The sequence below is a fragment of the Ruegeria sp. BG5 genome (assembly GCF_056538425.1).
This window is the reverse complement of record NZ_JBQFTC010000005.1, coordinates 222,361-274,016: the sequence shown is the minus strand read 5'-3', so window position 1 is coordinate 274,016 and position 51,656 is coordinate 222,361. Positions and strand designations below refer to the sequence as shown.

The following is a 51,656-nucleotide window of genomic DNA, read 5'->3' as shown; positions in this document are numbered from 1 at the left end:
TAAGCACTGCCGCGCCAATGGTACTTGGGCTTAAGCCCCGGGAGAGTAGGTCACCGCCAAACCTAGTAAAAGCCCATATCTCTCTTACGATCGAAAATCCCCTAACACCAGAATCTAATGCCAATGAAGGCTGTGTTGTTCCGGCGCACCCGCGCTTTCCAAGAAACGCACGGTTCCATATCGACGCGCATTGCATTCGACAAATCAGCTTTGTTCGCGGAATATTGCACGCGTAACCGAAGCAAGCTGAAAGTCGCATTTTGAAGGTCGTGATCCATCAGGGGTTTCACAAAACAGGCACCAGAACCCTGCAAACGATGTTGTTCAGGAACCGGTCCCTGTTGGAGGATCGACTGAACGTTCTAATTCCCTGCGATCTGAAGGAAGCAGGGTTTTCTGCGCGGCGTTATTCCCTTGTTCAAAAGGACCAAGTCCTCAGGAAATTCCGCCAAAGGGTTCGGCATGCTCTTGAGCCTTTCGACGGGCGGTCAGACACACCTCTGCTTATCAGCAGCGAGGAGTTTGCCGGGATGATTCCGGGGCGCAAGGATGTGTGGACTTATTCTCAGACTCATGTCCTGGCAGAAACTCTGGTCGATGAAATCGACCGGTTTTCGAATGGTACTGCGCGTATCACCCTGTTCTTCACGACCAGAAACGCCAGCGACTGGGTGCGCAGTGTCTATTGGCAGAACATCCGCGCGGACAGGATCCGGCAAGACCTTGTGGAATATAGCGAGCGTCTGCGACAAGCTGCGGATCTTGACGGTGTGGTAAACCGGGTAGAGGGGGCTGTATCACCCCGTGCGGACGTCGTGCGCCTCAACGTGTCCGGGCTTGATGATCGCCTGTTCCCCGTAACCAAGGCGCTGTCGATGCTGAATGTCAGGTCCGATGATCTGTTGCCCGTCAACAACCTGAATGTTCAGCCTGACGGAGCGGCAGAGTATTTTCTGGAACTGAACCGATCAACCATGACCGACGAAGACGTGGCGGCGGCAAAGCGCGCCTATCTGGACGGTTTGAAGGCCGCAAGGCGGTAATCCGCAAACCGTCTGTCTGAAAGGTCAGAGGGAACGCTTCCGCTTTGAAGCAATGAGTTCCAGAATTTGGTCCCTGGTTCGCTGAATATGGGTTTTCAACAGCTCACAAGCCGCGTCTACATCGCCGGACCGGGCCAAAGACAGAAGCTGGTGATGCTCGATTTTTGCGGGTTCCCTTTGCTTCATCACGCTCAGATGCATGCGGATGTATCGGTCCGCTTGCGTGTTGATCCGGTCGAGCATGTCGCGCGTCAGTTGCCTGTCGGCGCCTGCATAAAGGGCCGAGTGGTATTGGTGGTTCAGAATACCCCATTTGCCGACGTCATTCTGATCGAAGGAGGCGTCCATCCGGTCCAATATCTCGGCGCAGCGCGCGAAATCCATTTGGGTCATATTTGGAATGGAGCGGCGGAACAGGTCCACTTCGATCAGGGTGCGCAGGTCGAATATCTCGCCAATTTCCGTCAGAGAATGCTTGATGACCGAACCACCGCGATTGGTGGACCATTTCACCAACCCCTCGGCGTTCAGCCGTTTCAGGGCCTCGCGGATGGGCATGCGTGAAACGTCGTATTCTTCGGCCAAAGCCTCTTGCCGGATGGTTTCGCCCTCGGCCAGTTCGCCGTTCAGAATGCGTTCCCGCAGGTCATCTGTGATGATGTCCGGCAGGCTTTTCTTGGTGATTGCGCGGGTCCCAGGCATGTCAGGTCCTTTTTTGATTGGCGTTGGTGGCAATCGACGGCATCGTCACGCGCCCCACGTATCTGACAGTCGATAGCCACCCGGCCAGGGGTCCTCGGGGTCGAGCATGTGTTGATGAACCCCGGTGATCCAGCCGCGCCCGCTGATCTCGGGGAGAATTGCGTTGCGCCCTGCGACCTTGGTGGTGCCAAGAATTCTGCCGGTAAAGCGCGACCCGATGATGGATTGCGCGTCGAATGTCTGGCCCGGTTTCATCTGACCTTTCGCCAGCATCAGGGCCATGCGGGCCGAGACCGCCGTGCCTGTGGGGGACCGGTCGATCTTGCCCGGTTGGATGGCGACGGCGGATTTGCCCGCCAAACCGGTTTCCGTTTCGCTTAACGGGCCACAGAAGGCGCAAAAGGATATATGGGTCCAATCCGGGTTATCAGGATGGTTGAACCCAAGCTGTTCATTGGCTGCGTTGGTGATCCTGACGCCCAATTGGGCAAGTTCCTTGGCTTTGCTTTCGATGATTTCAAATCCAAGATCCTGCGCGTCAACGACGACAAAACTGTCACCGCCATAGGCTGTATCGACCGTTATCGTGCCAACCCCCGGAACATCCAGCGAAACCGCGATCTGATCGGCAAAGCTGGGCAGGTTCTGCACGAAGATGCGCTGTGTTTTCCCATCCCGGCATTCCGCCCGAACCTGCACCAGACCGCCCGGCGCTTCGAGCGTCAGGTGGGTTTCCGGTTCCTGCATCGGCAGGATACCCGAATCCAGCAAAACCGTTGCCACGCAGATCGAGTTCGACCCGGACATGGGGGGCGTGTCCTCGGGCTCCATGATGATAAAGGCGGCATCGGCGTCGGGGTGTTTCGGGGGCACCAGCAGGTTCACGTGACGAAACACTCCGCCGCGCGGTTCGTTCAGGACAAAATTCCTGAGCGTCTGATCCTGCGCGATGAATGTGCGTTGGTCCCAAAGCGTATCTCTGGGCGGAGGTGCGACGCCGCCGACAATGACGTCGCCAACCTCACCCTCGGCATGGGCAGAGATCACATGGATCGTTTTTGTGCTGCGCATCTTGGGCCTCCGGGGTCAGAACCGCGTTGCAGAAAAGGGGGACAGGTCGATTGCAGGTTTGGCATCCATCACCAGATCCGCCACAAGCTCGGCCGTTCCGGCGGATTGGGTCAGCCCGAGATGGCCATGGCCAAATGCATAGTGAACCCGCGGGGCCTTGGGCGCGCGGTCGATGACCGGCAGGCTGTCTGGCAATGAGGGGCGGAACCCCATCCATTGCGTGCCGCCACTGATATCGAGGTCGGGCAGGAACTGGCCCGCTTTTGCCAACAGGGTGTCGGCCCGTTTGAAATTCGGTTTCAGGGACAATCCGCCAAGCTCGACCGCGCCGCCCACGCGCACGCCGCCATTTATGCGCGTCGCCACAAACCCATGGCCGCTGAAGGTCAGATGCGTGCGCAGATCGAACGCACCCTGTGGTAGGGTCGTGTTATACCCCCGCTCGGTTTCCAGGGGGATTATGTCCCCCAGCTGCCGGGCCAGAATATGAGACCACGCGCCAGCTGAAATCACCAGATGTCGGGCGTGAACTTGCCCCGACGGGGTTTCCAGAACAACCCGTTCCCCTTGCTGCGTTACCGATGACACGGGCTGCACATCAATTCGCCCGCCGCGTGCCTGAAATTGTGTGGCGAGATGTTCGGTCCAGGCTTTCGGGTCCCTTGTGTTCATCCAATGCGGCGTGAATCCGGCATGGGTGAAGCGGCGGCTCAGACCGGGTTGTATCTCGGCAATCGCCTCGGGGCTGTGGAGCAGATCGAAATCCACCCCATGATCGCGCCGCAGGGTCCAGGCGGATTGACTGGCGCGGAATTGCGCGACCCCTTCATAAAGTTGCAACTGACCGTCGCGCTGTATCATCGCTTCGCCATCGACCTCGGCGATTTGGCGTTCGGTCGCCAGGCGGCAGTGCTTCATCAGCGCCCCCTGCGCCGCCAGCGACGCGCGATAGCGATCCTTCCAGCTAGATCGCCAAAAGCGCAGCATCCAGGGCGCGATCTGCGGCGCGTAGGACGGGGGCACCGAAAGCGGCCCAAGGGGATCGAGCAGCCATTTCGGTGCCTCGCGCATGATGCCCGGCTTGGCCAGCGGCTCGATCTCGGCAAAGGCGAAGGCCCCGGCATTGCCTTGCGATGCGCCTGCGGCGACCCCTTCACGGTCCAGCACCAGAACATCGCGCCCGCGCCGTTGCAGTTCCAGCGCGATGCTGATGCCGATGATCCCGGCTCCGACGATGACGATGTCAATTGGGTCTTCAGGCGGCATTTGTGCTGTCCGTTTCAGGCGTGTCAGATCGGGATACCCAGTTTGAAGGGGTCATTCTCGGCGAAGACGAGCGTGCTGTCTGCCATGATATGGGCCTGCCCGGTCAGAGTAGGGATGACGCCGCCATTTGGGCCGGGCTGATAGGACAGGCGGTAGGGGCTGCCGATGACGCTGTGCTGCACAATCTCGGCACCAGGGGCCAGCAGACCATCTGCCGCAAGACAGGCCAGACGCGCGGAACTGCCGGTGCCACAGGGCGAACGGTCATAGTTGTCATCGGGGCACAGAACGAAATTCCGGCTGTGAACGCCGGGCGTAGCTGCGGCATCCTGAAAGATGACATGATCCACGGGCTCTCCGCCCTCACCGCCCACGGATTGCGCGATGCAGGCCTCGCGAATGGCGATCGTCATATCTGTCAGCGCGCGGATATTTTCGGGGGCGACGGGGATCGGGCTTGGGTCGACGATGAAGAACCAATTGCCGCCATAGGCGACATCGCCGGTGACTGGTCTGTATTGGGCGGTCTTCACGGTGACCGATTTGCGCACCCTACGGCTTTCGACATTGGTCACGCTCACGGTGTTGGCATCGTGCACGTCGATTGTAATGACGCCCGCAGGGGTCTCGATCTTGCTTGTGCCGGGTGTGATCCGGCCCAGATGGGCCAGCGTGACGCCCAGCCCGATAGTGCCGTGCCCGCACATGCCCAGCACCGCGTCTGCATCGAAATAGATGACGCCGGTGACGCAGTCGGGATCGACCGGCGGCACCAGAAGGGCCGCAACCATGCCAGGCTGTCCACGCGGTTCCAGCAAGACGGATTTGTAGAACGCCTCATGCTCGGTCGCCAGCCGCTGCGCGCGCTCGGCCAGCGGGCCGGTGCCCAGATCCGGCGCGTTGTCGAGGATTACTCGCGTGGGCATTCCGCCGGTATGGCTGTCGATCACATGCATTCAGCGATAACCCCGCCCTGTTTGGACCAATCGGCGAACCAGTTGCGGAACAGGTCATATTGCTGTTCGCAATAGTTTCGCTGGGCGTCCGTCAGCGCGTCGGTTTCATTGAAATGCAGGCGGTATTCTTCCTCGCCATTCAGTACCAGCAGGTGCTTGTAATAGAGCACCAGATCGGTGCCCTCATCAAAGCTGGCCAGAACGCCAAACGCCTCTTCCAACTCACGCGCGCGCATCCGGGCTTCGGCATGACCTTCGGCGGCTTTCTGAGCCAGGGCCGCCAGCAGCAACGCCTCTTTCGGCAGGGCGGTGCCGATGCCGGTGATGGCCCCGGTCGCGCCGCAATTGACGAAACCATGATAGACCTCGGTATCGACGCCCACCATCAGGGTCACCTGATCGTCTTGCGAGGTGATGTGCTCGGCGGCATAGCGCAGATCGTCCTTGCCTCCGAACTCCTTGAACCCGACGAGGTTGGGGTGTTCGGCGCGCAGGGCAAAGAACAGGTCGGCCTTGGTGGCAAAGCCGTAGACCGGGCTGTTGTAGATGATCGCGGGCACATCCGGCGCGGCACTGAGGATCGCCTTGAAGTGGTTTTTCTGCGCAGCCATGGAGGATCCTCGAGACAGCACACGTGGGATCACCATCAGGCCAACGGCCCCCACTTTCTGCGCGTGGGCGGCGTGGGCAACCGCGGATTTCGAATTGATCGCACCGGTGCCCACAACAACGGGAACGCCAGCGTCGACCAGCCGTTCGACCCCTTCCATACGCTCGGCATCGGTCAGCAGGGGCCAATCGCCCATCGACCCGCAATAGACCACGGCGGACATGCCTGCCGAGATCATCTCTTTCCCCTTGCGTACAAGGGCGTCGTAATCGGGTGTCCGGTCCGCTGTGCAGGGGGTCATCAGGGCGGGCATGGTGCCCGAGAAGATGGATTTGGTCATCGCAGGGTATCTTTCAGTGGCGGTGGGTCCGTCGGATTCTCGGCATTCATACTGGATATTGGATCCAAAATCTAGGAATCTGTTGTTTTCCTGCGAAAGGCCCAAGGGATTTGGGCAAATGGCCGCCGACTTAAACCCAAGCCCGCAAACGGCTTGCCAGAAAATCGACCCTTTCTCGGACGGTATCCGAGATCCCCCCGTTGCGCGGTGCGTCTTGCAGGGTCGTAAGCCATTCTGCCTTGGGGTCCTGCTTGCGTGTCCTGCCGCGAAAGCTGAGCTGACGCAGCACGGCCTGGGCTGCGTCAGGCAGATGATCGGGTATGTCGTGCCCGGCCAGAATGCCCCATACACCTGTCCAAAGGCGGCCGACGGTCCACGGGTTGTAGCCGCCTCCGCCCAGCACCAACAGGCGTGGTGCCAGCCCGGTAAGGCCGCGCAGAACATCCCAATGGGCGTTGTTGGACAGCGACAGATGCGCCAGCGGGTCATCCTCGACCGCGTCCGCGCCGCATTGCAGGATGATCGCATCGGGGCGAAACGCGGCAACAGCAGGCAGGATCAACCGGTCGCGCACCAGCGCCATTTCGTCATCATGGAAGCCGCGCGGCACGGGAAGATTCAGGGCGTTGCCGCCTGCGTCATCCTCCAACTTGCCGGTCTTGGGCCACAGGTTCTGTTCATGGACCGAGATCATCAGGCAATCGGGATCGCCGCCAAAGCCGACCTCGACCCCATCGGGATGATGTGCGTCGATATCGACATAGGCCAGCCGCCGCACCCCATGTGCGCGCAGGCTGAGCATTGCAAGCACCGGATCGTTGAGATAGCAGAACCCGTTGGCCCGATCGGGCATCCCGTGATGGGTTCCGCCTGCCGGATTGTAGATCACGCCACCACCTGCCAACAGCTCGCCAGCCAGGATCGAGCCTCCGGCGGCTGTGGCGGGACGGCGGAACATCTCGGTGAATATCGGGTTCGAGATTGTCCCGATGTTGAACCGGGTCTTTTGATCCGGGGTGACGGCTTGCAGATGCTCAGCCTGTTGCAGGGCCTCGATATAGTCCGGGTCATGCCACGCCGTAAGCGCCCGGGGTTTAGCCCGGGGCGAGCGGATATACTGCGCGTCCGGCAACCAGCCCAAGGCACGCGACAGGTCCGTAACGGTCGAGACCCGAGGGATCCTGAGCGGGTGCCATGTGCCATAAGTCGAGTGGCGATAGATTTCCGAGCCGATGAAACGCGCTGTCATGACGGCGTAGTTAGCGCGGCGACTGTCCTCGAAAAGGCTATCGGGCTATCGCCAAAGCACCCCACGCGATCAGAAATCCGGCACGTAGAGTTGGGAATAGGCGACCCGCACCAGTTCGACCGTTTGTTCACTGCGTCGCTCGATATGGCCGCGCAGGGCAGACACCGCCCGATCCACGTCGCGCGCCTTTACCGCATCCAGAATGATCCGATGCGCCGACATCGAGGTCTGGTCTGTCTCGGCGTTCTCGCGCCGGTCCCGCAGCAGCCGCAGGTTGACGATGCGGACATAGCGGATGCGCTCATTGACGTTGTGCAGCAGCTTCAGCAACTCTTGGTTGCCGGAAAGCGCTGCCAGCTTGATGTGGAACTCTTCATCCATGCGCAGAAGCTCATCCAGATCGTGGCAGACGGAATAGGATTTTTCGACCTCGTCCAGATAGGCAATGACCGCGTCGATCTGCTGATCCTCGGCCCCGCCGATGGTGCGCAGCAGCGCCTCGGTCTCAAGCGCACAGCGCAGTTGGTACAGTTCCAGCACTTTTTCCGGCGTCAGCGGTCGGCAAAAGAACCCCTTGCCCAGCGAAAAGGTCAGGAACCCTTCGGCCACCAGCCTGTTGAGCGCCTCGCGCAAGGGCGTCCGGCTGATGTCCAGCCGCTTGGTCAGCGACGTTTCGTTCAGCCTTTCACCCGGCTTGAACTCGAAGTTGACCGCCATCCGGCGCAGGGCCTGGTAGGCGCGTTCGACATTGCCTTCGGATTTGGACATGGATCTCCTGCCATTCGGTTGGACGTCTTTTACCAAAGACTGCCCCATAATAAACATTAGACTTCACAGAAATCTACAATCCTGTATACAGATCGGCATATCGCCTATTTCAAGCGATTCCCGGCAAGTTGAGGGCACATGACGACCAAGGAAGAACAGGTTGTAGTTGTTGGGGCGGGCATTGTTGGTGTCTCGACCGCGATCTGGCTGCGACGCAAAGGTGTTGAGGTCACGGTTGTTGATCGCAACCCGCCGGGTGATCCAAACGCGACATCGTATGGAAATGCGGGGGTGCTGGCCTCGTGTTCCGTGGCGCCGGTGACCGCACCGGGGCTGATGCGCAAGGGGCCGAAAATGGCGCTGGACCCGAATTTTCCGCTGTTTCTGCGCTGGTCCTATCTGCCCAAGCTGATGCCGTGGCTGCTGAAATACATGTCGCATGCCAATGACAGCGACACACGGCGGATCGCGGCTGGCCTGACACCATTGACCAGTGACTCGGTCGAACAGCATCAGGCGCTGACCAGTGACACCGGTGCGGCGGATTGGGTGCAGACCTCGGATTACAGCTTTGTCTATCCAACCCGTGCGGCGTTCGAGGCCGACAGCTATACCTGGGCGCTGCGCAAGGTGGCCGGGTTCGAGCCCGAGGTGCTGGAAGGCGGCGCGGTTCACGAGTTCGAGCCGAACCTGTCCAAGGATCTGAACCTGCTGGCCGTCATGCGCGACCATGGCTACAGCCGCGATCCCGGTGCCTATATCGCCGCGCTGGCGGCCGAGGCGGAAAAGCTGGGCGCTGTTTTCCGTCAGGCCGAAGTTGTCGATTTCGAACTGACCGATGGGTCCGTGTCGGCGGTCGTCACCGGGGACGGCACATTGCCCTGCAGCAAGGTGGTTCTGGCGACGGGCGTCTGGTCAAAACCTCTGGCCCGCAAACTGGGCCTGTCCGTACCGCTGGAAACCGAGCGTGGCTATCATATGGAATTCGTACTGCCGGAAAACGGCCCGTCGACCCCGCTGATGGTTACAACCGGCAAGTTTGTCGCGACCCCAATGGAAGGCAGGTTGCGCTGTGCCGGTATTGTCGAGTTTGGCGGGCTTGAGGCCGGACCATCCGAAGCCCCAATCGCCCTGTTGAAACGCAAGGTTCGGGAAAGCTTTCCGAACCTCACATTCGAAAGCGAAAAGACCTGGCTGGGCCACCGGCCCGCGTCGTCGGACAGCCTGCCGCTGATCGGTGAGATCGGCAAAACCGGCGTGCTGGCCGGGTTCGGACATCATCACATCGGCCTCACCGCCGGACCCAAGACCGGGCGGATACTTGCGGGGCTGATCACAAAAGACCGTACCAATATCGATCTGGGCGTGTACGATCCAATGCGGTTCTGAACCAAAATTCAACGACGCCCCCTGAAGGGGTACAAAAGTCAACAAGGGAGAAAAAAATGTCAAAAACACTTACCAAACTGGCTGCCAGCATCGGCGTTATCACGGCCTCTGCGGCGGCAGTGTCGGCGGAAACCTGGGACCTGCCGATGGCCTATTCGGCCACGAACTTCCATTCGGTAACCGGCGCGGTTTTTGCAGAATGCGTGACCCAAGGCACCAGTGGCGCGTTAACTATTCAAACCCATCCGGGCGGTTCGCTCTATGCCGGGGCCGAGATCAAGCGTGCGATCCAGACCGGTCAGGTCAATATTGGCGAGCGTCTGCTGTCTGGGCACCAGAACGAAAACGCGCTGTTTGGCTTTGACTCGGTACCCTTCCTGGCGACGTCTTTCGAGGACTCGGAGAAGCTGTGGGAGTTCGCCAAAGAACCGCTGTCCGAGTTGCTGGCAGAACAGAATCTGCACCTGCTGTATTCGGTACCGTGGCCGGGGCAGGGCCTGTATTTCGACCGTGAGGTCAACACTCTGGCAGATGCGGAAGGTCTGAAGTTCCGCGCCTATAACTCGGCTTCGGCCCGTATGGCGGAATTGGCCGGTATGCTGCCGGTGCAGATCGAGGCGGCTGAAATCAGCCAGGCCTTTGCCACCGGTGTGGCGCAGGGGATGGTATCGTCTGGTTCGACCGGCTACGACCGCAAGGTCTGGGAAAGCCTGTCGCACTATTATGGCGTCGACGCCTGGATGCCCCGCAACTACATGCTGGTCAATCTGGACGCCTGGAACGGTTTGGATGACGCTACCAAGGCTGTTATGAACGGCTGCGCCGTGGCGGCCGAGTACGCGGGCGACTGGCGCTCGATCCAGTACACCGAATTCACGGTGAACGAGCTGGGCAAAAACGGCATGACCACAGGCCCGGCAAGCGAAGAACTGGCCGCCGAACTGCGTGCGATTGGTGAAACCATGACCGCAGAATGGCTGGAAGCTGCTGGTGAGCCTGGTCAGAAAATCGTCAACGATTTTAAAGCTGCACAATAAAAACAACCGTGCGTTCTTTCCCGGCGGCCGTGGCCGCCGGGGGTATCTTACGACCGGCATGGTCGACCTGATCGCCATGCCTGCCTAACGGGGGACCCGCTATGGCGATCTTCTCAACACTGCGCAAAACGCTGGATGTGATCTATCGCTTTGCAGGCTATCTTGCCGCGTGCTTTCTGATACTGATCCTATTCTTCGTAACCCTGCAGATGGTGTCGCGCTGGGGTGGTGAAATCATCACGGGTGCACCGGACTTCACTGGCTATTGCATGGCTGCGGCCTCATTCTTGGCGCTGCCGTATGCGCTGAACGGCGGGGCCCATATTCGTGTCAGCCTGTTGCTGAATGCGCTGGGCCGGTTCCGAAGGTTAGGCGAGATCTGGTGCTGGGCCATTGCCAGCTATCTGACCTTCCTGTTCGCCCGTTACGCAATCAAGCTGACGTACGAAAGCTACCGCTTCAATGACATCAGCCAGGGGCAGGACGCCTGGCCCATCTGGATTCCGCAGATGTCCATGGTCATTGGAACCGTTCTGCTGGCGATCTGCGCGATCGACAACCTGATCACCATCCTCGTGACCGGGGAAGACAACATGCGATCCTCTGCGGTCGACGCACACGCGGAGTAAGCCTGATGGAAGAAGTCTATCTCGTTACCATTTTCCTGTTCGCCCTGTTCCTGTTGCTGGGAACCGGGGTTTGGGTGGCGCTGGCGCTGTTTGGCGTGGCCTATCTGGGGCTTGAAATGTTCACCTCGCGCCCGGCCGGCGATGCGATGCTGACGCGGATCTGGACCGGCTCGTCCAGCTGGACCCTGACCGCGCTGCCGCTGTTCATCTGGATGGGTGAAATTCTGTTCCGAAGTCGATTGTCGCAGGACATGTTCCGCGGCCTCAGCCCCTGGATGCAGCGGATGCCGGGCGGTCTGGTCCATGTGAACATCGTCGGCTGCACCATCTTCGCCGCCGTGTCGGGGTCGTCCGCTGCGACGCTGACCACAGTTGGCAAAATGTCGATCCCGGAACTGCGCAAACGCGGCTATCCCGAATACATGATCATCGGCACGCTGACCGGTGCGGCCACGCTGGGCCTGATGATCCCGCCCTCGCTGACGCTGATCGTTTATGGTGTGGCTGTCGAGCAGTCGATCTCGAAGCTGTTCATGGCGGGTATCCTGCCGGGCATCGTTCTGGCCGGTCTGTTCATGGCCTACGTCGCCGGCTGGTCCTTTGTGCGCCGGTCCGAAGTGCCCGAGATTGCCGACCGTATGACGTTCATGCAGAAGCTGAATGAAAGCCGGTTCCTGATCCCGATCATCCTGCTGATCCTGGTGGTCATCGGGTCGATGTATGGCGGCTTTGCCACCGCGACCGAGGCGGCGGCCATCGGTGTGCTGGGCGCATTTGCACTGGCCGCGATGCAGGGGTCCCTGACCAAACAGGCGTTCATCGAAAGCCTTCTGGGGGCCACGCGCACCTCGGCCATGATTGCCTTCATCCTGATGGGCGCCATCGCCCTGACGCTGGCCATGGGATTCACCGGCCTGCCGCGCGCCCTGGCCGAGTTCATCGAAGGGCTGGAGTTGTCGCGGTTCTCACTGCTGATCGCCCTGATGCTGTTCTACATCGTGTTGGGCATGTTCCTGGACGGTATCTCTTCGGTGGTGCTGACCATGGCGATTGTGCAACCGATGGTCGAAGGCGCAGGTATCGATCTGATCTGGTTCGGCATCTTCATCGTGATTGTCGTCGAAATGGCGCAGATCACGCCGCCGATTGGCTTCAATCTGTTCGTGATGCAGGGGATCACCCGGCACGAGATGGGCTATATCGCCAAGACCGCGTTGCCGCTGTTCCTGATCATGGTCGTGATGGTCTTCATCATGATCGGCTTCCCGGAACTGGCGACCTATCTGCCGGACAGCATGGTGAGTTCAGCGGGCCGATAACCGGCCCGCCCCCCGATTTACCGATAGCCACCCAAGAGGTGCCAAACCATGACGAAACCGAAAATTCTGGCAGCCGTGGACCTTGTCCACAAGGACAGCGACGCCGCAGTGATCCACGAGGCGATCCTGCTGGCCAAGGCCCACGATCATGCGGTCGAGGTTGTTTTCGTGATCCCGGATCAGGAAAACTCTTACGCGCAGAACTATATCCCGGCGGATATGCATCAACAGGTTGTCGATGACGCCGTGCGCGATCTTCAGGCCTATGCCGCCGGTTTTGACTGGCAGGGCGTGGTCCATGACAGTCAGGTGCTGCGCGGTGTTGTCTATGAAAAACTGATCGAACATGCCGACACGCTGTCCGCCGGTTTTGTGGTGATCGGTGCCAGCAAACCGTCGGTCACTGATCTGCTGATCGGTCCGAATGCGGCCCGCGTCGCCCGCTATGCCGGGTGCAGCGTGATGGTCGTGCGCCCGCGCTAAGACACGAATAACCCGAAAAAAAACTCTCACACGGAGACGACCGTGAGCGATCACAAAATCGAAGCCCTGCGGGTTCACCGCATTCTGATCCCTGCCAAGGCCGTGCATTCCCACGGTTCGGGCGATGTTGCAGGTATCAACGTGGCCATTCTGGAACTTGTCACGGACACCGGGATCACCGGATGGGGTGAAGCCTCGCCCTGGCCCGTGTTTACCGGCACAGCCGAAGGCAACGCCGCCGCGCTGCACGTGCATCTGCGCCCGCATCTGATCGGTCAGGACCCGGTGCAGGTCGAGAAACACATGAACATGGCCGAAAAGGTGCTGGTCGGCCATCCCGAGGCCAAGGCGGCGTTGGAAATGGCGCTGCTGGACATCACCGGGCAGATCACAGGCCTGTCCGTTTGCGAACTGGTCGGCGGCAAGATGCGCGACAGTATGGGGATGAGCTTTTCGGTCGCCAACCCGGATTTCGACGCCGATCTGGATGACATTGCCGCCATGTGGGACGACGGCGTGCGCATCTTCAAGTTCAAGACCGGCTTTGCCGATCACAAGTTCGATGTAATGCGTGTCGAGAAACTTCGCGAGATTTACGGCGATGAAGTCGATATCCGCATCGACTACAATCAGGGTCTGCTGGCCTATGACGCGGTGCGTTGCATCCGCGATCTGGAAGCCTTCCGCCCGACCTTTGTCGAACAGCCGGTCAAAATGCACGAGCGTGAGGCGCTGGCCCATATCACTCATGCCATCGACACGCCGATCATGGCCGATGAAAGCGTGTTTGATCCCAAAGGTGCGCTCTATGGCGCGCAGAACCGGATTGCCGATATTTTCTCGCTGAAGATCATGAAATCGGGCGGCATTCGCCGCGCTCTTGAGGTGGCCGCAATTGCCCGTGCCGCCGGGATTGAAATCTATGGCGGCTGCATGTTCGAAACCGGTCTGGCCCATGCCGCCGGTGCGCATCTGATGGCGGCTGTGCCTGATCTGGTGCTGCAATGTGAATTCTACATGGCCACCTACTATGCCGCTGACGACATCCTGACCCAGCCGTTCCCCGTCAAGAACGGGCGCGTTCACGTACCGGACGGGCCGGGGCTGGGCGTTGCGGTCGATCCTGACAAACTGGCGAAATACGCCGTCGCCGAAACACTGACGTAACTAAAAAACTGCGGATTTATTGTATACAGATCTGTGCGCAAAAATCCGGCTGAGAAAGGTTCAAACCAATGACCGATGCTGACACCCAGCGCATGAACGGCGCTCAGATCATTCTCAAGATGCTCGAACTGCACGGTGTAAGCCACGTATTCGGCCTGCCCGGGGAAACCACAATCGGGTGGTACAAAGAGTGGCGCGAACACTCGAATATCGAGTTTGTGCTGACCCGCGACGAACGTACCGCATCCTACGCGGCCGAGTCCTATGCCAAGATCACCGGACGTCCTTGCGTGCTGGAAGCGCCAAGCCCCGGTGTAACTCACTGTACGCCGGGTATTACCGAGGCGTATCTGAGCTCGGTTCCGGTGATCTATTTCAGCTCGGACATCCCGATCAATCAGGACAAAAAGCACGGGCTGACCGGGGTCGATCAGACCAAGCTGTATGACAGCATCTGCAAGGAAAGCTTTGTGCTGACCAATGCCAGGGAAATCCCGTTCCTGATGCGCCGGGCCTTCCGCGTGGCAACCTCGGGGCGTCCGGCGCCGGTGCATATCCGCGTTCCGATCAACATCTTCGGGGAAGAGGCCGAGATCAACGATCTTTATGCCGAACCCGAATACAGCACCTATCCGGCGCATCGCCCGGTGGCCGATCACTCGAAAATCCGCGCGGCGATCGATGTGCTGCTGGCAGCCGAGAAACCGGCGATTGTTGTGGGGCAGGGCGGGCTGATTTCAAAGGCGTCCGAGGCGATCCTGGAACTGGCTGAACTGCTGCAAATCCCGGTCGGGACCACCACGCCAGGCAAGGGTACAATCCCCGAGGATCACCCGCTTGCCCTGCGCGTGATCGGCGGGCGTGGCGGCATGGAGTATTCCAACCAATATGTGCACGACGCCGATACGATCTTCTTCATCGGCTCGAACACGGACAGCGCCGCCACCGATCACTGGAAGTTGTATGGCGATCCCAAGGCCAAAACCTTCCTGCATCTGGACATTGCCGAGGCGCATGTTGGCAACAACTTCCCCGTCAAAGTCGGTCTGGTCGGCGATGCCCGCGCGACGCTGGAATACATGAATGTGCTGATCAAAGCCGATCATCCCAACCTGACCCGCCCAAAGATCGACCTGAACCCGATCAAGAAGACGGCGCTGGACAAGGTATTCAACTCGAACATTCCGATGCCCGAGGGCACGATTTCACCGGTCAAGCTGTCTCAGGTACTGGACCGGATCATGCCGGACAACGCGGTGGTCACGTCCGAGCCGGGCGTCAGCGCGATCTACCCTTCGGCCCTGCTGACCTTCCGCAAGCCGGGGCGGCGCTATATCACCAACTATTCGATGGGGGCGCTGGGCTATTCGGTGCCTGCGGGGCTGGGCGCGATCTATGCCAATGACGGGCCGGTTATTTCGTTCACCGGCGACGGGTCGTTTGGGTTTGTCATCGGTGACATGGAAACGCTGAAACGCAGCGGCAGGAACATCACCGTCATTCTGACCCGCAACGATACCTTCGGCTGGATCCGGGGCGAGGCCAATCTGCTGGACGACGTGGATGAGCCTTGGTCAACGGATTTCGGTCGTGTCGATTATTGCAAAGTGGCTGAAGGCTTTGGCTTCAAGACTGCCCGGATCAAATCCGAAGACGATATCGAGCCGATCCTGTCCGAGGCCATCGCCAACCCCGGCGCAAACTTCATCGAGATGATGGTTCCGTCGCAGGACAAGATCGTTCCGTTTGTCCCCAACTGGGTGCGCGCGGCGCGGGCAAAGAACCTGCCGCATTTCTATTGATGCCTTCGGTCGGGCGCTCGCGCCCGATCCTTTCAACACAGACCCCCCGGCTTTGTTCCAGGCCGGGGGGTCTTTTGTGACTATAGATCAGGACTGACCTGCCAGCCCGAGCAGCGGATCGTCCAGATCGACCGGAAAGCGATCCGGCACCAGCGCCTGATGGAACCAACGAACGAAGCTGTAGATTGAAAACACGGGCAGGCCGGTCAGTTTGCGCACATCCGCTGCGTAAGGCGTCATGTTGGTGCATTCCAGAATGATCGCGCCGATATCCTGATGCTCGGTCACCAATTGCCGCGCGGCGTCGCGCATGTCTTCGCGGCAGGCGGCAAAATCGATCTCGGGCGCGTCGCCCAGAATGTCGCGGGTAAAGACCCGACCGCCCTCGGTTCCGACAATCGGCGTATCCAGCGGGACATTCGCGGCCTGCAGATGCGCGGGTGTCAGCGTTTCCTTCGAGATTGTCAAAATCCCCGGACGTTTGCCGGGCGGCAACATGGCCTGCACCATCGGGGTTTGCATCAGCGATGAGGTGGCAACCGGAACCGGCACCGCCTCGGCCAGTTGATCCTGTACGATGGACAGGAAACCGCAATTGGTGGTGATGCCGTCGCAGCCGGTGGCAACCAGCTCTTTCGCGGCATCAATGAACAGCCCGACCAGTTCGCGGGCGTCATTGCGGACAACCTTGTCCGGCGTTGCGCTGCGGACGACGCGGTATTGCACCGGAAAAGGCCATGTGGTCGCGTTGCCGATATCGCCTGGAATGCGCGGAAACTGAGTTTCCAGCATCAGGATGCCCAGATTGGCCCCGAACACCGTTTTACCGCCATGCAATTTGTGCATATTCGCCTCGTCATATGTCGAACACAGTTGAACACCGTTCTGTATACAGCCTGCCGTTAAGTCAACCATGAATGGTTTGCTTGCCATGTGTCGAGACAAGCGTCGCCGAGAACCCCGCGTTTGAACGTCATGTTGACGCATATCCCCGCTTTGCTGGTTTCTTCGAACACCACTTGAAACTTGAATTCCGGCTTTGGGTCTTGCTGCCGACTGGCCAGCGCAACGCTTAATCAAGCGCGTCACTGGTTTTCAGCGATATACGGATGATCACGAACTCGGCCGGGCGCAGTGCAGCGACCCCGATCAGCATCACCAACCGGCCGTTTGCAATATCCGCCTCGGTCATCGTGTCCCGTCCGACGGACACGAAATACGCCTCGGATTCCTTTGCGCCCGCCAAGGCCCCCGCGCGCCATTGGGTGCTTAGGAAATTTCCCACCGCCTGCGCGACACTGGACCAGAGCTTTTCGTCATTCGGCTCGAACACAACACATTGGAGCGAGCGGGAAATGGATGCTTCAAGAAAGATAAAGAACCGGCGGACAGGCACGTATTTCCATTCCGGGTCCGACGACAGTGTTCGTGCGCCCCAGACGCAAATCCCGCGCCCGGGAAACTGACGAATGCAATTGACGCCGGCCTGGTTCAGAACGTCCTGTTGGTTTGCGTTCAGATGGAACTCGACATCCACGGCCCCGTTGATCGCCACACCCGCCGGTGCTTTCCAGACGCCGCGCGCCGAGTCCACGCGCGCGTAAACGCCACAGACGGCCCCGCCCGGAGGGACAAGAACCTTGTCGCCCGTCTTAGGATGTGCCGCAACAATCCAGGGGTAGTAGATCGCTGCATAGTCAGACGCGCGCCGATTGCGCGGAGACAGCGCGTCGGACCGCAAATCTTTCACGCCGCGCGGCGTATCGAGCACTGCAAACCGAAAACGATTGCGTTCGCAATGTGCGATGACTTCATCCTGTATCGTAATCTCGGGCAGCGTGTCGTTTCCGATACCCGGCGCATGGACAATCGCGACAGACTGATATGCATCACGCTCCAGCGCCGCGAGGCCGCGATAGTTGGTCGGGTCTGTGATCACCGCCCCTGCCGCGTCGGTCCTGCCTGCGAACTGGGCGGCGGTAGGTCTTTTACCCTCCTGCCCCCCTTTCAAAGCGTCGCTGAACACCAGACCGGCAGGTGTTTCAGCCTGATCGGACAGATCGAGCGTGATCAGCGCAGATGGGTTTTCCGAGAGTTTCTTGCGCCAGAAATCATCGCTGTTCGTATCCAGCGACAGGTCATCGAAGTCTTCGACCAGAACGGGCCGGGGTTTGCGTTTGGAGTCGTCGAAAGGATCGAATAGGTCGCCGGAAAACCCGTGTCCGAAATATGCGACCTGCAGCCGAAATCCGATGGGCACTGGCCCGTCTGCACCGCGCTTCTGTGCGCTCGACGGCAGGATGCGGACCCAGATGGCGTTGCCGAATTGACCGGGGCCGCTTGCGCTCAGACGGTATCCGGCCGCGTCGATATGGGCCGTTTCCGCGCCATCTCCGACGACCCGGCAGACCACGCAACGCTGCCCGCCATTGTCGAAAAACGCTTTGACGCTGAATGGTACAAAGCGGTCTTCGGCGAACACATCGCCAAACACACGCAGGTACTCCCGGTACGACGTGATCAGGGGCGGCCTCAGCGGTCCGCGTTCGGCTTCACCGATCATGGCCGTGGTACTGGTTTCAACACCTTCGACGGGCCTTGGGCCCCGGCTGACTTCTTCAACGAAAACACCGGGGGCAAGATATTCTGGCATGACAGAGATCCAATCGGTTCGCGGGGTTCTGACGGCGGCGTTGTCCGGCGCCGCCGGTCCGGGACATCAGCGGGACGAAAACTTCCAGTTGCCTTGCAGGGACTTGCGGGCAACGCCGCTGTGTTCAAGCGCGGTCAGGGCTTCGTCCAGATCCGCTTGTGAGCATCCCAGAATGGTTTGCAGTGTTTTGGCAGACAGCCCCTCGCGCCGGTTTGTTGTGGCCTCAAACAGCAATGCAAGCGTGCGTTCCCGAAGCGTCAGGTCGGCCTTTACCGGTTTCTCGCCGCGCAAGGATTTTGCCCATTTTGCGGCCTTGTTGGCCAGCCCGATCATGTCAGCTATGCTTTTGGCGGCACCGCTGATGGTCCCGACGGCGACACAAAACGCAAGGATCGCAGCCAGATCCGGCGTGAGTCCGCCCAGAAAGTTTTCTTCTTCATTGGGGCGGTCAGGATCAAGCAAGGCCCTGACATCGTCCAGATCTCCGCCCTGATCCGCTTGGGCAATTGCGGATACAAGTGTTGGATCGTAACTCATACGCGGTCCTCCGAAATGAATTTCAGGTCAAGCGCGCCAAACTGCTGCGCGAGGTCCAGAAAGACCGGCTGCCCGTTCAGGTGGCTGGCCATGTGAAAGGCGGTCCATTTCCCTTCGATTTCCTGCAGGTTTTTCGTCAATCGCTGGGCGCCGCCGACCTGCTTGAATTCATCATAGAGGCACCCGGACAAAACGGTTCGCAACAGACCGTCCCGAAAGTTTTCAAACGCCTCGGGTGTGACCAGCAGATAGGTGCGCAGGTTTCTCAGAGACTGGTGCATCCCGGCAGACCAAAGGTTTTGATAGGCGCGCACGGACCGCCCCAAAGCCGGGCTGCGATAGTCGGGAACAACCCGCGCCATGATGTGGTTGATGAAGAACAGCATGATATCGCAACGGGTCAGCCCATCCGGATGGCTGGCCGTTTCGGGGTTGGTCCCCGGTCCAAGCCCCATCGCCTCGGATTGTACTTGCTGCATCGACCAAAGGCCAAAGAAGGTCAGGTTCCAGCCCAGGAGTGCATCGCAGATAGCCTCGATGGCGATCCGAGGCTGACCGTTATAGACCTCAAGCAGACATGCGAAATGCCCGAAAACGCTGAAGCAATCGGCGGTGATTTCCGGGTTCCAGCGCGCCAGTTCCGGGGGCAGGATCAAACGCGCGTGCGCGTCCACCGGCTGCGTTCTTTCAGTGGGTGGTGGCCCAGTTGCTGCTGACGCCGCGCCAGTTCTTTGGCCTTGATCCGCGCCGGGAATGTCGACGGATTGATAAACCACCTGCGCAAAACCCTTTGGCAGTTGGTCGAACAGCACATGGCCGACCTCGTGCAGAAGGATCAGATTGGCGACGCTGCCCACCAGGTCCTCGAAAACGCGCTGGTCCATCGCCCGGGCCTCATGAGCAAGCTGCATCAGGACCGGGTCAAACACACGGTTCTTCGATAGAACGACTGACAGGATCAGCCATGTCGCCAGTTGCCGGAGCTGCGGGTTACCCCCGGAAACACCAAGCAGGAATTGGGTCAGAGTCAGGGTCATAGCCGTGCGAAAATCAATCTTCACCGCATGGCAGCCATTGCGTTCAAGCACGGAAAACCCGTTGCGCGCCTCGCCTACAAAAACGAAAACTTCAGGCAGTTCGATGCTTTGGCCATAGAGTTTTTGCATAACCTCGGGCAGGCGCTCCCGCAGGCGTTGCAACGCCAAAGCCGAGCCGTTCTGATACGCAATCAGGTAGTCGCATTCACACGCATGAACGGTCGTCCGGCCGGTTGGGAATGGCGACATATGGCTGTTCTCGGCCCGGTTCTGACCGAGATTGGCTGTGATCCACGCAAGGTAATGCGCATGTGCCTCTGGGATCGGGCCGATATCATCCAGAATGACGTCAACGTTCGGAAGTCGCATAACGTTCTCCCTTCTCGCGACCCTTTCGCGCTACGAAGCGTTGAGGGTTAAGTCGATTGGTCGAAGCTTGGTGCCATGCTTCCCTAAATGACGATCGAACGCGACCCCTGTCAACGTTTCGGGTGTTTTTGGGGTATTGGGTAAGGTCGACTACCGGCGGTTCAGCCAAACCAAGACAATGGGCTTGATTTAGTGGCGGAGACGAAGGGATTCGAACCCTCGAGACGGTTTCCCGCCTACTCCCTTAGCAGGGGAGCGCCTTCGACCACTCGGCCACGTCTCCGCCGACGGGTATATCCGTGCATGTCACCGAGATACAAGGTCGATTCTTAGCCTCATGTCATTTTTCTGAACTCACATCTCCAATCCGAAACGCTCGATCCCAAGGCGCTGCGTCTGACATGTTGGTTGGGCGTTTGGTTGGCACGGAAGTCCTTGCACCAAGGCCCGCACAACACTGTCTGTGAGGGGCATTTTTCGAAATACTTGCAAAGAATGCGATGTTTACGGCATATTTGTCTGTATTTAACAAATAAATGATAGCGCAAAGACTTTACGCAGGGGGCAAAAAAACCGGGCAGCGGGCGTTGAACGCTCGGACATTACCTTTGGGGGAAGGAAAGACTGTTGGCCTGGTTAAAAGTGTTTTGTGTTGCGGTTTGCCTGCTGATCATTCCGTCTCAGGTGCTGGCGAATATCGGAACGGTCGTGGCGGTCAAACCGGGGGCCGAGATCACGCGTGACGGAAACCGGCAGCCGTTGAAGATGGGGATGGAGGTCGCCTCGGGCGATGCGATCTCGACGGATCGCAGCGGTGTGGTGCAGCTGATTTTCGTGGACGAGACGAAGATCGCCATCGGACCCAATGCCAGCATGGTGCTGGACGTCAAGATGCTGCGGGGGAATCGCAAGGCCAAAAGCTTTGCAGTGCAGGCGCTGGGCGGCAGTTTCAGGTTCATATCCGGCAAAAGCAGGAAACGGGCGTATTCCGTCCGCACGCCGACGGCGACCATGGCCGTGCGGGGTACGATTTTCGACATATGGATCGCGCCGGGCAATCAAAGCTCGATGCTGGTGTTGCAGGGCACGGTTCAGATGTGTGGCCTGAATGGCGGGTGCCGTTCTACCGGTCGGCAATGCAGCCTGTATGCCACCAGCCAGCGTGGCCGTGTCGGGCGTCCGATCGATCAGGAGCAATACGACAAAGCGATCCAAAGCGGCTTCCCGTTCATACAGGCGCAGGAACGGCTGCTTGTCCCGCTGCGGGTCAATATCGAAGGCTGCGCGCGCGAGGCTGCTCCGGTACGGCCCGAGAAACCTGATGGGCCGGAGAGGCGCGAAGCGCGGGCGCGCGAACCCGAGCCATCGCGGCCCTCGCGGCCCGAACCGGATCCAACGCCCGATCCCCCTTCGACAGGCGATCCCGGAACGCCCGGGCCAGAGGGCGGCGGCGGTGAATCTTCGCCCGCCGCGCCTTCCGGGGCTGGTCAGGGCAACCCAACCGGTCAGCCAGAACGCGAATCCGAATAGGGCCGGACCTTGACCCTTTCGCTTGTCCAGCGAGGTTGATGTGACCAAAAAACCGCAGGAAAAGAACGGTCGGTGGCGCGTTTTTCGGATCGTGGGGCTGGGGCTGATCCTGTTTGGCTGTTTCATCCGGGTGCTGGATCCGTATCCCGTCCGGATGTCGCGTCTGGTGTATTTCGATATTCTGCAACGCCTGTCGCCGCGCGCGTTTAATCCTGATCTGCCCGTGCGCGTAGTGGATATCGACGAGGCCGCGCTTGAGACATGGGGTCAATGGCCCTGGCCACGCACTTTGCTGGCGCAGATGGTCGAACATCTGGGGGAATATGGCGCTGCCGCGATCGCCTTCGACATGCTGTTTGCCGAGCCGGACCGGTATTCCCCCGCGCGCCTTTTGAACGATCCGGCATTGTCCGGCGTGCTGTCCGTGGATCGCGCGGCGGCGGATTTGGACAATGATGTTCTGTTCGGGGCCGAGATGGCCAATTGGCCGGTCGTGCTTGGGGTTGCCGCGCGGCTGTCCGGCGAAGACCAACCCGTTTTTGCCAAGGCCGGGATCATCGAAATCGGGGACCAACCGACCGAGGGGCTGGTGTCCGTGCCGCAATGGACCCCGCTGGCCCCGCCACTGGATCAGGATGCGACAGGTATCGGCGGCGTCAATGTTTCGCCCATGGGTGATACCGGCGTCGTGCGCCGGGTGCCGGTGCTTTGGGGCGGCCCCGACGGCGCGCTGCCTGCGCTGGGGATCGAGGCGCTGCGGGTTGCGATGGACGAACCGGTCATTCTGGCCGAAGGCGCGCAGGACGAGACAGGCATTATGCTGGGTGTCGAGATTGGCGCGTTTATCCTGCCCACCACCGAAAACGGCGAGGTCTGGGTCAGATACCGCCACGAGAACCCGGCGCTTTATCTTCCGGCCAACAGGATCATGCAATCCGGGGACGACCTGGAAATGCGCGCCCAGATCGAAGGTCGGATCATTCTGGTGGGCACCTCTGCGGCGGGTCTGTTCGACATGCACCTGACGGCGCTGGGTGAATCCGTTCCGGGCGTGTCGATCCACGCGCAACTGCTTGAGCAGATCCTGACCGATGAGATGATCAGCCGGTCGGACGTTAACGCCGCGCTGGAATTGCTGGCCTTTGCGTTGCTGGGCCTTGTCGTCATCGTTGTCATGACGCGCCGGGGCGCGGTGGCCTCATTCGTGGCCGGAGGGATCTCGGCGGCTGTTGTTCTGGGGATCAGCTGGTTGGCCTTTCGAAACCATCTGGTGCTGTTCGATGTCACCTTCCCGCTTCTTGGGGGTATGGCCAATTTCGGAGTTCTGGCCGGGTATCTGTTCGTTTCGACCGAACGCGAGAAGCGGGTGATCCGCCGCATCTTCTCGCGTTACGTATCACCGGAAATTCTGCACGAGCTTGAAGGCTCGGGCCATGCGCTTCAACTGGGGGGTGAGACACAGGACATCACCGTGATGTTTTCGGACATCCGCGGGTTTACGCCCCTGTCGGAATCCGTGTCGGCGACCGATCTTGTGGCCATATTGAACGAGCTGTTTTCGCAGGTCGGGGATCAGATTCTGGCCCAGCAGGGCACTATCGACAAGTTCATCGGCGACGCCGTGATGGCGTTCTGGAACGCGCCGCTTCCGGTTGCGGATCATCCGACACGGGCGGCGCAGGCTGCGTTGTTGATGCGGCAGGCGCTGGTGGCGTTCAATGCGTCCGAGGTCATGCGCGGGCGACCCCCGATTGCCTTGGCAACCGGATGCGCAACGGGACGGGCCTGTGTTGGCAACATCGGTTCGCGGCGGCGGTTCAACTATACCGTCATCGGGGATGTGGTGAATGTCGCCGCCCGGCTGGAACAAAGCTGCCGCCATGTCAATTATGACATCGTGATCTCGCGCGCGGTTGTTGATGACACACGAACCGAGCTGGCGGTGCTTGAGGCCGGGTTTGTGGAACTGAAAGGCAAGGCCGAACTGGAACCGGTTTACATTCTGGTCGGTGACAAACCGGTTCTTCAAAGCGCGGCGTTTCAGTCCTTGGCCGAGACGCACAAGTCCCTGATCGCGTCCATTCGGGACGGTGCATCGCACGATCTGGTCCGGGCGAGGTGTCAGGACTGTGCCAGCCTTGCAGCGGACATCGAGCCGGGACTAAGCGCATTCTATGACGCGCTTCCCGGTCGGGCGGCGGATTTCAGGTCGGATGTGCAGTCAAACCAGGTGTTGTTCAGCCACCGCGCCGCAGGGCAGTGACGGCTGTTTTTGCAAGATCGGTCGGGGATCAAGACACCCGGTGGCCTTGGCGACCACCGGGCCATTTTCGTCGACTACCGGAAGACATCCGCCAGATCGGATACGCTGACGCCCTCTTTGATCTCCTTCAGGCGGGCGAAGATCATCGCGATGGCAACACCGGTCCACCCGTACCCAATTGCTGATCTGATGCTTTCCGAGATGATTTCTGCCCCTTGCGAGTCGAAGGACAGCAACGCCAGGCCAAAGACGAAACCGATGGCGGCGGCAAACAGGAAGATGCACAGGACAATCAGGATCAATGCGCCGACAATGGGCCAGCGGTAGTTTTTGGTCAGTTCCGCGCTGCGCCCGATGGCGCCAAACCCGGCCCGATCAATGACGATGGCGGGAACCACGACCGAGAAAACCGCGTAAAGCCAAATGCCCGGTACCACCAGCATCACCCAGCCGATGATGGTCAGGATACCGGTGATAATCGACAGGATTGCAATCGCGGGCAGGTTGTTGAACGCCGAGGCGAAATACCGCCCGATCTGAGCCGGGCGGTTGAGCTTGGTGTCATAGGCAAACTGGATCACCATCGCCGAGGTAAAGGCAACGGCAACCATCGACACCAGAACCAGCCCGGCAAAAGCGGGCCAGAACGCGGCCCAGTCAATATCGGCGGCCGGCGTCGTTTCGAACGAGCTGTCAAACAGCCACAGGCTGAGGACCACATCGACCAGCGCGGGAATGAAGCCCAGCAGCAGAACTATATGTATCTTGCGGAAGAAAATCGAAAACGTGTCACTGATCACAGTGCCAACGCCAAAGGGGATGTGAATGTGCTGATTTGTTGTGTCGGCCATCGTCAATTCCTGAACAAAGATCTTTGGGTTCTGGGCCAATAAAGCCGCGCGCCACCGGTCATCCGCAAGAGGAAGTCGCGACTAAAGCTTCGCCCTTGGGCAAAACGGCAACAGGGGCGCCTAGGCGTCTTCGTTTTTCAAGGTGTGGTGCTTGTCTTTGCGTTTGTCACCAAACAACTGGCGCTGTTCCAGAAACGCGCGCTGGGCTTTGTAAAAGGCTTCAAGAAAGGCTTGATGATCCTGTTCCGGCACCGGATCGGCATAGTCGATCTTGCGGCGTACCTGCGCGAAAATCGCGGCCAGGGTTTCCTTTTGACGCCTGTAAGCCTCGGGCCCGCTTGCGCGATTGGCATTGCGCAAAACAGATTCCAGCGTCTGCAATTCAAAGGCTCCGTAATGTTCCAACTGATGCGAGAGGAACCTGTAGGACGATTGCGCATTGGTCCGGGGCCGCATGGCGTTGGACATGTCCTGCAACAGAATGGGTTTCGGCAGGTGGATGACATAGGTTCCGGCGATGATGTCCCCAAGACGCTGGCGGCGTTTGTTGAACAGGGGCACGGCCAGAACGCCCAGCACCCAGGCCAGCGACAAAAGCGATGGCACAACCGCCTCGGTCGTCAGGGTCAGAACCAGCGTACCGGGCAGAAAGATCTCGGCCTCTTTCATCAGGTTGCGCACGACCAGCGACTGGGTGGTCAGGGCCTGACCGTCCGCCGCGACCACTTTGATTTTCAGCAGCCTCTTGCCAAGCGTTTGGCCGTTCCAGATCAGCTCGGACGCGGCGTAGTAGGGGATGCGGGTGATAAAGAACAGCATCGCGCCAATGGCCATTGCAGTGCTGGGTGTCACCAGATCGAAAGCAGCGACAAGCAGGAACAGGGCAACGGCGGCAGCGACGGTGATCAGCAGATCGGTGAGCTGAGCTGCGGTTCGCACACCAACGCCCGCGACCCGGAAGAACAGGGGCACACCTTCGGGCGGCAACAGACGGTCCAGCGCGGGTTGGGTCATGACCGCTTCCTTCCGCCCATCACAAACCACGCAAGCCACAGCACGCCGACGCCCCAGCCGACTGCAATTCGGGTTGATCGATCCTGAACCAACTGCCGCCCGAACCCTTCCAGCAGCGCCGCAACCACCAGCATCAAGGCCGCAATCACGGCCAGTTTGACCGCATCATGGCCCGCCGCGCGTAATGCTGCGCGCCGCGTGTGATGGCCGGGAAACAGCACGGCGAGGCCCAGCTTCAACCCGCCTGCGGCTGCGATACAGATCGCCGACAGTTCGGTCACACCATGGATGGACAGCCACCCGAACATGTCCCAGCCCAGCCCCCGGTCGATATGCAGGGCGTAGAAGACGCCCAATATCAAACCGTTATAGAATACCAACATGACCGTCGGCGCACACAGAAACGCGCCCAGCCCGAAGACAAAGATGGCGATACGGGTGTTGTGCGAAAACAGATATGTCGCAAAGGCCCCAAGGCCCGAGGTGTCATCTTCGCCGTAAATGGCCGCCCGCAGATAGTCGGTGCTGGCATCCGGTCCGCGTCCCCCGGCCAGTTCAGAGGGCATGAAAACGTAAAACCATTCAGGGTTGTCGAAATAGAAGAAATACCCCGCAAGCGCCCCCGCCGCCATGCACAAGAACCCCAGCAGCGTCACCCGCCACGAGGCGCGCATGGCCTGTGGGCCACCGCTGGTCAGGAACCTGCGGATGGTCCCTCCCAACCGTTGCTGCGGGGCGTAGACGCTGAGGTATGCACGGCTGGTCAGGGCTTCGAGATATTCCAGCAAGGCGCGATCCAGCGAAATCTCACGTGCGATGGACAGGGATGTGGTGGCCTGACGGTACAGATCGGCCAGATCGCGGGCCTCTTGGAAACTCATGCGATGCAGGCCCTGATTTTCAGCCTTGTCCACCAGATCGGACAATCTGAGCCAGTCGCCTTCGCGTTCCCGCCGAAACCGGGCCGAGCGGATCAGGTCGCTGTCAGCCATCAGATCATCTCTCGCGCTTTGATTTCCAGATAGGTCGAGATCAAACGGGCCGACACCTCGCCGGGTTCCGCGTCAATCACCGTCACACCCAACTGGTGCAACCGTTCCAGCACAAGGCGGCGCTCGCGCAGCAATTGCCCGGTCGAGATCGTCTCGGCCACGCCATCCATATCCTCGGCGGCCTGATTGACCTGCGTTTCAAGGATCGGATCGCGCAGGGTAACAAAGACAATCAGATGCCGCTTGGCCAGAACGCTGACGTTTTCGACCATCAACTCGGCCGTGGTCGTATCTACGAAATCCGAAAACACGATGATCAGGCTGCGTTTCGGGGTGCGCCCGTTCAGCTCGGTCATCGCCAAGGTGTGGTTGGTCTCGACGCTTTCATAGCTAAGCTCGGCGGTGCGGCTGCGCAGCCGGTTGAACGCGGTGCGCCCCGGTTCCGGCGGCAGGAACATGCGCGGCTTGGCGTCATAGGCATACAGCCCGACCAGATCGCCCCCGATGGCTGCGGCCCAGGCGGTGGCCAGCGCGGCGGTAATGGCGTGGTCGATCTTGGGCAGGCCTGCGACCTGCTCTCGCATCTGATAGCCGTTATCCAGCGCGATGATCACATGGTGGTTGCGCTCGGCCCGCACCTCTTTGGCGACCAGCGAGCGATACCGGGCCGAGCGTTTCCAGTCGATCGAACTGGCATCCATCCCACGCACGAAGTCACGCAACTGATGGAACTCGGTTCCTTCACCGATGGCGCGGTTTTCTTTCACGCCGAACAGGCGCGATTGTACGGTGGTTGAAATCTCACCCGACATGACGCGGCGGATATTGGGAACGACCGCCACCGACAAGCCAAAGGCCAGTTTCGGGACAAGCTCGAACAGTTTCAGCCGGGATGGCCAGGATAGCCACAGGTTGGACAGCGCCCATGTGCCCCGCTGACTGGCGCGAAACGGGATCTGCGCGCTGCCGCCTGACAGATCAAAGACCGGCGGTCCGTCCAGCCCGGCTGGCCAGTCCAATTCTCCCTGCATTCCCGGCGCGGCGGGGGATACGGACAGATCGATATGACCCTCTTCGCCCACAAAAATATCCGACATCGGTTCGACCGAGACAGACCGGCGGCGGGGCCAGGACAGCAACAGGTCGAGGATCGCCAGACCGCACAGCACAAGCCACGGCAACCCGGCGATGTGACGCGTTGCGTCGCCCAGGACAATCGCCAGCAGCGTCAGGCACAACGCCGCGCAGGCTGCGATCAGCAATATGCGGGATGGCCGGATCAGCGGGGGGCCTCGATCTGGTTGAGGATATTTTCCAGCACCTGCCGCGCGCCGCGCCCTTCGATCTCGGCCGAAGGGGACAGCACGATCCGGTGTTGCAGCGCATGGATGATCAGGGTTTTGACGTCGTCGGGGATGGCAAAGTCGCGCCCGTTCAGAGCTGCCGTAGCGCGCGTCGCCCCGGCAATCGCATCAGCGGCGCGGGTCGAGGCGCCAAAGGCGATATCTGCGCTTTCGCGGGTCGCGCGGACCAGCCGCAGGATATAGGCCAGAATGTCGTCATCCAGCACGATCCCGTCGATCAACTGCCGCGCCGCCGCCATGGTGGGCGCGTCCAGCAGGGGCTGTACGGTCTGCGTCGCGCTCAGGAAATCCAGCGGCTCATTGGCGTGCTGGCGCAGGATCGACAGTTCCACATCCTCGGGCGGGAAGGTCAGGTTCACCTTGAACAGGAACCGGTCCAACTGCGCCTCGGGCAGGGGATAGGTGCCCTGTTGTTCAATCGGGTTCTGGGTCGCGACCACGATGAATTCCGAACCCAGAAGGTGGTCGGTGCCGTCAATCGTCACAATCCGCTCGTTCATCGCCTGCAACAGCGCGGCCTGCGTTTTGGGCGGTGCGCGGTTGATCTCATCCGCCAGCAGGATCTGGCTGAAGACCGGGCCTTTGGTCAGAACAAATTCGCTGGTCTGGAAGTTGTAGATCGAGGTGCCCAGCACGTCGCCCGGCATCAGATCGGGGGTGAACTGGATGCGCCCGAATTGCAGGTTCAGCGCCCCGGCAAAGCTGCGCGCCAGCAGCGTTTTGGCCGTGCCCGGAGGACCTTCGAGCAGCACATGCCCGCGTGCAAACAAGGCGGTCAGCAGCAGATCGACGGCCTCTTGCTGGCCTTGCACAACTTTGCCGATCTCGGCCCGCAGGGCCTCGGCGCGGGCGAACAGGTCTTCAAGATTCATCGGCAAGGTGCTCCAGTATCAGTTCGAATTGGTCAATGTGGGAAATGGCCTCTTCCGCCCCCAGATGCGGGGGCAGGGCGCGAATGGTTTCGATCAGTGCGTCCAGTCGGGCGGCGAGGTCAGGTTTTCGGGCCCGGACATATTTCAGATAGGCCTCTTCCGGTGTGCCCATGGTTTTATGCGTGCTGCCGAACACCGCCGCCGCGCGGGCGCGCAGGCGGGTGTCGATATAGTCGGACAGCATTGCGCCATCCTGATCCGTCATCCGCATCAGCCGTGCCCTTGCGCGGTTGGCCATGCGTTTGCCGGTGCCCTGCGTTGGGGCGATATCGATCACCGGGCCATTGCGCACCCCGCCCCGCCAGATCGCTAAAGCCAGCAACAGCCCTGCGCCGATCCAAAGCGCGCGGAACGGTGGTTCAAACAAACGCTTGAGGTCGTCCCATGTGCGTTCGCGGGCCTCAACAAGTTCCGGCGCGGTCAGCCAATTCCGATCGCTGTAGTCAATGATGATGCGCTGATCGCCCGCGATTTCGGGCAGAACCTGCGCCGCGATCCACGCATTGTCGCCCAGCGTCAGCCCGTGATTGTTCAGCAGATCGGGGTCGGACAGGATATAGACCTTCTGGCCGTCCTCGGACCCCGGCAGAGGGCACGCGCCCAGCAGCATCTCTCCGGCCCGTCCGACGATTGGGTCACATCCGCGCCCGGCGAAAGTTTGTGCGGCATAGATACGGGCGTTCAGTTGCGGATCAGCAGCCAGTGCGTAGTCGGAAAACGGACGGCGCGCCAAGGCCATCGGCCCGACATCAGGACCGGCAATCTGGTGCAGGATGGTCTGAATCTCTGCGCGCGGAGACATCAGAAACGGATGCCCGAACCCGGTCAGGCGCATTCCGCTGCGCCATTTGGGCAGGATCACCAGGCTGGGCACGGATTGCGCCTTGTCGCGGATCACGTCGATTTCCTGATCGAACTCATCCGCTTGAAACAGCAGTTCTTCTTTGGTTCTGGCCGCGTTACGATCTGTGTCCAGACGCGTGTCATAGACCGGCTGCACCAGCAGACCCACGGTGCTGCGGTCAAGGGGCCAGCCTCCGGTAAAGCTCTGCGTTACTTGGGACTGGCTGTTCAGCCAGCGGTCCAGACCGTCAAACCCGCTGGCCGAATCGCGCAGCGCATATTGCCGCCCGGCCATGACATACAGAAAAATCCCGACGCAAACCGCGACCACAACGCCCACGATGACCCAATCCAGCCGGATGCGATCGGTCGGGGGCAAGCTGGTCGTGTCGCTCATGCGGTGACCTCGCGCAGGACGGGTCTGATCTTGTTCAGAAGGGCCTCGAAATCGCCCTCGGTGATCGAGTGATGGCCGAAATTGACGCGTTCACTGGCCAGAACCAGGGCGCGCAGGTCGGGGATGTACCAAAGCGTCTGTGGCATGCTGCGCAGGGCCTCGCGATGGGTCCAGCTGCGTTTGAACAGCACCTCGTTTTTGGACAGGCAATGGCTCAGCGCCAGTTGCGCCAACCCGGTGACCGCCAGATCGCGATCTTTCAATTTTAGAAGCGCTTCAAGATCGGGAATGTTCTGCCCGGTGTCCGATAACTCTGGGTCGTCCCGCCCGCCTTTGCGCCGCGCATTGCCCACGGATTTGCGGAACGAGACCGAGGTGTTCCCGGCAGTGTTGTAGATGAACAAGGTCAGGAAAATCAGTATGACCGCAGACAGCCCGCCGACGATCCAGCGGTTGTCAACGGACAGCTCGACAGACCGGTCGGGTTGCGGCGTTGCATTTGTGTCCAGCGGCGGCGCGGGTTGCGTGGGGTCGAAATAGACAACGTCCATGTCAATTCCGCGATACCGAACGGCTTTCAGATAGTCTTGCCCCGACGCGCTCAGATCCGGTCGGGAAAGCGTGGTTTCCTGCGCTTGGGCAGGGGCAAAGGCGCATAAGAAAAACGCTGAAACAATGGCAAAACCAGATCTCATTCCGGTATCGATAGATCACTCTCGCAAGGCAGGCAACAACCTGTGCGGAATTCTCGTATGGATTGTTCATGACCTCGTATCAACTCGGTCTACCCGGTCTTTTTGGCGCTGAAACGCAGGTGAGTGGCATGGCTCAGGCGTTCAGGGTGCCGGGCATCTTATTCCGGTTCCGCCGCGTATAGCCCAAGCTGGTGCCTGCGCTGATGAAACCGCTCAACCCGTTCGACGATTTCATCGCTGGATACCGCGATCACGAAGGACAGAAGCGTTTCCAGCAAGGCGATGGTCGACACAGAGGACGGGAAATATTGCGGCGTGTCGGCTGCCACGACAAATCCGTGCTGCGCGTTCAGGATCACCGGGCTGGCAGGGCTGTCCGAGATACCGACAACCGTCAGCCCCTGCTGGCGGGCAAGTTTGATCGCATCGATCACCTCGGTCCGGTAGGGATGGCAGGTGATCGCAATCAGCACGTCCTGTTCATCTGCCCAGGCCAGATCATCCACCGGGGTCGAGCCCGAGCGGGGAATGGCGTGAAACTGCTTCATCCCGGTCGAGGCCAGATAGGTAAAGTTCCGCGCGTTTGAATTGTTGACGCCGACGCCCAGCGTGAAAATCTGACGGCAGTTCCAAATATCTTCGGCTGCAGCGCGCAGCCGGTCGGCATCGATACCGGCAAATGTCTCTTCAATATTGCGGATCGTGGCACCGATCATGTCGGCGTAAAGGCCACCCATCTCACCGGATTTGCCGATTTCCTGCAACCAGCGGGCGCGGTCGGGAAACGAAACCGTCCCCTGCCGGATGGCCTGCCGGAACGGGGCACGAAAATCCTCGTAGCCTTCGAAGCCGACCTGCCGTGCCATGCGGACAAAAGTGTTGGGTTTGACGTTGGCGGCCTCGGCAATCTCGCGCACGGTGGACACGCCCACATCTGTGGGGTTTTCCAGCACATAGCGCGCGGCTTTCTGGGCCTCGGGCGTCAGGGCGTCCCATTCCTCGGTCAGGCGATCCAGGACGATTGATGATACATTTGTGTCATTCATGATTGACGATGGTACAGTTGTGAAATTAGCCTGTCGAGCAGAATCGCAGGCCGGGAAACGCGCATCGACCTGTGGCCCAACTCAGGAGACTAAAGGATGAGTCTGCCCGACACAATGAAAGCCATGGTGACCATGGGTCACGGCGGTCTTGAGCAAATGGTGCTGCACAAGGATTGGCCGCGCCCCGAACCCGCGGCGGGCGAAGTGCTGATCCGCGTCGCCGCCTGCGGGCTGAACAATACGGATGTGAACACGCGATCCGGCTGGTACTCGAAGACCGTAACTGATGCCACAACCGGCGGCGCGTTCGAGGAAGTCGGCGAAGACGATCCCACCTGGGGCGGCGCGCCCATCACCTTCCCGCGCATTCAGGGGGCCGATATCTGCGGTCATATCGTTGCCGTGGGTGAGGGTGTGGACAGCGCGCGTATCGGACAGCGGGTGATAACAGACGGCTGGTTGCGCGATCCCGACGATCCGCAAAACATGGACAAGGCCGGATACTACGGGTCCGAGCGGGATGGCGGCTTTGCCGAATATGCTACAACGCTTGCGGTGAATGCGGTGCCGATCACGTCGGACCTGTCGGATGCGGAACTCGCCACTTTCTCCTGCTCGTACTCAACGGCCGAAGGGATGTTGACCCGGGCCAATGTGACCAGCGCAGACACGGTTCTGGTGCCGGGTGCATCCGGCGGCGTTGGCGGCGCGCTGGTGCAACTGGCCAAACGCCGGGGCGCGCGGGTCATCGCGATGGCGTCCGAGGCCAAGCACGAAGACGTCGCCAAGCTGGGCCCCGAAATGATCCTGCCCCGCGCGCCTGACAATCTGCGCGCGGCGCTTGGGGCCGAGAAAATCACCGTTGTCGCCGATGTGGTGGGCGGGCCGTACTGGCCGCAACTGATCGACATTCTGGAACGCGGCGGGCGCTATACCTGCTCTGGGGCCATCGCTGGCCCGATGGTCGAGTTTGATCTGCGCACCTTCTACTTGCGCGATCTGACCTTCACAGGCTCGACCGTGATTGACCCTCAGGTGATGCAGAACCTCGTGAAATACATCGAAGCGGCTGAGATCAAACCGGCCCTCGCCGCCACCTATCCGCTGGAGGAATTGCGGGACGCGCAGGCCGCGTTCATTGCCAAGCAACACACTGGCAATATCGTGGTGATCCCATGACACTGGATGATGTGCTCGAAGCCGCGCGGCGCTTGCATCAGGCGCATCCCGACCTGTCTGCGTTTGGTTCGTGGCCCACGGATTTGTCGCCTTCCCCGTTGACGGCCAACCATATTCCGGCGGCTGATCTGGTGAAGGACTTTGAAATCGCTGGCAGCGATCTGACCCAGCCGCTTATTTCCGCCATCTCTGCCACAACGCATCTGGCGCAGTGGAAACAGACCTATACCGAAGACGAGGTCGGCGCGGATTTCCTGCGACGCTATGGGTATTACGAGCTGTTCGGGCCGACGGGTCATTTCCACTCGACCCAATTGCGCGGCTACATCGCCTATTGGGGGCCGGGGCTGAATTACGACTGGCACAGCCATCAGGCCGAGGAAATCTATCTGACCCTTGCAGGCGGTGCCGAATTCAAAACCACCGAGGATACGGGTGTTGTCGGGACAGATCAGACCCGCCTGCATACCAGTTGGCAAAGCCATGCGATGGTTACAACCGATCAACCGATCCTGACCTTTGTGCTGTGGCGCGGAGAGGGGATGGGCGATCTGCCCAGAATGGATGCGGCATGAAAATCACTCGGATACGCGTCTATCAGACCGGGCTTCCGTATGTCGGCGGGGCATATGTCTGGGGGGCTGGCAACGCCATCGAAACCGCCACCGCCTCGGTCGTGGTCATCGACACCGATGCCGGCCTGCAAGGCTGTGGCGAGTTCACGCCCTGCGGTGAAAACTACATGGTCGCCCATTCCGAAGGCGTGGGTGCGCTGGCGCGGCTGGTGGCTCCGCATCTTCTGGGCGAAGACCCGCGTCAGGTGGCGCGGATCGAGCAGTTGATGGATCATCTGGTGCAGGGCCACGGCTATGCCAAGGCCCCGTTCGATGCGGCCTGCTGGGACATTCTGGGGCAGGCCTGCGATCAGCCGGTCTGGATGCTGCTGGGCGGCAAGTTGACCGATGGGGCGCCGATGTACCGGGTCGCGCCGCAGAAGGCGGTGGATGAAACCGTGGCCGAGATGGATCGTTACCGCGATCAGGGTTACCGGCAGTTTCAGGTCAAGGTGGGCAGTGACTGGGCCACCGACATTGACCGTATCCGCACCACGGTTCCCTTGCTGAAACCTGGCGAGAAGGCGATGGCCGATGCCAATCAGGGCTGGCGCGTGGACAATGCGATCCGGGTGGCCCGCGCCACGCGCGATCTGGATTTCATTCTGGAACAGCCCTGCCGCACCTATGAGGAATGCCAACAGGTGCGCCGCGTTGCCGAACAGCCGATGAAGCTGGATGAATGCGTCACCGGTATCCACGCGGCGCAGCGCATCGTCGCGGATCGCGGGGCCGAGATCTGTTGCCTGAAAATCTCGAACCTCGGCGGGATCAGCAAGGCGCGGCGGGTGCGGGATTATCTGGTCGACAACCGCATCCCGGTTGTCAGCGAGGATACCTGGGGCGGCGAGATCACATCCTCGGTCGTGGCCCATTTCGCCGCCTCAACCCCGCCAGAGTACCTGCAGAACACAACCGATTTGATGAACTACAACACCCGATCCACCGGCATCGGCGGCCCGACTGCCCGTGACGGCAAGCTATACGCGCCCGACACGCCCGGACTGGGCGTCAAAGCGGATTTCGAAAGCCTCGGCGCGCCTGTGGCGGAGTACGCGTTATGAGACCACAGGCCGTTGCCACTCAGATGATCGACGATGCACGCGTGCGCGTGACGCGGTTTGACTTTGCGCCCGGTGCGGAAACCGGATGGCATCGCCATGCGATGGATTACGTCATCACGGCGATCACCGATTGCCACATGCGTTTGGACCTGCCGGACGGAACGGTCAACGAGGTGACCGTGCCCGCCGGCACTGCTTATCGCCGCGATGAAGGGGTCGAACATAATGTCATCAATGCCGGGGATGCCCCGATGTCCTTCGTGGAAGTGGAATTGAAATGAAGATCTCCCGACTTTCGGTCTATCACGTCGATCTGCCTTTGGAGCATCCCTACTGGCTGTCCGGTGGGCGGTTGAAGTTCGAAATGCTGGACGCGACGCTGGTGAAGATCGAAACCGATGCCGGCCTGACTGGCTGGGGTGAGGGTACCCCGTGGGGCCACACCTATGTGCCTGCACACGGGCCGGGCATTCGCGCCGGGATTGAAACGATGGCGCCTTTCATCCTGGGCCTTGATCCACGCAAGGTTCTGGATGTGGAACGGGCGATGGATCTGGCCTTGCCGGGGCATCTCTATGCCAAAAGCCCCATCGACATGGCGTGCTGGGATATTGCCGGACAGGCGGCTGGGCTTCCGATTGCTGATCTGATGGGCGGCGGGTCCAGGACACCGCGCCCGATTGCGTCCTCGGTCGGGGCCAAAACGGTCGAAGAAACCCGCGAAGTGATGGAACGCTATCGCAGCCGGGGCTATATCGCCCATTCGGTGAAGATTGGCGGCAATGTCGAACGTGATATTGCGCGGGTCCGCGACGTCGAAAGCATCCGGCGACCGGGTGAGATTGTCCTCTATGACGTCAATCGCGGCTGGACCCGGCAACAGGCCCTGCGGGTCCTGAGCGCCTGCGAAGACCTGAATGTGATGTTCGAACAACCCGGCGAAACGCTGGACGATATCGCCGCACTCTCGGGCCAGCACGCCTCGCCCGTGTCGGTGGATGAAAGCCTTGTGAGCTTACAGGACGCTGCCCGCATCGCGCGTGACGGGATCGCCGAGATATTCGGGATCAAGCTGAACCGCGTCGGCGGCCTGACCAAAGCCGCGCGGATGCGGGATATTGCGCTGGCCCATGGCATCGACATGTTCGTGATGGCCACGGGTGGCAGCGTGCTGGCCGATACCGAAGCGCTGCATCTGGCCGCCACCATCCCGGATGACAATTGCCATGCAGTCTGGGCCTGTCAGGACATGCTGACCGTTGACATTGCAGGCGGTCGCGGCCCCCGCAATGTCGATGGTCACCTGCATTTGCCCGAGACCCCCGGCCTAGGCGTACACCCGGATGAAGACGCGCTGGGCGATCCGGTTGCCGTTTACGAATAGACACTGATTTTATTGAATATGGAGATCGCGTGACATGCTGAAGATCAACACTCAATCCGAATGGATCGACCGCGCGAAGGCTGTTTTGCCCGCAGGCGGGTTCGGGAATTTCGACCCGGGAATCATCATCTCGCACGGCGAGGGCAGCCGCGTCTGGGATGAGGACGGCAACGAATATATCGACTATCTGATCGGATCGGGGCCGATGCTGCTGGGCCATGGCCACCCCGAGGTGATGGAGGCCGTGCTGGAGCAATTGCCCAAAGGCATGACCTTCTTTGCGAACAACACCAAAGGTATCGAACTGGCCGAGGCCATCATCGACGCGGTGCCCTGCTGCGAACAGGTGCGCTTTGTCGCTTCGGGCGGCGAGGCGGATATGTATGCGATCCGGCTGGCGCGGGCCTATACCGGGCGCGACAAGATCCTGAAATTCGAAGGCGGCTATCACGGCATGAGCGCCGAGGCGCAGATGAGCCTGGCCCCCAGCCGTCAGGTCAATTTCCCGCAAGCCGTGCCCGACAGCGCCGGAATTCCGCAAGGTGTGGCCGATCAGATGCTGATTGCGCCTTACAACGATCTTGAAGCGGTGGCGGCGCTGCTGGACGAACATGACGACATTGCCGCCGTCATGGCCGAACCGTTGCAGCGGATCATCCCGCCGATGCCCGGTTATCTGCAAGGGCTGCGCGAATTGTGCGACAAGCATAACGTGCTGCTGATCTTCGATGAAATCGTCACCGGCTTCCGCCTGGACTATGGCGGGGCGCAGGAGCGGTATGGGGTTACGCCCGATATCTGCACCCTGGGCAAAATCACCGGCGGCGGCTTTCCTTTGGCAGCGTTGGGCGCAAGTGCACAGATCATGAAGCATTTCGACAAGACGCAGGTCGGGCAGGAGGGATGGCTGATGCAGCTTGGAACCCTGTCCGGCAATCCCGTCGCGTCGGTTGCCGGTCTGAAAACGATGGAGATTCTGCGCCGCGAGGGGACCTATGACCGTTTGCGTGACATCGGTACCCGATTGCAGCAGATGCTGACGGGCGCTTTGGATCAGGCCGGAATCGCGCATCAGATTTGCGGGGACGTGACCCTGTTCGACGTTTACTTCACCGACAACGCCTGCCGAGACTATCGCAGCGCCAAACATGATGACCCCAAGCATAATGTCGTGTTCAACGAGGTTCTGCGATCCCATGGTGTGTTCAAATCACCGGGCAAGCTATACCCGTCACTGGCGATTACCGAGGCCGATCTGGAGCAGACGCAGAACGCCATTCATCACGCGGTCGCAGCGCTCAGCGAGACCATGCAGGGCTAGAAAATAGTCGGGTCGCTGTTGTTTCCAACAGCGACCCTGCACCTTCTGAATGTCGGGCTCAGCCTCGCCCCCTCGAATACTTATTAAAACACCAACTATCTGAAACTCTTCGATACATTTCGAGACTGATCCAACTTTTCAGCCGGTATGATCACAGTCTTGCCGCAATCTGAGACGTGGAACAGTGAATTAGTTCACATTGGTTAAAATTATCAGGAGTTTCTCCAGTCGAAGAAACCGGGGCCTGCGTTTTTCAACAGGATTTCGGCCATTGCGCGTCCCATCTCGGCCCCATCCTCGATGGACCCAACGGTATCCTCGGAAATCGCTTCTGATCCATCGGGGCGCAGAACTTCACCGCGCAGGCGGAGTTGGCCCTCCTGAAGCTCGGCCAGACCGGCGATGGGGGTTTCGCAGGATCCGTCCAGCGCCGCCAGCAGGGACCGTTCAGCGCTGAGGCGCTGGCTGGTTTCAGCGTGGTGAATGGCCTCCAGCAGAGCGGCCGCGCGGGTGTCATTGCTGCGCCGCTCGATCCCGATCGTGCCTTGCGCAATCGCGGGCAGTATATCGTCTGGCGAGATTGCGGTTGCCGGAACCTCATCCATATCCAGCCGCCGAATGCCCGCCATCGCCAGAAAGGTGCAATCCGCCACGCCATCAGCCAGCTTTTTCAACCGGGTCTGAACGTTACCGCGAAACTCGACGACGTTCAGATCCGGGCGGCGGTTCAAAAGCTGCGCCCGGCGGCGCAGGGACGAGGTGCCGACCACCGCGCCCTCGGGCAGGTCGTGAATCGATTGCAGATGCGGCGAGATGAACGCATCCCGCACATCCTCGCGCGGCAGGAACGTGTCCAGCACCAGCCCGTCGGGCTGTGCCACCGGCATGTCCTTGGTGGAATGCACGGCGATGTCGATGTCCTCGCGCAGCATCGCCTCTTCGATTTCCTTGGTGAACAGGCCCTTGTTGCCGATCTCTTTCAGCGGGCGATCCGCATCAATCATCGCGCGGTTGTCACCGGTGGTCTTGATCACAACGATTTCGAACGCGTCATCGGTCAGATCAAACGCGTCACGCAGCCTTTGGCGCGTCTCGTAGGCCTGAGCCAGAGCCAGCGGCGAGCCTCGGGTCCCAATTCTGAGAGGTGATGCGGGGGTGGGCAGGGTCAAAGTCATACGCACAGCTTTAGTCGCGTCACATTGCCCTGACAATGGGGGCAGAGCTTGACAAATTGCCACTGAGCGCCGACCCGTTGCCAAAACCTGATTTCTGGGGATGACAATGGCCGAGACGAAAAAACTGCTGCGGGCACTGGCGGGTGAAGTACAGGATGTGCCGCCGATCTGGATGATGCGTCAGGCCGGTCGGTATTTGCCCGAATACCGCGCGACCCGGGCGCAGGCGGGGGATTTCCTGTCGCTTTGCTATAACCCGGATCTGGCGGCCGAGGTCACCTTGCAGCCCATTCGCCGCTATGGGTTCGACGCGGCGATCCTTTTTGCCGATATTCTTTTGGTGCCGCAGGCGCTGGGTGCGGATTTGTGGTTTGTGACAGGCGAGGGGCCTCGTCTGTCGACGATCACGCAGCAGTCGGAATTTGATGCGCTTAGACCGGTTGAGGATATTCACGAGACCCTGTCGCCGGTCTACGAGACGGTTCGCATCCTGTCGCGGGAACTGCCGTCCGAGACCACGCTGATCGGATTCGCAGGTGCACCCTGGACGGTGGCGACCTACATGATCGCGGGGCGCGGCACGCCGGATCAGGGGCCTGCCCATGCGCTGCGGGAAGAGAACACCGTATTGTTTGAGGCGCTGCTGGAGCGGATTACGCTGGCGACGATCGAATACCTCTCGGCCCAGATCGAGGCCGGGGCCGAAGTGGTCAAGATCTTCGACAGTTGGGCCGGATCGTTGAAAGGTGAAGCCTTCCGAAAATATGCGGTCGAGCCGTGCCGGGTGATCACTCAGGCGATCAAGGACCGGCATCCCGGCATCCCGGTTATCGGCTTCCCGCGTGAGGCTGGTGACGGTTATATCGGGTTTGCACAGAAGACCGGCGTGGATTGCGTGGCGCTGGACAACTCGGTCGCGCCGGATTGGGCGGCAGAGCAGGTTCAGGTGGATGGCTGCGTGCAGGGCAATCTGGCCTCGTCCCATATGGTGACCGGCGGGCAGGCGCTGGTGGATGAAACGCGGCGCATTGTCGAGGCGTTCTCGAAAGGGCCGCATATCTTCAACCTTGGGCATGGGATTACACCGGACGCGGATCCCGAGAATGTTCAGTTGATGATCGACGCGGTGCGCGGGCGGTAAAGGGGAAGGGGGCCAGCCCCCTTCTTGGCCTGCGGCCAATTCATCCCCCGAGATATTTTTAGCCAGATGAAGGGGCGGATCCGCGCTGCTTGTCTAGCTCGGCTCTGATGTCCTCGCTGTGTTCGCCGCGGGTAGGGCTGGGTTTGGCAGTCCACGGATGGTTCGAGAATCGTGGGGCGGCGGCGGCCTGCAGGGTGCCATCCACCGTCTGCCAGGTTTGGCGGCTTTTGTTCATCGGGTGTGTCAGGGCTTCGGTCGGGCTGAGCACCGGGGCGACGCAGGCATCGGTGCCCTGAAACAGCGCGGCCCAGTGATCGCGCGGGTGTTTGCAGAACAGCGCGGCGAGGCGTCGGGTTTGATCGGGCCAGAGGGCCGGGTTGAATTGTTGGGCGAAGTCGGGATCGTCGGTCAGGCCCATGAGGTGTAGGAATTGGGCGTAGAACTTGGGTTCGAGGCATTGCACCGTAACATAGCGCCCGTCTGCGCAGGTGTAGGTGCGGCTCCAATGCGGGCCGTCCAGCATGCTTTGGCCCCGGGTATCGGACAGGTTGCCGGTTTGCCGCATGGTCATCAGCAGGTTCATCATATGGGCCGAGCCATCATAGATGGCGGCGTCGACGACGGTGCCTTGCCCGGTCCGTTGCGCATTGATCAGACCCGCCAGCAGGCCCGACACCAGATAGAGCGCGCCGCCGCCGATGTCGCCGACCAGTGTGGCGGGGGTTTGGGGCGGCGTGTCGGGTGTCGAGCCGTACCAGAGTGCGCCCGACAGGGAGATGTAGTTCAGATCATGCCCGGCGGTTTGCGCCAGCGGGCTGTCCTGCCCCCAGCCGGTCATCCGCCCGAAGACCAGCCTGGGATTGCGTGCAAAACAGGCGTCGGGCCCAAGGCCAAGCTTTTCCATCACGCCGGGGCGAAACCCTTCGATCAGGGCGTCGGCGGTGTCGATCAGGCGTTTGGCCGTTTCAATATCGTCGGGGTCCTTGAGGTCCAGAGCGATTGACCGTTTGCCCCGGTCCAGAACCGACTGGTCCGGCATGCCGGGTGTGGGGTTGCCGGATTTGCGGTGGATGGTGATCACATCGGCACCCAGATCGGCCAGCAACATGGCGGCAAACGGGGCGGGCCCCAGCCCTTCGATTTCGATAACACGTATTCCGTTAAGCATTCGGTTCCTCCATGGTGCGGCCTTCGGGGTATCGGCAGGCGGGCAGGGGATCAATGCGTTTCTGGCCACAGCGCAGTGGGCGATCGGGGCGGTGTGCGTCTCACTCTGATTGACCTTTCGGCAAAAATGCTCAGAACACTGTGCGGAAGTGACCTGTTCCGCGTGCGGATCGCGGGATATGGTCGGCCAAAACGGGGACCGTGCATGACCGCCATTTTGTCCATAAAGGATTTGCGCAAATCCTATGCTGACGGGTTTGAAGCGCTGAAAGGCGTGTCGCTGGATATCGAAGAGGGTGAGATTCTGGCGCTGCTGGGGCCAAACGGGGCGGGCAAGACCACCTTGATCTCGACGGTTTGTGGTATCACGACCCTCAGTTCAGGGTCGGTCACCGTAGGCGGGCATGACATTCAGACCGAGTTTCGCGCCGCCCGCAAGATGATCGGACTGGTGCCGCAGGAGATCGCGCTGGAGCCGTTCGAGAAGGTCTATAACACGGTGCGGTTTTCGCGCGGCTTGTTTGGCCACGGCCATGACAGTGCGCGGATCGAGGAAATTCTGCGCAAACTGTCGCTGTGGGACAAACGCAAGAATGCGATCAAGGAACTGTCCGGTGGGATGAAGCGCCGCGTGTTGATCGCCAAGGCGCTGGCGCATGAGCCCCGTGTGTTGTTTTTGGATGAGCCAACCGCCGGGGTCGATGTCGAGCTGCGCAAAGATATGTGGGAGATCGTGGCCGAATTGAAACGGGCCGGTGTCACCATCATCCTGACCACCCATTACATCGAAGAGGCCGAAGCCATTGCCGACCGCGTCGGGGTCATCGACAAGGGTGAGTTGCTGCTGGTGCAGGACAAGGACACGCTGATGGCGCAAATGGGCAAGAAGCAGATCGAGGTCATGCTGACCGAGCCCATAACGGACATTCCCGACGCTCTGGCGGCACATAATCTGGTTCTGAACGGCAATGGCGACGCGCTGGTTTATACCTATGACACCCATGCCGACCGAACCGGGATCACCACGCTGTTGAATGATGTGGCGCAGGCCGGGCTTGTCTTGCGGGACGTTCAGACGCGGCAATCCAGCCTGGAAGAGATTTTTGTCAATCTGGTGTCGGGAGAGCCCGCATGAACTGGTCAGCCGTCGCAGCCATCTACCGATTTGAAATGGCGCGGTTTTTCCGCACCCTGGCGCAAAGCTTTCTGTCGCCTGTCCTGTCCACGTCTTTGTATTTCGTCGTTTTCGGCACCGCCATCGGCAGCCGGATTCAAGAGGTTGAGGGCGTCTCCTACGGGGCCTTCATCGTGCCGGGACTGATCATGCTGTCAGTGGTGATGCTGTCGATCTCGAACGCCTCTTTCGGTATCTATTTTCCCAAGTTTCTGGGTACGATTTACGAACTGCTATCCGCCCCCGTGAACTTTATCGAGATCGTGATTGGCTATGTCGGGGCGGCGGCGACCAAGGCGTTGTTTGTGGGAATCGTGATCCTGATCACGGCGACCTTTTTTGTGGATATTCGCATCGAACACCCCTTTGCCATGGCGGCGTTTCTGATCCTGTCCTGTCTCAGCTTTTCCCTGCTGGGCTTCATCATCGGCATCTGGGCCAGCAATTTCGAGCAGATGTCGCTGGTCCCGCAGCTTGTTGTGACCCCGCTGATCTTTCTGGGCGGGACGTTCTATTCGATCTCGATGCTGCCGCCGCTGTGGCAGACCATCACCCTGTTCAACCCGGTTGTGTACCTGATCTCGGGCTTCCGGTGGTCGTTTTACGGGCTTGCAGATGTGCCGATTGTGTTCAGCCTGCTGGCCATTGTGGCCTTCACCGGGATCTGTCTTGGCGTCATCGGATGGATCTTTAAAACCGGTTGGCGCATCCGCAGCTAGGCCACTGGCGGGCGTTGCATTTTTGCCCATTGGTGTCAGGAAATTGTCTCACGTCACGTTTTGCGATCTGAGAGTCCCTTGTTTAGACGTTGGGGGCACTCTACATCGGCACGCATGAAACTCAGCCTGCCGTTTGTCAAAAAGCACCCCGTTGTGGCCGTCGTGCGCCTGTCCGGAGCCATTGGTATGGCCGGGCGCGGGGCGTTGAACGATACCTCTCTGGCGCCCGTGCTGGAGAAGGCGTTTCGCAAGGGCAAACCGGTTGCCGTCGCGCTTGAGGTCAACTCGCCCGGTGGATCGCCGGTGCAAAGCTCGCTGATCGGGGCGCGGATTCGGCGGTTGTCAGACGAACTGAAGATCCCCGTGATTGCCTTTGTCGAGGATGTTGCTGCCTCGGGCGGGTATTGGCTGGCCGCGGCGGCGGATGAAATCTGGGCCGACGACAGCTCGGTCCTGGGATCAATCGGGGTGATCTCGGCCGGGTTCGGGGCGCATGAATTTCTGGCAAAGCAGGGGTTTGAACGGCGTGTGCATACGGCGGGAAAATCGAAATCGATGCTTGATCCTTTCCGACCGGAAAAGAAAGAGGATGTGAAGCGCCTGCAAGGTCTGCTGGGCGACATCCATGAAAACTTCATTGCCCATGTCAAATCCCGCCGGGGCGACAAGCTGGACGAAAATGCCGATCTGTTCACGGGCGAGGTCTGGCTGGCAAAACGCGCGCAGGAACTGGGTCTGATCGAAGGCATCGCCCATCTGAAACCCAAGATGCAGGAACGGTTCGGCGAGAAGGTCAAGTTCCGTCGCTACGGTCTGCGCAAACCCATCTGGTCGCGCTTTGGGGCCTCGCTGGCGCAGGACGCCATTGCAGGGTTAGAGGAGCGGGCGGCCTACGCGCGTTTCGGTTTGTGACGTGATCATCAAGATTGTCACTTTGTTTCTGGTCGCCATGGGTGTTTTGGCGATGTTCGGCAAGCTGCGCTTTCCGGGGCAAAAGCGGTTGAGTTCCGCAAAATGCCCGCGCTGTGGCCGGTTTCGGATCGGCAAGGGCCCGTGCGCCTGCGAAAAAGGAGGCCGGACATGACGGCATGGCTGCTCTCCGGCCTTGGGTTGGTGATCCTGCTGCTGGCCGGCGATGCGTTGGTGCGCGGTGCGGTGAACCTGAGCCTGCGGCTGGGTGTGCCAGCGCTGATTGTCAGCCTGACGATCGTGGCCTTTGGCACCTCGGCCCCCGAGTTGCTGATTGCGATCAGCGCGTTGAAGGAAAACGCGCCGGGGATCGCGCTGGGCAACGTGGTCGGGTCCAATACCGCCAATATTCTGCTGGTGCTGGGTGTCCCTGCCTTGCTGGCGACCCTGCACACCAGCGAGTGTGACAGTCGTAAGAACTATGTGTTCATGCTGCTGGCCAGTGTGTTGTTCATCGGTCTGGCGTTTTGCGGCGTCTTCAATCTGGTCAGCGGTGCCATTTTGCTGGCCGCACTGGGCCTTGTTCTGTGGAATGCGTTCCGCGAAGCCAAAGCCCACCGCAAAGCCTGCGCCGATGCCGAGAACGGATGCGCCGAGGATGAAGAACTGGACGGTCTGGAAGAGGCCGACCCGGACATGCCGTACTGGAAGATCTCGATCTACTTGATCCTGGGTCTGATCGGCCTGCCCATGGGGGCGCACTTGCTTGTGGACAATGCCACCGTCATCGCGCGGATGTACGGGATCAGCGAGACGGTGATCGGGTTGACGCTGGTTGCAGTCGGAACGTCTCTGCCCGAACTGGCCACAACCGTTATGGCGGCGCTGCGGCGTCAGGCGGATGTGGCGCTGGGCAATGTGATCGGGTCGAACATGTTCAACCTGCTGGCCATCGTCGGCATCGCCACATGGTTCGGCAACATCCCCGTCGACCCGGAATTCCTTGAGTTCGATCTGTGGGTCATGCTGGGCGCATCGCTGCTGTTGATCCCGTTTGTGTTCTTCAAACAGGACATTTCCCGGATCTGGGGTCTGGTGTTGACTTTCCTTTATGCGCTTTATGTCACCACATTGCTGATGTGACCTGACAGAAAGAGGTAGCCCATGACCCGAGCACTAGTGACCGGAGCCGGTATCCGTCTGGGCCGCGCCATGGCGCTGTATCTGGCCGGGCGCGGGTATGATGTGGCTGTGCATTACGCGACGTCCGAAGGACCGGCGTTAGAGACCGTTGCGCAGGTCGAAGCCCTTGGCCGGAAAGCAGTTGCGCTGCAGGCTGATCTGCTGGATGAGGCTCAGGTCACCGCCCTGCTGCCACGCGCGGCCGAGGCGCTGGGCGGGCCGATCACCTGTCTGGTGAACAATGCCTCGATCTTTGAATACGACAATATCAAAACCGCAACGCGCCAAAGCTGGGACCGGCACCTCGACAGCAACCTGCGCGCGCCGTTTGTGCTGACGCAGGCCATGGCCGAGCAGGGTTTGCAGCCCGAAACAGATGCTCAGGGTGAGCCTGTGGCGACCGGGCTGATCGTCAACATGGTCGATATGCGGGTGCGCAAGCTGACGCCCGAGTTCATGACTTACACCATCGCCAAGATGGGTCTGTGGGCACTGACCCGGACGGCGGCGCAGGCACTGACCCCGGCCATACGCGTCAACGCCATCGGGCCGGGGCCAACCATGCAAGGCCACCGCCAGTCCGAAGCACATTTTCAGGCGCAGCGCGCCAACACCGTGTTGGAACGCGGGGCGAATCCTTCTGATATCACGGCAGCCTTGGGCTATTTCCTGGATGCGCATGCGGTCACAGGACAGCTTTTGTGCGTGGATGGCGGGCAGCATCTTGGGTGGCAGACGCCGGATGTGCTGGGGGTAGAATAAGCAATTCCCGTGCAAGTTTTGCACCGCTCTCATTCGTGTTACCTGCCCGTTACAAAAATGTCTTTTTTTTCATGCACTTGCTAAGCGTTCAAAAAAATAACATTTGAAAACAATACGATATGGCATTGCCTATTTTTTGTGCAACTTGACGAAACAGCAAGGAAACAAGGAAAAATCCAGCCTCACGGAAACTTATCTTCACACTTATCCACAGAAACCGTGGATTTGTTTTCTCTTGAACTGAGACGCGCAAGATTGCAGCCATTGTCAGGGAATCATATCTCAGGGCCATGACCTCCCACAGCGAATCAACTTCGGACACTCAGCCAACCGGCTATGCCTGCATCCAGCGTTATGTGAAAACGCTGGACAGCTCTCCGGGTGTGTATCGGATGCTGGATGGGGACAGTCGGGTTCTGTATGTGGGCAAGGCGCGGAACCTCAAGGCACGGGTGTCGAATTACACGCGCCCCGGGCATTCGGGCCGGATCGAGAAGATGATCGCCGCGACCGCCTCGATGATGTTCCTGACCACACGGACCGAGACTGAGGCTCTGCTGCTGGAACAGAACCTGATCAAGCAGCTCAAGCCCAAGTACAACGTGCTGCTGCGGGATGACAAAAGTTTCCCGAATATTCTGGTCGCCAAGGATCATGCCTTTCCGCAGATCAAGAAACATCGCGGGGCAAAAAAGGAAATGGGTGCCTATTTCGGGCCGTTTGCCAGTGCAGGCGCAGTGAACCGGACTCTGAACCAACTGCAAAAGGCATTTCTGTTGCGCAACTGCTCGGATTCCATGTTCGACAGCCGCACGCGGCCCTGTTTGCTGTATCAGATCAAGCGCTGTTCTGGGCCGTGCGTGGACCTGATCAGCGAGGCCGACTACCGCGAAAGCGTCAGGGATGCGGAACGCTTCCTGTCGGGCCGTTCGACCAAGGTGCAGGAGGAACTGGCAGAACAGATGATGGCCGCGTCCGAGGCGATGGAGTTCGAACGCGCCGCAAGTCTGCGTGACCGCATCCGGGCATTGACGCAGGTGCAGACCAGTCAGGGCATCAACCCGCGCGGTGTGGCCGAGGCAGATGTGATCGGCCTCTATATGGACAGCGGGCAGGCCTGTGTGCAGGTGTTCTTCATCCGGGCCAACCAGAACTGGGGCAACAAGGATTTCTATCCGCGCGTGGGGGCCGATGTGTCCCCGGCCGAGGTGATGGAGGCTTTCCTTGGCCAGTTTTACGACAACAAGGAACCGCCCCGGCAGTTGATCCTGTCGGATGGGATCGAAAACGCCGATCTGATGCAGCAGGCGCTGACCGAGAAGGCAGGCCGCAAGGTGGAAATCCTCGTGCCCCAACGCGGTGAGAAGCAGGAACTGGTCGCGGGAGCCCTGCGCAACGCGCGGGAATCTCTGGCCCGGCGCATGTCGGAAAGCGCCACGCAGGCCAAGCTGTTGCGCGGCGTGGCTGAGGCGTTTGATCTGGACGGGCCTCCTGCGCGGATCGAGGTTTACGACAACTCTCATATTCAGGGCACCAACGCGGTCGGCGGCATGATCGTGGCTGGCCCTGAGGGGTTCATGAAAAACGCCTATCGCAAGTTCAACATTCGGGGCGATGACCTGACGCCGGGCGATGACTTTGGCATGATGAAAGAGGTTCTGACCCGCCGTTTCACCCGCCTGCAAAAGGAAGACCCCGACCGCGACAAAGGGTTATGGCCCGATCTGTTGCTGATCGACGGCGGCGCGGGGCAGGTGAGTGCGGTGCATGAGATCATGGTGGAATTTGGCGTCGAGGACATCCCCATGGTCGGCGTCGCCAAAGGCGTCGACCGTGACCACGGCAAGGAAGAGTTTCACCGCACCGGCCAGCGCCCCTTTGCCCTGAAACGCAACGACCCGGTGCTGTATTTCATCCAGCGCCTGCGGGATGAGGCGCACCGGTTCGCCATCGGCACCCACCGTGCGAAACGGGCCAAGGCCGTGGGCGCGACCCCGCTGGATGAAATCCCCGGCGTGGGCGCGGCGCGCAAACGCGCCCTGCTGGCGCATTTCGGCAGCGCCAAGGCGGTCAGCCGGGCCAATCTGGCGGATCTGAAAGCGGTCGAGGGGATCTCAGCCGGGTTGGCGCAGAAGGTTTACGATTTCTTCCACGACAAGGGCTAAGTCCGCCGCCCGCGCCACAGGATATACAGCCCCGAGGCGACGATCAGTGCGGAACCGATCCACATGGTCTGGTCCAGACGTTCTCCGAACATCACCACACCCAACGCCACACCGAACAGCAGGCGGGAATAGCGGAACGGCGTGACGGCTGCGACCTCTCCGGTGCGCATGGCTTTCATCAGCGATGCATAGGCGATTGTTCCGAAACCCACGGCTCCGGCAACGTGCAGGCTTGTGTTCAAATTCAGCGCGGCGACCGGGGCCTGTTCCCAAAAGCTATAGGCAAACCCGGCGATGATCACGCAGGCAAAGCCATAAAAGCCCAGAACTTCGGTGCCCAGACTGGCCGGGGCCGCACGGCTGGCCAGATCGCGCCCGGCAAATCCCAACATGCCAAACACAGCCAGCAGAGACAGCAGCGTGAAACTCTCGCCGGTTGGTTGGATGATGATCACAACGCCGAGCAAACCGACGAGAATGGCGCTCCACCGTCGCCAGCCGACGGTTTCGCCAAACAACAGCGCGGCGCAGGCGACGACGACCAGCGGGGTGGCCTGCAGGATCACGGTGGCCGAGGACAAGGGGGTCAGCGTGAAGGCCAGTATGTAAAACAGGCGTCCCAATATCTCGAACACGGCGCGGATTTTCATCGCGGGCGACAGCACGTCGGGCTGCCATAACCGAGTGCCACGCGCAAACGCGACACTGGCAAAGATCACCGCACCGCCCGCACCGAACAGGACCAGGATCTGCCAGATCGGCAGCGTCTGGGCGGCAGCCTTCAACAGCGCGTCCTCAAGCGCGAAACACGCCATCGCGCCGATCATCCACGCGCTGCCCGTCAGGTTCGCACGCGCATCGGTTTGAATATTCGGGGTCATATGTCGCCCTTGGCCAAGTCACCCGCAATCTGACGCCATTCCGACCTGGGGCCAAGAGGCAATGCGGCCCCGCACCAAACCCGCAGCGCTTTGAACAACCGCCTGTGATTGGTGCAGTTTTTTGCGCGTTCGTCTTTTCTGTCCTGACCCGGCGATGTAGGGTCTGCGCATGAAGTGGAACTTGCCCAATATTCTGACCCTGCTGCGCCTGCTGGCGGCACCCGGTCTGGCCGTGATGTTTCTGTATTTCACCCGCCCCTACGCAGACTGGTTTGCCCTGATCCTGTTCATGTCGGCGGCGATTACGGACTGGTTCGATGGCTATCTGGCCCGCGCGTGGAAGCAGGAAACCAAGATCGGAGCGATGCTGGACCCGATTGCCGACAAGGCCATGGTGGTGATCGCGCTGATGATCCTTGTGGGATACTCGACCGAGCACTGGACTCCGTGGCTGGTGCTGCCCGCCACCGTGATCCTGTTTCGTGAGGTCTTTGTCTCGGGCCTGCGCGAATATCTGGGGGATGTTGCCGGGACGCTCAAGGTAACAAAGCTGGCGAAATGGAAGACCACGGCGCAGATGTTCGCCATTGCAATTCTGTTTTCGCAGGGGATCTTTGAACACTACTTTGTGATGGCTACGTTCGGCATGGACGCGCCGACCATCGATCAGGTTTTGACCGGCCAGATCGAGGATGTAAACAACATCGCCTGGACGTTGGAGGGCATGTATTGGTCGGGTCAGATCGGGTTGTGGCTGCTTTGGATCGCCGCGACTCTGACATTGATCACCGGCTACGACTACCTACGTAAAGCCATGCCCCATCTGAAGGAGAGCTAAGCGATGGACGTGCTGTATTTCGCCTGGGTGCGCGAACGCATCGGCCTGCCGAAAGAAAAGGTCGCGACCGAGGCTGCGACCGTGTCCGAGCTGGTCGCCGAGCTTAGCGCACGCGAAGATCGCTATGCCGCCGCCTTTGCCGACATCTCGGCCCTGCGCGTGGCGCTGGATCAGGAATTGTCCGACTTCGACGCCCCCTTGGCCGGGGTGCGCGAGGTCGCATTTTTCCCACCCATGACCGGTGGCTGAGATGCGGATCGCGGTTCAGGAAGCGCCATTTGATCTGGGGGCCGAGGCCAATGCTTTTGCTGCCGGTGACGACGCCAACGGCGCCATTGTGACCTTTACTGGGGTGGTGCGCGATCTGGCCTCGGGCGATCTGGATGTAATGGAGATCGAGCATTATCCGGGCATGACCGAACGCGCCCTGACCAAGATCGCGGAAGAGGCCCGCGCGCGCTGGTCATTGGGCGACGTGCTGGTTATTCACCGCCACGGACGACTTGCTCCGGGCGACCGCATCATGATGGTGGCCACCGCTGCGCGGCATCGCAAGGATGCGTTCGAGGCGGCCGAGTTTCTGATGGACTACCTCAAATCCCGCGCGCCGTTCTGGAAGAAGGAAATCACCAACTCCGGCGCGGAATGGGTTGCCGCCAAGGATGAGGACGAAGACGCGCTGACCCGTTGGGATGGAACGTCGCAACTCTCTGAGTCTTGATGCGAAATTTCTGAATCAATGCAGCGTGACCCGACACGTAGCATTGGCCCGAACACCGTGTATTGCTGATCCAGTGTCGTCAGTGCGGGACCAAGTTGTCGTTAAACCCACACGCGCCAATGTCAGCTTCAAGAATGTGCTGGTCACGAAACACTCGGAAATAGCAGTGTTGCGGATCAACGAGCGGGAGTGGTGGCCGAGCGTCAGAAGAAGCCGCCAGTGCCGTCGGACGGGGCTTCTCGCGATTGGTGAGGTACTGGCTAGGGCGAAGGACAAACAGGAGCGTCGAGAGGCACGGTAGAGGGGTCTTGACCTGCGCCACGTGCCAGAACGTCAAGCTGTAATTCCAAGGTCTGCTAGTAGCTTACCAATTTTCTCAGCGAAGCCCCACAACACATTCACGGACTTTATCCGCTCCTCGATTCCTTTGAGAACGCTTCCGATCACAGGTTTAGAACGCTTTCCGGCGATCTGCTCCGACAGGGTCCCGAGCAGTTCGCCTACCTCGTGCTTTTCCTCTTTCGTGATCTCATCGGAATCGACCACAGCTTGCGCGAAGTCTTTGATGGTGTGACCCAGCTCCTCAGCGTCACTTCCTTCCGTGATCGTTATAACTGCATTGATCTTCGCTAGGTCACCAGTGTTCAAAACGCCCACGGATGAATTTGAGATGGTGATATGGTTGTTTGTCATGGGGCGGCTCATTGCTTGGGATAGCGCGCTAACCGGGATTCTACCACCTCCCAGAGGAATGCCCGTCACCATGTCCATTTCATCCATGGCATGGTTCATCATAGCAGCGTTCATCAGGAAGCCACGGTAATTGTTTTCTTGCAGGATCGCATTGCAGGACAGGCACAGATACAGCCCGTTATCGTATTCGTAGAGCGCTGGCCGTTCACATTG

General features: G+C 60.2%; 49 protein-coding genes and 1 tRNA gene (1 of these 50 running past the window's edge). 26 read left to right on the top strand and 24 right to left on the bottom strand.

Annotation, left to right across the window (positions count from 1 at the left end; genetic code table 11):
* Positions 1–530 precede the first annotated feature (530 nt).
* Positions 531–1,043: a hypothetical protein gene (locus ACR0KX_RS16255; RefSeq protein WP_170624204.1), complete on the top strand. Its 513-nt coding sequence runs from the start codon at positions 531–533 to the stop codon at positions 1,041–1,043.
* A 24-nt stretch (positions 1,044–1,067) separates the two neighbouring features.
* On the opposite strand, the gene ACR0KX_RS16250 is transcribed toward ACR0KX_RS16255, so the two are convergent.
* The 7 genes from ACR0KX_RS16250 to ACR0KX_RS16220 form a co-directional block, all read right to left on the bottom strand.
* Complete coding sequence (locus tag ACR0KX_RS16250; RefSeq protein WP_170624202.1) at positions 1,068–1,745, bottom strand: GntR family transcriptional regulator; 678 nt, start codon at positions 1,743–1,745, stop codon at positions 1,068–1,070.
* Positions 1,746–1,790: 45 nt separating this feature from the next.
* The gene (locus tag ACR0KX_RS16245) at positions 1,791–2,816 is read right to left on the bottom strand and encodes a trans-3-hydroxy-L-proline dehydratase (RefSeq protein ID WP_170624199.1); all 1,026 of its coding nucleotides are present in this window, start codon (positions 2,814–2,816) and stop codon (positions 1,791–1,793) included.
* 15 nt (positions 2,817–2,831) lie between these two features.
* The gene (locus ACR0KX_RS16240) at positions 2,832–4,082 is read right to left on the bottom strand and encodes an NAD(P)/FAD-dependent oxidoreductase (protein WP_170453263.1); all 1,251 of its coding nucleotides are present in this window, start codon (positions 4,080–4,082) and stop codon (positions 2,832–2,834) included.
* Positions 4,083–4,105: 23 nt separating this feature from the next.
* Positions 4,106–5,038, bottom strand: coding sequence for a 4-hydroxyproline epimerase (locus tag ACR0KX_RS16235; protein ID WP_170624197.1), 933 nt, complete (start codon positions 5,036–5,038; stop codon positions 4,106–4,108).
* Positions 5,029–5,988: a dihydrodipicolinate synthase family protein gene (locus ACR0KX_RS16230; protein ID WP_170624194.1), complete on the bottom strand. Its 960-nt coding sequence runs from the start codon at positions 5,986–5,988 to the stop codon at positions 5,029–5,031. The genes ACR0KX_RS16235 and ACR0KX_RS16230 overlap by 10 nt, the downstream gene beginning before the upstream one ends.
* A gap of 130 nt (positions 5,989–6,118) precedes the next feature.
* Entirely contained in the window at positions 6,119–7,237 is a 1,119-nt protein-coding gene (locus ACR0KX_RS16225) for an acetoin utilization protein AcuC (RefSeq protein WP_170624192.1), read from the bottom strand.
* A 69-nt stretch (positions 7,238–7,306) separates the two neighbouring features.
* Positions 7,307–8,005, bottom strand: a complete 699-nt coding sequence (locus ACR0KX_RS16220; RefSeq protein WP_170624190.1) for a GntR family transcriptional regulator — start codon at positions 8,003–8,005, stop codon at positions 7,307–7,309.
* 138 nt (positions 8,006–8,143) lie between these two features.
* On the opposite strand from ACR0KX_RS16220, the gene ACR0KX_RS16215 reads away from it, so the two are divergent.
* From ACR0KX_RS16215 to ACR0KX_RS16185, 7 genes are all read left to right on the top strand, one after another.
* The gene (locus ACR0KX_RS16215) at positions 8,144–9,394 is read left to right on the top strand and encodes an NAD(P)/FAD-dependent oxidoreductase (RefSeq protein ID WP_170624188.1); all 1,251 of its coding nucleotides are present in this window, start codon (positions 8,144–8,146) and stop codon (positions 9,392–9,394) included.
* Positions 9,395–9,450: 56 nt separating this feature from the next.
* The gene (locus ACR0KX_RS16210) at positions 9,451–10,431 is read left to right on the top strand and encodes a TRAP transporter substrate-binding protein (protein ID WP_170624186.1); all 981 of its coding nucleotides are present in this window, start codon (positions 9,451–9,453) and stop codon (positions 10,429–10,431) included.
* A gap of 101 nt (positions 10,432–10,532) precedes the next feature.
* Entirely contained in the window at positions 10,533–11,060 is a 528-nt protein-coding gene (locus ACR0KX_RS16205) for a TRAP transporter small permease subunit (RefSeq protein ID WP_170453256.1), read from the top strand.
* Positions 11,061–11,065: 5 nt separating this feature from the next.
* Positions 11,066–12,379 (top strand): TRAP transporter large permease subunit, encoded by a 1,314-nt coding sequence (locus tag ACR0KX_RS16200; RefSeq protein WP_170624184.1) that lies wholly within the window; start codon positions 11,066–11,068, stop codon positions 12,377–12,379.
* Between the two features lie 48 nt (positions 12,380–12,427).
* Positions 12,428–12,862 (top strand): universal stress protein, encoded by a 435-nt coding sequence (locus ACR0KX_RS16195; RefSeq protein ID WP_170453254.1) that lies wholly within the window; start codon positions 12,428–12,430, stop codon positions 12,860–12,862.
* Positions 12,863–12,904: 42 nt separating this feature from the next.
* Positions 12,905–14,029 carry an enolase C-terminal domain-like protein gene (locus tag ACR0KX_RS16190; protein WP_170624182.1) on the top strand — a complete coding sequence of 375 codons (1,125 nt, stop codon included), beginning with the start codon at positions 12,905–12,907 and terminating at the stop codon, positions 14,027–14,029.
* A gap of 68 nt (positions 14,030–14,097) precedes the next feature.
* The gene (locus tag ACR0KX_RS16185; protein WP_170624180.1) at positions 14,098–15,831 is read left to right on the top strand and encodes a thiamine pyrophosphate-binding protein; all 1,734 of its coding nucleotides are present in this window, start codon (positions 14,098–14,100) and stop codon (positions 15,829–15,831) included.
* Positions 15,832–15,918: 87 nt separating this feature from the next.
* On the opposite strand, the gene ACR0KX_RS16180 is transcribed toward ACR0KX_RS16185, so the two are convergent.
* The 5 genes from ACR0KX_RS16180 to ACR0KX_RS16160 all read right to left on the bottom strand — a co-directional run bounded on the left by ACR0KX_RS16180 (position 15,919) and on the right by ACR0KX_RS16160 (position 20,710).
* Positions 15,919–16,677, bottom strand: a complete 759-nt coding sequence (locus ACR0KX_RS16180) for an aspartate/glutamate racemase family protein (protein WP_170624178.1) — start codon at positions 16,675–16,677, stop codon at positions 15,919–15,921.
* 226 nt (positions 16,678–16,903) lie between these two features.
* Positions 16,904–18,484, bottom strand: coding sequence for a phage tail sheath family protein (locus ACR0KX_RS16175; RefSeq protein ID WP_480708598.1), 1,581 nt, complete (start codon positions 18,482–18,484; stop codon positions 16,904–16,906).
* A gap of 66 nt (positions 18,485–18,550) precedes the next feature.
* On the bottom strand, positions 18,551–19,021 hold the full coding sequence (locus ACR0KX_RS16170; protein WP_170624174.1) for a hypothetical protein: 471 nt from the start codon (positions 19,019–19,021) through the stop codon (positions 18,551–18,553).
* Positions 19,018–20,427: a hypothetical protein gene (locus tag ACR0KX_RS16165; protein WP_170624172.1), complete on the bottom strand. Its 1,410-nt coding sequence runs from the start codon at positions 20,425–20,427 to the stop codon at positions 19,018–19,020. The genes ACR0KX_RS16170 and ACR0KX_RS16165 overlap by 4 nt, the downstream gene beginning before the upstream one ends.
* 193 nt (positions 20,428–20,620) lie before the next feature.
* A tRNA-Ser gene (locus ACR0KX_RS16160) sits at positions 20,621–20,710 on the bottom strand.
* Between the two features lie 344 nt (positions 20,711–21,054).
* On the opposite strand from ACR0KX_RS16160, the gene ACR0KX_RS16155 reads away from it, so the two are divergent.
* Positions 21,055–21,957 (top strand): FecR family protein, encoded by a 903-nt coding sequence (locus ACR0KX_RS16155; protein ID WP_480627070.1) that lies wholly within the window; start codon positions 21,055–21,057, stop codon positions 21,955–21,957.
* A 40-nt stretch (positions 21,958–21,997) separates the two neighbouring features.
* Entirely contained in the window at positions 21,998–24,220 is a 2,223-nt protein-coding gene (locus tag ACR0KX_RS16150) for a CHASE2 domain-containing protein (protein WP_480708597.1), read from the top strand.
* 74 nt (positions 24,221–24,294) lie between these two features.
* Here ACR0KX_RS16150 and ACR0KX_RS16145 read toward each other — a convergent pair whose 3' ends face one another.
* From ACR0KX_RS16145 to ACR0KX_RS16110, 8 genes are all read right to left on the bottom strand, one after another.
* Complete coding sequence (locus tag ACR0KX_RS16145) at positions 24,295–25,071, bottom strand: hypothetical protein (protein WP_480708596.1); 777 nt, start codon at positions 25,069–25,071, stop codon at positions 24,295–24,297.
* Between the two features lie 120 nt (positions 25,072–25,191).
* Positions 25,192–26,085 (bottom strand): RDD family protein, encoded by an 894-nt coding sequence (locus tag ACR0KX_RS16140; RefSeq protein WP_170624168.1) that lies wholly within the window; start codon positions 26,083–26,085, stop codon positions 25,192–25,194.
* Positions 26,082–27,077, bottom strand: a complete 996-nt coding sequence (locus ACR0KX_RS16135; RefSeq protein ID WP_170624166.1) for a stage II sporulation protein M — start codon at positions 27,075–27,077, stop codon at positions 26,082–26,084. Before ACR0KX_RS16135 ends, ACR0KX_RS16140 begins: the two co-directional genes overlap by 4 nt.
* Positions 27,077–28,339, bottom strand: coding sequence for a DUF58 domain-containing protein (locus ACR0KX_RS16130; protein WP_480708595.1), 1,263 nt, complete (start codon positions 28,337–28,339; stop codon positions 27,077–27,079). The genes ACR0KX_RS16135 and ACR0KX_RS16130 overlap by 1 nt, the downstream gene beginning before the upstream one ends.
* A gap of 17 nt (positions 28,340–28,356) precedes the next feature.
* A complete protein-coding gene (locus ACR0KX_RS16125; protein ID WP_170624164.1) occupies positions 28,357–29,313 on the bottom strand; it encodes an AAA family ATPase in 957 nt (318 codons plus the stop codon).
* A complete protein-coding gene (locus ACR0KX_RS16120) occupies positions 29,303–30,613 on the bottom strand; it encodes a hypothetical protein (RefSeq protein ID WP_170624162.1) in 1,311 nt (436 codons plus the stop codon). Before ACR0KX_RS16120 ends, ACR0KX_RS16125 begins: the two co-directional genes overlap by 11 nt.
* The gene (locus tag ACR0KX_RS16115; RefSeq protein ID WP_170624160.1) at positions 30,610–31,308 is read right to left on the bottom strand and encodes a hypothetical protein; all 699 of its coding nucleotides are present in this window, start codon (positions 31,306–31,308) and stop codon (positions 30,610–30,612) included. The genes ACR0KX_RS16120 and ACR0KX_RS16115 overlap by 4 nt, the downstream gene beginning before the upstream one ends.
* A gap of 158 nt (positions 31,309–31,466) precedes the next feature.
* Positions 31,467–32,354 carry a MurR/RpiR family transcriptional regulator gene (locus ACR0KX_RS16110; RefSeq protein WP_170453242.1) on the bottom strand — a complete coding sequence of 296 codons (888 nt, stop codon included), beginning with the start codon at positions 32,352–32,354 and terminating at the stop codon, positions 31,467–31,469.
* Between the two features lie 96 nt (positions 32,355–32,450).
* Here ACR0KX_RS16110 and ACR0KX_RS16105 point away from each other — a divergent pair, with 96 nt between their 5' ends.
* From ACR0KX_RS16105 to ACR0KX_RS16080, 6 genes are read left to right on the top strand one after another with little or no spacing between them, the layout of a single operon-like run.
* Positions 32,451–33,533 (top strand): alcohol dehydrogenase family protein, encoded by a 1,083-nt coding sequence (locus ACR0KX_RS16105; protein ID WP_480708594.1) that lies wholly within the window; start codon positions 32,451–32,453, stop codon positions 33,531–33,533.
* Positions 33,530–34,108, top strand: coding sequence for a dimethylsulfonioproprionate lyase family protein (locus ACR0KX_RS16100; protein ID WP_170624158.1), 579 nt, complete (start codon positions 33,530–33,532; stop codon positions 34,106–34,108). The genes ACR0KX_RS16105 and ACR0KX_RS16100 overlap by 4 nt, the downstream gene beginning before the upstream one ends.
* Positions 34,105–35,211, top strand: coding sequence for an enolase C-terminal domain-like protein (locus ACR0KX_RS16095; RefSeq protein WP_170624156.1), 1,107 nt, complete (start codon positions 34,105–34,107; stop codon positions 35,209–35,211). Before ACR0KX_RS16100 ends, ACR0KX_RS16095 begins: the two co-directional genes overlap by 4 nt.
* Positions 35,208–35,492: a cupin domain-containing protein gene (locus ACR0KX_RS16090; RefSeq protein WP_480585471.1), complete on the top strand. Its 285-nt coding sequence runs from the start codon at positions 35,208–35,210 to the stop codon at positions 35,490–35,492. The genes ACR0KX_RS16095 and ACR0KX_RS16090 overlap by 4 nt, the downstream gene beginning before the upstream one ends.
* Positions 35,489–36,595: a mandelate racemase/muconate lactonizing enzyme family protein gene (locus ACR0KX_RS16085; protein WP_480708593.1), complete on the top strand. Its 1,107-nt coding sequence runs from the start codon at positions 35,489–35,491 to the stop codon at positions 36,593–36,595. The genes ACR0KX_RS16090 and ACR0KX_RS16085 overlap by 4 nt, the downstream gene beginning before the upstream one ends.
* A 34-nt stretch (positions 36,596–36,629) precedes the next feature.
* Positions 36,630–37,916, top strand: coding sequence for an aspartate aminotransferase family protein (locus tag ACR0KX_RS16080; RefSeq protein WP_480708592.1), 1,287 nt, complete (start codon positions 36,630–36,632; stop codon positions 37,914–37,916).
* Positions 37,917–38,128: 212 nt separating this feature from the next.
* Here ACR0KX_RS16080 and hemC read toward each other — a convergent pair whose 3' ends face one another.
* The gene (gene hemC, locus ACR0KX_RS16075; protein ID WP_480708591.1) at positions 38,129–39,091 is read right to left on the bottom strand and encodes a hydroxymethylbilane synthase; all 963 of its coding nucleotides are present in this window, start codon (positions 39,089–39,091) and stop codon (positions 38,129–38,131) included.
* Positions 39,092–39,197: 106 nt separating this feature from the next.
* On the opposite strand from hemC, the gene hemE reads away from it, so the two are divergent.
* On the top strand, positions 39,198–40,232 hold the full coding sequence (hemE, locus tag ACR0KX_RS16070) for a uroporphyrinogen decarboxylase (RefSeq protein ID WP_170624148.1): 1,035 nt from the start codon (positions 39,198–39,200) through the stop codon (positions 40,230–40,232).
* Positions 40,233–40,290: 58 nt separating this feature from the next.
* On the opposite strand, the gene ACR0KX_RS16065 is transcribed toward hemE, so the two are convergent.
* Positions 40,291–41,400 (bottom strand): CaiB/BaiF CoA transferase family protein, encoded by a 1,110-nt coding sequence (locus ACR0KX_RS16065; RefSeq protein ID WP_480708590.1) that lies wholly within the window; start codon positions 41,398–41,400, stop codon positions 40,291–40,293.
* A gap of 204 nt (positions 41,401–41,604) precedes the next feature.
* Between ACR0KX_RS16065 and ACR0KX_RS16060 the strand changes: the two genes are divergently transcribed.
* The 6 genes from ACR0KX_RS16060 to uvrC all read left to right on the top strand — a co-directional run bounded on the left by ACR0KX_RS16060 (position 41,605) and on the right by uvrC (position 48,310).
* Entirely contained in the window at positions 41,605–42,534 is a 930-nt protein-coding gene (locus tag ACR0KX_RS16060) for an ABC transporter ATP-binding protein (RefSeq protein ID WP_170737341.1), read from the top strand.
* Positions 42,531–43,292 (top strand): ABC transporter permease, encoded by a 762-nt coding sequence (locus tag ACR0KX_RS16055; RefSeq protein WP_170453233.1) that lies wholly within the window; start codon positions 42,531–42,533, stop codon positions 43,290–43,292. The genes ACR0KX_RS16060 and ACR0KX_RS16055 overlap by 4 nt, the downstream gene beginning before the upstream one ends.
* 114 nt (positions 43,293–43,406) lie before the next feature.
* Positions 43,407–44,204, top strand: a complete 798-nt coding sequence (locus tag ACR0KX_RS16050; RefSeq protein WP_170453232.1) for a S49 family peptidase — start codon at positions 43,407–43,409, stop codon at positions 44,202–44,204.
* 168 nt (positions 44,205–44,372) lie between these two features.
* Positions 44,373–45,344 (top strand): calcium/sodium antiporter, encoded by a 972-nt coding sequence (locus ACR0KX_RS16045; RefSeq protein WP_170522064.1) that lies wholly within the window; start codon positions 44,373–44,375, stop codon positions 45,342–45,344.
* A 21-nt stretch (positions 45,345–45,365) separates the two neighbouring features.
* On the top strand, positions 45,366–46,145 hold the full coding sequence (locus tag ACR0KX_RS16040; protein WP_480708589.1) for an SDR family oxidoreductase: 780 nt from the start codon (positions 45,366–45,368) through the stop codon (positions 46,143–46,145).
* A 290-nt stretch (positions 46,146–46,435) separates the two neighbouring features.
* Positions 46,436–48,310 (top strand): excinuclease ABC subunit UvrC, encoded by a 1,875-nt coding sequence (gene uvrC / locus ACR0KX_RS16035; RefSeq protein WP_480708588.1) that lies wholly within the window; start codon positions 46,436–46,438, stop codon positions 48,308–48,310.
* On the opposite strand, the gene ACR0KX_RS16030 is transcribed toward uvrC, so the two are convergent.
* Positions 48,307–49,191 (bottom strand): DMT family transporter, encoded by an 885-nt coding sequence (locus ACR0KX_RS16030; RefSeq protein WP_170624139.1) that lies wholly within the window; start codon positions 49,189–49,191, stop codon positions 48,307–48,309. The two genes, uvrC and ACR0KX_RS16030, sit on opposite strands and share 4 nt — an antisense overlap.
* Positions 49,192–49,360: 169 nt before the next feature.
* Here ACR0KX_RS16030 and pgsA point away from each other — a divergent pair, with 169 nt between their 5' ends.
* Genes pgsA through ACR0KX_RS16015 form a run of 3 tightly spaced genes read left to right on the top strand, consistent with a single transcriptional unit; the run spans position 49,361 to position 50,750 of the window.
* Positions 49,361–50,029: a CDP-diacylglycerol--glycerol-3-phosphate 3-phosphatidyltransferase gene (pgsA, locus tag ACR0KX_RS16025; RefSeq protein ID WP_170453227.1), complete on the top strand. Its 669-nt coding sequence runs from the start codon at positions 49,361–49,363 to the stop codon at positions 50,027–50,029.
* A gap of 3 nt (positions 50,030–50,032) precedes the next feature.
* Positions 50,033–50,278: a molybdopterin converting factor subunit 1 gene (moaD, locus tag ACR0KX_RS16020; protein ID WP_170522072.1), complete on the top strand. Its 246-nt coding sequence runs from the start codon at positions 50,033–50,035 to the stop codon at positions 50,276–50,278.
* A 1-nt stretch (position 50,279) separates the two neighbouring features.
* On the top strand, positions 50,280–50,750 hold the full coding sequence (locus tag ACR0KX_RS16015; protein ID WP_170624137.1) for a molybdopterin synthase catalytic subunit: 471 nt from the start codon (positions 50,280–50,282) through the stop codon (positions 50,748–50,750).
* Positions 50,751–51,083: 333 nt separating this feature from the next.
* On the opposite strand, the gene ACR0KX_RS16010 is transcribed toward ACR0KX_RS16015, so the two are convergent.
* On the bottom strand, positions 51,084–51,656 hold the 3' portion of the coding sequence (locus tag ACR0KX_RS16010; protein ID WP_170624134.1) for a hypothetical protein. It continues 12 nt past the right edge of the window; 573 of the gene's 585 nt are visible here — the last part of the coding sequence; its start codon lies off the right edge, out of view; the stop codon is at positions 51,084–51,086.

Coding starts and splice junctions, on each gene's coding strand:
- hemE (WP_170624148.1), top strand. CDS start 39,198: ATGGCCGAGACGAAAAAACTGCTGCGGGCACTGGCGGGTGAAGTACAG.
- ACR0KX_RS16225 (WP_170624192.1), bottom strand. CDS start 7,237: ATGACAGCGCGTTTCATCGGCTCGGAAATCTATCGCCACTCGACTTAT.
- ACR0KX_RS16245 (WP_170624199.1), bottom strand. CDS start 2,816: ATGCGCAGCACAAAAACGATCCATGTGATCTCTGCCCATGCCGAGGGT.
- ACR0KX_RS16080 (WP_480708592.1), top strand. CDS start 36,630: ATGCTGAAGATCAACACTCAATCCGAATGGATCGACCGCGCGAAGGCT.
- ACR0KX_RS16175 (WP_480708598.1), bottom strand. CDS start 18,484: ATGCCAGAATATCTTGCCCCCGGTGTTTTCGTTGAAGAAGTCAGCCGG.
- ACR0KX_RS16030 (WP_170624139.1), bottom strand. CDS start 49,191: ATGACCCCGAATATTCAAACCGATGCGCGTGCGAACCTGACGGGCAGC.
- ACR0KX_RS16095 (WP_170624156.1), top strand. CDS start 34,105: ATGAAAATCACTCGGATACGCGTCTATCAGACCGGGCTTCCGTATGTC.
- ACR0KX_RS16220 (WP_170624190.1), bottom strand. CDS start 8,005: ATGTCCAAATCCGAAGGCAATGTCGAACGCGCCTACCAGGCCCTGCGC.
- ACR0KX_RS16040 (WP_480708589.1), top strand. CDS start 45,366: ATGACCCGAGCACTAGTGACCGGAGCCGGTATCCGTCTGGGCCGCGCC.
- ACR0KX_RS16045 (WP_170522064.1), top strand. CDS start 44,373: ATGACGGCATGGCTGCTCTCCGGCCTTGGGTTGGTGATCCTGCTGCTG.
- ACR0KX_RS16050 (WP_170453232.1), top strand. CDS start 43,407: ATGAAACTCAGCCTGCCGTTTGTCAAAAAGCACCCCGTTGTGGCCGTC.
- ACR0KX_RS16255 (WP_170624204.1), top strand. CDS start 531: ATGATTCCGGGGCGCAAGGATGTGTGGACTTATTCTCAGACTCATGTC.
- ACR0KX_RS16060 (WP_170737341.1), top strand. CDS start 41,605: ATGACCGCCATTTTGTCCATAAAGGATTTGCGCAAATCCTATGCTGAC.
- ACR0KX_RS16090 (WP_480585471.1), top strand. CDS start 35,208: ATGAGACCACAGGCCGTTGCCACTCAGATGATCGACGATGCACGCGTG.
- ACR0KX_RS16135 (WP_170624166.1), bottom strand. CDS start 27,077: ATGGCTGACAGCGACCTGATCCGCTCGGCCCGGTTTCGGCGGGAACGC.
- pgsA (WP_170453227.1), top strand. CDS start 49,361: ATGAAGTGGAACTTGCCCAATATTCTGACCCTGCTGCGCCTGCTGGCG.
- ACR0KX_RS16200 (WP_170624184.1), top strand. CDS start 11,066: ATGGAAGAAGTCTATCTCGTTACCATTTTCCTGTTCGCCCTGTTCCTG.
- ACR0KX_RS16235 (WP_170624197.1), bottom strand. CDS start 5,038: ATGCATGTGATCGACAGCCATACCGGCGGAATGCCCACGCGAGTAATC.
- ACR0KX_RS16195 (WP_170453254.1), top strand. CDS start 12,428: ATGACGAAACCGAAAATTCTGGCAGCCGTGGACCTTGTCCACAAGGAC.
- ACR0KX_RS16065 (WP_480708590.1), bottom strand. CDS start 41,400: ATGCTTAACGGAATACGTGTTATCGAAATCGAAGGGCTGGGGCCCGCC.
- ACR0KX_RS16115 (WP_170624160.1), bottom strand. CDS start 31,308: ATGAGATCTGGTTTTGCCATTGTTTCAGCGTTTTTCTTATGCGCCTTT.
- ACR0KX_RS16085 (WP_480708593.1), top strand. CDS start 35,489: ATGAAGATCTCCCGACTTTCGGTCTATCACGTCGATCTGCCTTTGGAG.
- ACR0KX_RS16015 (WP_170624137.1), top strand. CDS start 50,280: ATGCGGATCGCGGTTCAGGAAGCGCCATTTGATCTGGGGGCCGAGGCC.
- ACR0KX_RS16170 (WP_170624174.1), bottom strand. CDS start 19,021: ATGAGTTACGATCCAACACTTGTATCCGCAATTGCCCAAGCGGATCAG.
- ACR0KX_RS16145 (WP_480708596.1), bottom strand. CDS start 25,071: ATGGCCGACACAACAAATCAGCACATTCACATCCCCTTTGGCGTTGGC.
- ACR0KX_RS16240 (WP_170453263.1), bottom strand. CDS start 4,082: ATGCCGCCTGAAGACCCAATTGACATCGTCATCGTCGGAGCCGGGATC.
- ACR0KX_RS16100 (WP_170624158.1), top strand. CDS start 33,530: ATGACACTGGATGATGTGCTCGAAGCCGCGCGGCGCTTGCATCAGGCG.
- uvrC (WP_480708588.1), top strand. CDS start 46,436: ATGACCTCCCACAGCGAATCAACTTCGGACACTCAGCCAACCGGCTAT.
- ACR0KX_RS16165 (WP_170624172.1), bottom strand. CDS start 20,427: ATGCGACTTCCGAACGTTGACGTCATTCTGGATGATATCGGCCCGATC.
- moaD (WP_170522072.1), top strand. CDS start 50,033: ATGGACGTGCTGTATTTCGCCTGGGTGCGCGAACGCATCGGCCTGCCG.
- ACR0KX_RS16230 (WP_170624194.1), bottom strand. CDS start 5,988: ATGACCAAATCCATCTTCTCGGGCACCATGCCCGCCCTGATGACCCCC.
- ACR0KX_RS16205 (WP_170453256.1), top strand. CDS start 10,533: ATGGCGATCTTCTCAACACTGCGCAAAACGCTGGATGTGATCTATCGC.
- ACR0KX_RS16250 (WP_170624202.1), bottom strand. CDS start 1,745: ATGCCTGGGACCCGCGCAATCACCAAGAAAAGCCTGCCGGACATCATC.
- ACR0KX_RS16185 (WP_170624180.1), top strand. CDS start 14,098: ATGACCGATGCTGACACCCAGCGCATGAACGGCGCTCAGATCATTCTC.
- ACR0KX_RS16215 (WP_170624188.1), top strand. CDS start 8,144: ATGACGACCAAGGAAGAACAGGTTGTAGTTGTTGGGGCGGGCATTGTT.
- ACR0KX_RS16210 (WP_170624186.1), top strand. CDS start 9,451: ATGTCAAAAACACTTACCAAACTGGCTGCCAGCATCGGCGTTATCACG.
- hemC (WP_480708591.1), bottom strand. CDS start 39,091: ATGACTTTGACCCTGCCCACCCCCGCATCACCTCTCAGAATTGGGACC.
- ACR0KX_RS16120 (WP_170624162.1), bottom strand. CDS start 30,613: ATGAGCGACACGACCAGCTTGCCCCCGACCGATCGCATCCGGCTGGAT.
- ACR0KX_RS16055 (WP_170453233.1), top strand. CDS start 42,531: ATGAACTGGTCAGCCGTCGCAGCCATCTACCGATTTGAAATGGCGCGG.
- ACR0KX_RS16140 (WP_170624168.1), bottom strand. CDS start 26,085: ATGACCCAACCCGCGCTGGACCGTCTGTTGCCGCCCGAAGGTGTGCCC.
- ACR0KX_RS16180 (WP_170624178.1), bottom strand. CDS start 16,677: ATGCACAAATTGCATGGCGGTAAAACGGTGTTCGGGGCCAATCTGGGC.
- ACR0KX_RS16110 (WP_170453242.1), bottom strand. CDS start 32,354: ATGAATGACACAAATGTATCATCAATCGTCCTGGATCGCCTGACCGAG.
- ACR0KX_RS16105 (WP_480708594.1), top strand. CDS start 32,451: ATGAGTCTGCCCGACACAATGAAAGCCATGGTGACCATGGGTCACGGC.
- ACR0KX_RS16125 (WP_170624164.1), bottom strand. CDS start 29,313: ATGAATCTTGAAGACCTGTTCGCCCGCGCCGAGGCCCTGCGGGCCGAG.